Source organism: Pseudomonas sp. GW821-FHT09E04, assembly GCF_059416185.1.
Map to the genome: position 1 here is coordinate 171139 of NZ_JBWKOR010000002.1, position 47079 is coordinate 218217.

The 47079-nt window shown below is 60.5% G+C and carries 44 protein-coding genes; 24 read left to right on the forward strand and 20 right to left on the reverse strand.

The genetic code is table 11. The annotated features are described in order from the left end of the window. Positions 1-22: 22 nt before the first annotated feature. Positions 23-763 (reverse strand): flagellar basal body rod protein FlgF, encoded by a 741-nt coding sequence (locus tag AC07N4_RS07060; RefSeq protein WP_096822211.1) that lies wholly within the window; start codon positions 761-763, stop codon positions 23-25. A 235-nt stretch (positions 764-998) separates the two neighbouring features. Next, the gene (locus AC07N4_RS07065) at positions 999-2558 is read right to left on the reverse strand and encodes a sigma-54-dependent transcriptional regulator (RefSeq protein ID WP_096822212.1); all 1560 of its coding nucleotides are present in this window, start codon (positions 2556-2558) and stop codon (positions 999-1001) included. Between the two features lie 223 nt (positions 2559-2781). On the opposite strand from AC07N4_RS07065, the gene phhA reads away from it, so the two are divergent. The 6 genes from phhA to AC07N4_RS07095 all read left to right on the forward strand — a co-directional run bounded on the left by phhA (position 2782) and on the right by AC07N4_RS07095 (position 7157). Continuing rightward, positions 2782-3618 carry a phenylalanine 4-monooxygenase gene (phhA, locus tag AC07N4_RS07070; protein WP_225739972.1) on the forward strand — a complete coding sequence of 279 codons (837 nt, stop codon included), beginning with the start codon at positions 2782-2784 and terminating at the stop codon, positions 3616-3618. Between the two features lie 117 nt (positions 3619-3735). Then, positions 3736-4092: a 4a-hydroxytetrahydrobiopterin dehydratase gene (locus AC07N4_RS07075; RefSeq protein WP_003222798.1), complete on the forward strand. Its 357-nt coding sequence runs from the start codon at positions 3736-3738 to the stop codon at positions 4090-4092. After that, the gene (locus AC07N4_RS07080) at positions 4092-5285 is read left to right on the forward strand and encodes an amino acid aminotransferase (protein WP_493065487.1); all 1194 of its coding nucleotides are present in this window, start codon (positions 4092-4094) and stop codon (positions 5283-5285) included. Before AC07N4_RS07075 ends, AC07N4_RS07080 begins: the two co-directional genes overlap by 1 nt. A 200-nt stretch (positions 5286-5485) precedes the next feature. Next, complete coding sequence (locus AC07N4_RS07085) at positions 5486-5617, forward strand: hypothetical protein (protein ID WP_255261961.1); 132 nt, start codon at positions 5486-5488, stop codon at positions 5615-5617. Between the two features lie 38 nt (positions 5618-5655). Then, positions 5656-5874, forward strand: a complete 219-nt coding sequence (locus tag AC07N4_RS07090) for a hypothetical protein (protein ID WP_096822214.1) — start codon at positions 5656-5658, stop codon at positions 5872-5874. 95 nt (positions 5875-5969) lie between these two features. Beyond that, positions 5970-7157, forward strand: a complete 1188-nt coding sequence (locus AC07N4_RS07095; protein ID WP_493065537.1) for an MFS transporter — start codon at positions 5970-5972, stop codon at positions 7155-7157. Here the strand turns inward: AC07N4_RS07095 and arfB are convergent. Then, a complete protein-coding gene (gene arfB / locus AC07N4_RS07100) occupies positions 7154-7567 on the reverse strand; it encodes an alternative ribosome rescue aminoacyl-tRNA hydrolase ArfB (protein WP_096822216.1) in 414 nt (137 codons plus the stop codon). The genes AC07N4_RS07095 and arfB overlap by 4 nt on opposite strands. A 297-nt stretch (positions 7568-7864) precedes the next feature. On the opposite strand from arfB, the gene queC reads away from it, so the two are divergent. Continuing rightward, the gene (gene queC, locus AC07N4_RS07105; protein ID WP_493065486.1) at positions 7865-8563 is read left to right on the forward strand and encodes a 7-cyano-7-deazaguanine synthase QueC; all 699 of its coding nucleotides are present in this window, start codon (positions 7865-7867) and stop codon (positions 8561-8563) included. Positions 8564-8633: 70 nt separating this feature from the next. Here queC and AC07N4_RS07110 read toward each other — a convergent pair whose 3' ends face one another. Both AC07N4_RS07110 and AC07N4_RS07115 read right to left on the reverse strand, forming a co-directional pair. Continuing rightward, positions 8634-9512 carry a queuosine precursor transporter gene (locus tag AC07N4_RS07110; protein ID WP_096822218.1) on the reverse strand — a complete coding sequence of 293 codons (879 nt, stop codon included), beginning with the start codon at positions 9510-9512 and terminating at the stop codon, positions 8634-8636. After that, positions 9502-10101: a helix-turn-helix transcriptional regulator gene (locus tag AC07N4_RS07115; RefSeq protein WP_096822249.1), complete on the reverse strand. Its 600-nt coding sequence runs from the start codon at positions 10099-10101 to the stop codon at positions 9502-9504. The genes AC07N4_RS07110 and AC07N4_RS07115 overlap by 11 nt, the downstream gene beginning before the upstream one ends. Before the next feature lie 551 nt (positions 10102-10652). Here AC07N4_RS07115 and glyA point away from each other — a divergent pair. After that, the gene (gene glyA, locus AC07N4_RS07120; RefSeq protein ID WP_096822219.1) at positions 10653-12002 is read left to right on the forward strand and encodes a serine hydroxymethyltransferase; all 1350 of its coding nucleotides are present in this window, start codon (positions 10653-10655) and stop codon (positions 12000-12002) included. A gap of 94 nt (positions 12003-12096) precedes the next feature. Here glyA and AC07N4_RS07125 read toward each other — a convergent pair whose 3' ends face one another. The 7 genes from AC07N4_RS07125 to AC07N4_RS07155 form a co-directional block, all read right to left on the reverse strand. After that, entirely contained in the window at positions 12097-13515 is a 1419-nt protein-coding gene (locus AC07N4_RS07125) for an amino acid permease (protein WP_102620322.1), read from the reverse strand. 826 nt (positions 13516-14341) lie between these two features. Further along, complete coding sequence (rluB, locus tag AC07N4_RS07130; protein WP_096822221.1) at positions 14342-15559, reverse strand: 23S rRNA pseudouridine(2605) synthase RluB; 1218 nt, start codon at positions 15557-15559, stop codon at positions 14342-14344. A 155-nt stretch (positions 15560-15714) separates the two neighbouring features. Next, complete coding sequence (locus tag AC07N4_RS07135) at positions 15715-15906, reverse strand: DUF1289 domain-containing protein (RefSeq protein ID WP_085733788.1); 192 nt, start codon at positions 15904-15906, stop codon at positions 15715-15717. Between the two features lie 2 nt (positions 15907-15908). Further along, on the reverse strand, positions 15909-16934 hold the full coding sequence (gene scpB, locus AC07N4_RS07140; protein ID WP_493065485.1) for an SMC-Scp complex subunit ScpB: 1026 nt from the start codon (positions 16932-16934) through the stop codon (positions 15909-15911). Between the two features lie 11 nt (positions 16935-16945). Beyond that, complete coding sequence (locus tag AC07N4_RS07145) at positions 16946-17764, reverse strand: segregation and condensation protein A (protein ID WP_096822223.1); 819 nt, start codon at positions 17762-17764, stop codon at positions 16946-16948. Further along, a complete protein-coding gene (locus AC07N4_RS07150) occupies positions 17765-18394 on the reverse strand; it encodes an L-threonylcarbamoyladenylate synthase (protein ID WP_096822250.1) in 630 nt (209 codons plus the stop codon). Between the two features lie 13 nt (positions 18395-18407). Further along, on the reverse strand, positions 18408-19271 hold the full coding sequence (locus tag AC07N4_RS07155; RefSeq protein ID WP_096822224.1) for a PHP domain-containing protein: 864 nt from the start codon (positions 19269-19271) through the stop codon (positions 18408-18410). An 87-nt stretch (positions 19272-19358) separates the two neighbouring features. Here AC07N4_RS07155 and AC07N4_RS07160 point away from each other — a divergent pair, with 87 nt between their 5' ends. From AC07N4_RS07160 to AC07N4_RS07185, 6 genes are all read left to right on the forward strand, one after another. Beyond that, a complete protein-coding gene (locus AC07N4_RS07160) occupies positions 19359-19955 on the forward strand; it encodes a septation protein A (protein WP_493065484.1) in 597 nt (198 codons plus the stop codon). A gap of 1 nt (position 19956) precedes the next feature. After that, on the forward strand, positions 19957-20256 hold the full coding sequence (locus tag AC07N4_RS07165) for a YciI family protein (RefSeq protein ID WP_096822226.1): 300 nt from the start codon (positions 19957-19959) through the stop codon (positions 20254-20256). A 121-nt stretch (positions 20257-20377) separates the two neighbouring features. Continuing rightward, complete coding sequence (locus AC07N4_RS07170; protein ID WP_096822227.1) at positions 20378-20788, forward strand: SH3 domain-containing protein; 411 nt, start codon at positions 20378-20380, stop codon at positions 20786-20788. A gap of 7 nt (positions 20789-20795) precedes the next feature. After that, on the forward strand, positions 20796-21473 hold the full coding sequence (locus tag AC07N4_RS07175; protein WP_096822228.1) for a response regulator transcription factor: 678 nt from the start codon (positions 20796-20798) through the stop codon (positions 21471-21473). 141 nt (positions 21474-21614) lie between these two features. Then, positions 21615-22064, forward strand: coding sequence for a Spy/CpxP family protein refolding chaperone (locus AC07N4_RS07180; RefSeq protein ID WP_102620317.1), 450 nt, complete (start codon positions 21615-21617; stop codon positions 22062-22064). Between the two features lie 67 nt (positions 22065-22131). Continuing rightward, entirely contained in the window at positions 22132-23472 is a 1341-nt protein-coding gene (locus tag AC07N4_RS07185; protein ID WP_493065483.1) for a sensor histidine kinase, read from the forward strand. Positions 23473-23740: 268 nt separating this feature from the next. Here the strand turns inward: AC07N4_RS07185 and AC07N4_RS07190 are convergent, their stop codons facing one another. After that, on the reverse strand, positions 23741-24307 hold the full coding sequence (locus AC07N4_RS07190; RefSeq protein ID WP_493065482.1) for a nitroreductase family protein: 567 nt from the start codon (positions 24305-24307) through the stop codon (positions 23741-23743). Positions 24308-24428: 121 nt separating this feature from the next. Here AC07N4_RS07190 and AC07N4_RS07195 point away from each other — a divergent pair, with 121 nt between their 5' ends. Beyond that, entirely contained in the window at positions 24429-25883 is a 1455-nt protein-coding gene (locus tag AC07N4_RS07195; RefSeq protein WP_096822231.1) for a TrkH family potassium uptake protein, read from the forward strand. Here the strand turns inward: AC07N4_RS07195 and AC07N4_RS07200 are convergent. Further along, on the reverse strand, positions 25840-26901 hold the full coding sequence (locus tag AC07N4_RS07200) for an AraC family transcriptional regulator (protein WP_192560073.1): 1062 nt from the start codon (positions 26899-26901) through the stop codon (positions 25840-25842). The genes AC07N4_RS07195 and AC07N4_RS07200 overlap by 44 nt on opposite strands. 167 nt (positions 26902-27068) lie before the next feature. Here AC07N4_RS07200 and AC07N4_RS07205 point away from each other — a divergent pair, with 167 nt between their 5' ends. Next, on the forward strand, positions 27069-27380 hold the full coding sequence (locus AC07N4_RS07205) for an Mpo1-like protein (protein ID WP_096822233.1): 312 nt from the start codon (positions 27069-27071) through the stop codon (positions 27378-27380). Between the two features lie 24 nt (positions 27381-27404). Beyond that, positions 27405-27995 (forward strand): HD domain-containing protein, encoded by a 591-nt coding sequence (locus tag AC07N4_RS07210; protein WP_096822234.1) that lies wholly within the window; start codon positions 27405-27407, stop codon positions 27993-27995. 14 nt (positions 27996-28009) lie between these two features. Here the strand turns inward: AC07N4_RS07210 and AC07N4_RS07215 are convergent, their stop codons facing one another. Next, the gene (locus tag AC07N4_RS07215; RefSeq protein WP_007958385.1) at positions 28010-28825 is read right to left on the reverse strand and encodes a UDP-2,3-diacylglucosamine diphosphatase; all 816 of its coding nucleotides are present in this window, start codon (positions 28823-28825) and stop codon (positions 28010-28012) included. A gap of 132 nt (positions 28826-28957) precedes the next feature. Between AC07N4_RS07215 and AC07N4_RS07220 the strand changes: the two genes are divergently transcribed. Both AC07N4_RS07220 and AC07N4_RS07225 read left to right on the forward strand, forming a co-directional pair. Continuing rightward, positions 28958-29722: a helix-turn-helix transcriptional regulator gene (locus tag AC07N4_RS07220; protein ID WP_096822235.1), complete on the forward strand. Its 765-nt coding sequence runs from the start codon at positions 28958-28960 to the stop codon at positions 29720-29722. 72 nt (positions 29723-29794) lie between these two features. Continuing rightward, entirely contained in the window at positions 29795-30688 is an 894-nt protein-coding gene (locus AC07N4_RS07225) for a DMT family transporter (protein ID WP_096822236.1), read from the forward strand. On the opposite strand, the gene AC07N4_RS07230 is transcribed toward AC07N4_RS07225, so the two are convergent. Then, positions 30682-30969 (reverse strand): Rdx family protein, encoded by a 288-nt coding sequence (locus AC07N4_RS07230; protein WP_249484867.1) that lies wholly within the window; start codon positions 30967-30969, stop codon positions 30682-30684. The genes AC07N4_RS07225 and AC07N4_RS07230 overlap by 7 nt on opposite strands. Before the next feature lie 71 nt (positions 30970-31040). Here AC07N4_RS07230 and AC07N4_RS07235 point away from each other — a divergent pair, with 71 nt between their 5' ends. After that, on the forward strand, positions 31041-33230 hold the full coding sequence (locus AC07N4_RS07235; RefSeq protein WP_493065481.1) for a patatin-like phospholipase family protein: 2190 nt from the start codon (positions 31041-31043) through the stop codon (positions 33228-33230). Between the two features lie 6 nt (positions 33231-33236). On the opposite strand, the gene AC07N4_RS07240 is transcribed toward AC07N4_RS07235, so the two are convergent. The 3 genes from AC07N4_RS07240 to recQ all read right to left on the reverse strand — a co-directional run bounded on the left by AC07N4_RS07240 (position 33237) and on the right by recQ (position 37859). Beyond that, positions 33237-35033, reverse strand: coding sequence for a motility hub landmark protein FimV (locus AC07N4_RS07240; protein WP_493065480.1), 1797 nt, complete (start codon positions 35031-35033; stop codon positions 33237-33239). A gap of 127 nt (positions 35034-35160) precedes the next feature. Continuing rightward, positions 35161-35595, reverse strand: a complete 435-nt coding sequence (locus AC07N4_RS07245; protein WP_007962151.1) for a MarR family transcriptional regulator — start codon at positions 35593-35595, stop codon at positions 35161-35163. Positions 35596-35729: 134 nt separating this feature from the next. Further along, complete coding sequence (recQ, locus tag AC07N4_RS07250) at positions 35730-37859, reverse strand: DNA helicase RecQ (protein ID WP_096822239.1); 2130 nt, start codon at positions 37857-37859, stop codon at positions 35730-35732. A gap of 277 nt (positions 37860-38136) precedes the next feature. Here recQ and AC07N4_RS07255 point away from each other — a divergent pair, with 277 nt between their 5' ends. The 4 genes from AC07N4_RS07255 to AC07N4_RS07270 all read left to right on the forward strand — a co-directional run bounded on the left by AC07N4_RS07255 (position 38137) and on the right by AC07N4_RS07270 (position 40969). Continuing rightward, on the forward strand, positions 38137-38724 hold the full coding sequence (locus AC07N4_RS07255) for a UPF0149 family protein (protein ID WP_096822240.1): 588 nt from the start codon (positions 38137-38139) through the stop codon (positions 38722-38724). Between the two features lie 10 nt (positions 38725-38734). Further along, a complete protein-coding gene (locus AC07N4_RS07260) occupies positions 38735-39130 on the forward strand; it encodes a YbaN family protein (RefSeq protein WP_102620308.1) in 396 nt (131 codons plus the stop codon). A 117-nt stretch (positions 39131-39247) separates the two neighbouring features. Continuing rightward, positions 39248-40129 carry a hypothetical protein gene (locus AC07N4_RS07265; protein ID WP_493065479.1) on the forward strand — a complete coding sequence of 294 codons (882 nt, stop codon included), beginning with the start codon at positions 39248-39250 and terminating at the stop codon, positions 40127-40129. Between the two features lie 462 nt (positions 40130-40591). Next, complete coding sequence (locus AC07N4_RS07270) at positions 40592-40969, forward strand: DUF6124 family protein (protein ID WP_493065478.1); 378 nt, start codon at positions 40592-40594, stop codon at positions 40967-40969. A gap of 181 nt (positions 40970-41150) precedes the next feature. Here the strand turns inward: AC07N4_RS07270 and AC07N4_RS07275 are convergent. After that, positions 41151-47079: cadherin-like domain-containing protein (locus AC07N4_RS07275; protein ID WP_493065477.1), on the reverse strand; the 5929-nt coding region annotated here is incomplete at its 5' end.

The following is a 47079-nucleotide window of genomic DNA, read 5'->3' on the forward strand; positions in this document are numbered from 1 at the left end:
TTACGGCGCGACGTTCTGATAATTAGCTGATCTGCAAGACCCGAGCCATGGCCTGGTCGTCGTCTTTGGCGGTGTTCATCATCTTGACGTGCAACTCGAACTGCTTGGCCAGGGCCAGCACCGACGTCATCTCTTCCACGGCATTGACGTTGCTCGACTCCAGGAAACCCGACACCAGTTTGACGTTGGCATCGGCCGGCGCAGGCTGGCCGTCCTTGGTGTAGATCGAACCGTCCAGGCCCTTGTTCATGTTCTTGATGTCCGGATTGACCAGTTTGATCCGGTCGACTTCGGCCATGACGCGCGGGCCTTCGCCCATCGCACGAATACTGATGGTGCCGTCTTCACCGACTTCCACCTGCTGCTGCGGCGGCACGGCAATCGGTCCGCCGTTGCCCATGACCGGCATGCCGTTGCCGGCACGCAGCACGCCCAGAGCGTCGATATTGAGGCTGCCGGTGCGCACGTAGCTTTCGCCGCCGTTGGGGTTCTGCACGGCAATGAAACCGTTGCCGGTCACGGCGACGTCGAGGTCGCGACCGGTCTCCACCAGGGAGCCTGCGGTGAAGTCGGTGGCGGGCCGTTCGCTCATGGCAAACGCACGCGCCGGAAAGCTGTCACCGAACACCGGCATCGAACGCGCCTGCTCCAGGTCGCGCTGAAAACCGTTGGTGGAGATGTTCGCCAGGTTGTTGGCATGAGCCTTTTGCGCCAGTGCGTTCTGGCTGGCGCCGGTCATTGCCACATAAAGGTACTTGTCCACACTCTTTCCTCTGCATGCCGGACGTTTGCCGCCCACCGCTGTACTGCTGAGCCACAAGCAATTTGCAGACCAACTTTTTTCTGGCGGTCGAGGACCCGATAAACAAAGGACTTGAGGGATTCAGCAGGGTTTGGGGAAATGTATCGAAGTCGAAAAACCGGCGGTGTCATGCCGCTTGGCGGCAATGGTGAGGCGCGATCACCCCGCGCATTGCGTAGGAGTGATCGCGCAGGGATCAAGACTCGGTCTTGCCCACCTCATATTCACGCAACTTGTTGGCAATCGTGGTGTGCGAGACGCCCAGCCGCTTGCCCAGCTGCCGACTGCTCGGATGTTCGGAATACAGTCGCTCAAGCACTGCTTTCTCGAAGCGCCCGACAATCTCGTCGAGCCCGCCCTCCAGCGAGAAATCGCCAAGCGGCTGACGCACGCCATAGTCCGGCAGACGAATATGCTCGGCCTTGACCGTCCCGCCATCACACAGCGAAACCGCCTGGAACAGCACGTTCTCCAGTTGTCGCACGTTGCCCGGCCAGTGGTAATGACTGAGCCGATCCATCGCCGCCGGCGCCAGCTTCGGCAACGGGCAACCGATCTGCCGACTGGCCTGATCGAGGAAGTGCTCCACCAGCGGCGTCAAACCGTCGAGGCATTCGCGCAGTGGCGGGATGTGCAACGAAAGCACGTTTAAGCGATGGTACAAATCCTGGCGAAACTCGCCACGGGCGCACAACTCGGACAGGTCGACCTGGGTGGCGCAGATCACCCGTACATCCAGGTAAACCTCTTCATCACTGCCCACACGACGGAAGCAACCGTCCTGCAGGAAGCGCAGCAATTTCACCTGTAAGCGTGGGCTCATTTCGCCGACACCATCGAGGAACAACGTGCCGCCCGCCGTCAGCTCCAGCAGCCCGAGCTTGCCTTCAGCCCGCGCCCCTTCGAAGGCACCGGGGCCGTAGCCGAACAACTCGGTCTCGGCCATCGATTCCGGCAGCCCCGCGCAGTTGAGCGCCATCAATGGCGACTGGCCGCGCGGACTCGCCAGGTGACAAGCCCGAGCCAGCAACTCTTTACCGGTGCCGGTTTCGCCTTCAATTAGAAGAGGCGCATCGAGCGGCGCCATGCGCCGGGCTTCACGCACCACCGCCGCCATCACTTTCGAGCTTTGAAAGATGCTGTCGAAACCACGCAACTCCTGCTTGCGCACGTTGTAGATGCGCTCGCCGACCCGATCCGCCCGGTGCAGCGTCAATACCGCACCGGCCATGGCCTCGCTGTCGTCGTGCTCCGATTGCAATGGAGCGATGTCGGCCAGAAAGATATCGCCCTTGACCTTGACCCGCATGCCGTTGATTCGCGATTTGTTGGCGCGCACCAGTTCGGGCAAGTCGAAATCCTCGGCGTAACGCGACAGTGGAATCCCCGGCACTTCGTCGACCCGCACGCCGAGCAACTGCGCCGCCGCACGGTTGGCGGCAACGATCGAGCCGCCCATGTCGATCGACAGCACCGGAAACTCCAGCGCACCGAGCAACGCATTCAGTTCCATGTGTCGGCGTTCGCTGGGCATCAGCCCTACCCGCTTGACGCCGAACACCCCGGCGATGGCTTCGAATTTGGGCCGCAACGCCTGGAACTGCAAATTGATCAGGTTCGGGCAATGCAGATAGATCGCATTGCCGTGCTCACCGCCGACCTCGCCGCGGGCGACGTTGATCCCGTACTCCACCAGCAGATTGAGGATGTCGCGCAGGATGCCGATGCGGTTCTGGCAGTGGACTTTGATACGCATATAAAGGCCCGAAACAGGTAGAGGGGCGGATTTTTCTCTGCCGCCCGCAAGATAGTCGTCAAGATTATGTGACAGACACCGGCCATTTCAAACCCGCCAATCACCGTAATCACGACTTATCGCAAAAAGCGTAACGATAATTTTACGATTTAAAGAGACTTTTGCTACTCGGCCGGTCATCAACCTGCTGCAACACAGCACGCTCTGGGGTATTTCTCAGTCCATAGCAGGACATAACAAGAACGAATTCCCCTCGCAGGAGAGCAGTATGAAGCAGACGCAATACGTGGCCCGCGAGCCCGATGCGCAAGGTTTTATCGACTACCCCGCCGAAGAACACGCGGTGTGGAACACGCTGATCACCCGCCAGTTGAAAGTGATCGAGGGTCGGGCGTGCCAGGAATACCTGGACGGTATCGAAAAACTCGGTCTGCCCCACGACCGCATTCCGCAACTGGGCGAGATCAACAAGGTGCTCGGCGAGACCACCGGTTGGCAGGTCGCCCGCGTCCCGGCGCTGATTCCGTTCCAGACCTTTTTCGAATTGCTCGCCAGCAAGCAGTTCCCGGTGGCCACGTTCATTCGCACCCGTGAAGAACTGGACTACCTGCAAGAGCCGGACATTTTCCACGAGATCTTTGGTCACTGCCCGCTGCTGACCAACCCGTGGTTCGCCGAATTCACCCACACCTACGGCAAGCTCGGCCTGCAAGCGACCAAGGAAGAGCGCGTTTATCTGGCGCGCCTGTACTGGATGACCATCGAGTTCGGCCTGGTCGATACCCCGCAAGGTAAACGCATCTACGGCGGCGGCATCCTGTCTTCGCCGAAGGAAACCGTTTACAGCCTGTCGGACGAGCCCGAGCATCAGGCCTTCGATCCGCTGGAAGCCATGCGCACGCCGTATCGCATCGACATCCTGCAACCGCTGTACTTTGTCCTGCCGAACCTCAAGCGCCTGTTCGACCTCGCCCACGAAGACATCATGGGCATGGTCAAGCAAGGCATGCAGCTGGGTCTGCACGCACCGAAATTTCCGCCGAAACCAAAAGCTGCGTGAACCGTGGCTTTTACTTACAAGTGAGTCTGTCAGTCGTCGCGGCTTTGGTTTAGCGTGACGACATTGACGACCGTAACAGCTCTTATAAAAAAGACATCCGATCTCAGGAATCAAACCATGTCCACTTTGAACCAAGCCCATTGCGAAGCGTGCCGTGCCGATGCCCCACAAGTCAGCGATGAAGAACTGCCGATCCTGATCAAGCAGATCCCTGACTGGAACATCGAAGTGCGTGACAGCATCATGCAGCTGGAAAAAGTCTTCCTGTTCAAGAATTTCAAGCACGCCCTGGCCTTCACCAACGCCGTCGGCGAGATCTCCGAGGCCGAAGGTCATCACCCGGGCCTGCTGACCGAGTGGGGCAAAGTCACCGTGACCTGGTGGAGCCACTCGATCAAAGGCCTGCACCGCAACGACTTCATCATGGCCGCGCGCACTGACGAAGTGGCCAAGACCGCAGAAGGACGCAAGTAATGCACTTCGACACCATCGGCCGGGTGCCCGGCGACCCGATCCTCGGCCTGATGGAGGCCTACGCGCAGGATTCCAACCCGCGCAAGTTCGACCTCGGCGTGGGCGTCTACAAGGATGCCCAGGGCCTGACGCCGATTCCAGAAGCGGTGAAAATCGCCGAGGCGCGTCTGGTCGAAAGCCAGGACACCAAGACCTACATCGGTGGCCACGGCAATCCGCTGTTCGGCAAGGTGATCAATGAGCTGGTGCTGGGTGCCGATTCGGCACTGATCACCCAGCAACGCGCCAGCGCTACCCAGACCCCGGGCGGCACCGGTGCCCTGCGTCTGGCAGCGGATTTCATCGCGCAATGCCTGCCGGGCAAAGGCGTATGGCTGAGCAACCCGACCTGGCCAATCCACGAAACGATTTTCGCGGCCGCCGGGGTCAAGATCAGCCATTACCCGTACGTCGGCAGCGACAACCGCCTCGACGTCGACGCGATGCTCGCTGTGCTCAACGAAGTGCCGAAAGGCGATGTGGTGCTGCTGCACGCGTGCTGCCACAACCCGACCGGTTTCGACCTGAGTCACGACGACTGGCACCGGGTGCTGGACGTGGTGCGCAGCCGCAATCTGCTGCCGCTGATCGACTTCGCCTACCAGGGCTTTGGCGACGGTCTGGAGCAGGATGCATGGTCAACCCGGTTGTTCGCCGCCGAGTTGCCTGAGCTGCTGATCACCAGTTCCTGCTCGAAGAACTTCGGCCTGTACCGCGACCGCACCGGTGCGCTGATCGTCTGCGCGAAAACCGCTGACAAACTCATCGACATCCGCAGCCAGCTGGCGCACATCGCCCGCAACCTGTGGTCGACGCCGCCGGATCACGGCGCGGCCGTCGTCGCAACAATCCTCGCCGACCCGGAGCTGAAACGCCGCTGGGCCGACGAAGTGGAAGCCATGCGTCTGCGCATCGCCCAGTTGCGCAGCGGTCTGGTGGAAGCGCTGGAACCGCACGGTCTGCGCGAGCGCTTTGCGCACATTGGCGTGCAACGCGGGATGTTTTCCTACACCGGCCTGTCGCCGGAACAAGTGAAAAACCTGCGCGAGCATCACAGCGTGTACATGGTCAGCTCGGGCCGCGCCAACGTCGCCGGGATTGATGCGACACGCCTGGATCTGCTGGCCGAAGCGATCGCTAGCGTCTGCAAATAAACGAATGTCAGGGGCGGCGGGCACACCGCCGCTCCCGCATTTGCCCTGCGTCAGCCTGTCGCACTTGTCTAGACAATCCCGCCCGTCGCAACAAGCGGAATTAAAAATCTGTTTGTCATTTTTACTGCTGTATCCTTCGCAGGCTTTCTGAAAGCGCGGATCTACCAGATCTATCAACAGACTTAGCGAGGAGCGCAACCATGCACGAGATTCCCAATCTCCCCTTCCCAAGCCTGCACGTACCTGAGCAGACGACCACGCAACAAGCCGGTGCCCAACAGCCCGAGCCGAAAGAAGCCGCCGAAAGCCGTCCGGCCGACAGCAAAGAGTAAGTAACACCCGCCGTACAGACCGTGTGGAAAGCGCTAACATGCGCTTTCCACACTGCCTGAAGCCCGAGCCTGCCATGACCGACGAATCCTTCAACGAACAACAGGCTGAAATCCTCATCGGCGCCACCGAGAAGATGATCGAGATCTGGAGCCGCCTCTCGCCCGAGAAGCAAGCCGCCCTGCTCGCCCGTTTCGGCAGCGAAGAAAATGCCCTCGCCGCACTGGTCACCACGCAACTGGTCGCCCCGGCCAAATAGTTTTACTTTTCCCCGCCGCAGCATCGTCCACGCCGGTATCATGAGCAGCCTATCTATTCTGCTCTCCCCGTGGATCGTTACCCATGTCGTCCTCTATGCCAGAACCCCAGCGCCCCCTGGCGGTCACGCTGCAAGTCGTTTCCATTGTCCTGTTCACCTTCATCGGCTACCTGAATATCGGCATTCCGCTGGCCGTGCTACCCGGCTACGTGCACAGCGACCTGGGCTTCGGGGCGGTCATCGCCGGTCTGGTGATCAGCGTGCAATACCTCGCCACCCTGCTCAGCCGCCCATATGCCGGCAAGATCATCGACAACAAGGGCAGCAAACGCGCGGTGATGATTGGTCTGGCCGGTTGTGGCTTGAGCGGTGTGTTCATGCTGATTTCGGCCTGGACCCCGAACCTGCCGATGCTCAGCCTGATCAGCCTGTTCGTCGGCCGTCTGGTGCTCGGCAGCGCGGAAAGTCTTGTCGGCTCCGGATCCATCGGCTGGGGCATCGGCCGCGTCGGCGCGGCCAACACCGCCAAAGTCATCTCGTGGAACGGCATCGCCAGTTACGGCGCGCTGGCGATCGGTGCGCCGCTGGGCGTGTGGCTGGTCAGCCGTTTCGGTCTCTGGAGCATGGGCGTGAGCATTCTGTTGCTTGCAGCGCTGGGCCTGCTGCTGGCCTGGCCGAAAACCGCCGCGCCGATTGTCGCTGGCGAGCGCTTGCCGTTTATGCACGTGCTGGGTCGCGTCTTTCCCCACGGCTGCGGACTGGCGCTGGGCTCGATCGGTTTCGGCACCATCGCTACCTTCATCACGTTGTATTACGCCACCCAGCATTGGGATAACGCGGTGCTGTGCCTGAGTCTGTTCGGTGCCAGCTTCATCGGCGCGCGACTGCTGTTCGGCAACCTGATCAACCGTCTCGGCGGCTTTCGCGTGGCGATTGCCTGCCTGTCGGTGGAAACACTGGGGCTGCTATTGCTATGGCTGGCGCCGGATGCGCACTGGGCATTGGCGGGTGCGGCGCTGAGCGGTTTCGGCTTCTCGCTGGTGTTCCCGGCGCTGGGCGTGGAAGCGGTGAATCTGGTGCCGGCTTCCAGCCGTGGCGCGGCGGTTGGCGCCTATTCGTTGTTCATCGACTTGTCGTTGGGGATCACCGGGCCGCTGGCCGGAGCGATTGCGGCAGGCTTCGGTTTTGCCTCGATCTTCCTGTTTGCCGCGATCGCCGCGCTGAGCGGCCTGGCGTTGAGCGTCTATCTGTACCGCCACACGTCGAAGTACCGCGAAGACTAGAAATCCACCTTGCCGCGCCCGGCCTTGATGCTGCCGCGCTTGGTCTTCGACTCCAGCCGACGCTTCTTCGAACCCAGCGTCGGCTTGGTTGGACGACGCTTCTTTTCGATCTTGGTGGCGCTGAGGATCAGCTCGGTCAGACGCTCCAGTGCATCGGCGCGATTCTGTTCCTGCGTGCGGTATTGCTGAGCCTTGATGATCAACACGCCGTCGCTGGTGATGCGAGTGTCGCGAAGCGCCAGCAGCCGCTCCTTGTAGAACTCGGGCAAGGACGAGGCAGGAATATCGAAGCGCAGGTGCACGGCGCTGGAGACCTTGTTGACGTTCTGCCCGCCGGCCCCTTGGGCGCGGATGGCAGTCAGTTCGATCTCGGCATCCGGCAGATGCACGTTATTGGAAATCTTCAGCATTGCATTCTCATCGTAGAGCCTGTTTCGCCGTACCTGTAGCGGCTACGGTCAGCTTGACCTTGGGTGTGCTTTCAGTGTCGCGCCTTTTCACTATACACGGCGACTATCAGGCGAAACGGGCAGGCGAAACGGGAAAACGTCCGGGAGAAATGCCCCGTCAACATGGGGGGCATTAATCAGTGCCAACGAGCGCCGTACTACGTAGAATATCGCCACGGCAATGAGCAACCGAGACAAGAACCTCCTCGATTATTGTTCAAACATTGCACTTACTCGATCAATGCAGGAAGCATAACCATGAGCAATAAAGCAGTTATCGTTTTTAGCGGCGGGCAGGATTCAACAACCTGTTTGATCCATGCCTTGACCCACTACGATGAAATCCACTGCATCACGTTTGACTATGGCCAGCGCCATCGCGCAGAAATTGAAGTTGCACAGCAACTCGCAAAAGAACTTGGTGTGACCGTACACAAGACCATGGACGTGTCGCTGCTGAATGAACTGGCCATCAGCAGCCTGACGCGCGACAACATACCAGTCCCGACCATCAATAGTTCAGGTGAAAGCCTGCCGAGTACATTTGTGCCGGGCCGGAACATCCTGTTTTTGACCCTGGCCTCCATATATGCGTACCAGGTTCAGGCCAAGACCGTCATTACCGGTGTTTGTGAAACAGACTTCTCTGGCTACCCGGATTGCCGAGATGACTTTGTAAAGGCACTGAACAAAGCCCTTGAACTGGGTATGGATTGCAAATTGACCCTGGACACTCCGCTGATGTGGCTGAACAAAGCGGAAACCTGGGCGCTGGCCGATTACCATAACCGGCTGGAGTTCATTCGCGACCAGACACTGACCTGCTACAACGGCATCAAAGGTAACGGCTGCTCCAATTGCGATGCCTGTAATCTTCGTGCCAAAGGCCTCAACGAATTCCTGAACAACAAAGAACAGGTTGCGCACAGCCTGAAAGCAAAACTGAATCTGAACTGAGTATATAACGACACATCAAGCGCTCACCCGGCATGACAGCAACAACACACCCGGTGAGCGCCATCCTGCATTATTGCGTCTGACCGCCAGTCAGGTACTTCTTGAACAATGCCCTTGCCCCGTAGGCAGGCAAGACATTAAAGAAAGCGAAGCCTACCTTTATCGCAATCTGGACGTAGATCATGTTCAGTATCGCGCTGGTTTCCATCGCGCCATAAAATGCGATGAAGCAGAAAAGAAAGCTGTCGATGATCACCGCAAACAACGTACTTAAAAACACGCGCAAAAACAGGAATCTGGAGTTCGTGAGCTCCTTGATTTTGCACAACAAGTACGAGTTGATATTCTCGGAAACCAGAAATGAAACAGAAGAGGCTACCAGGACAGAAGACAACTGACTGATAACGTCATTGTAAGGCCCATCGAGCTTCCAGCCCGGCAGCCCGGGGAGATGTGTCGTGATGGCCAGCAAAATGATGATGGCCGCGTTGCTGATAAAAGCAAAAAGTATCGCTTTTCGCGCAAGCCTGAGACCGAACGTCTCATTCAACAAATCGACGATCAGAAAGGTCAACGGATAAAGAAAGGTACCCGGCGTTACGATAATATCAAAGTATTCCAGATAGATCGGTTTGGTCGCGGCGATACTGGTAAAGATGTACAGCGTAAACAACATGAGGTTCAGAATGATATAGATCATCCAGGAACTCTCATGACGATCATTCAGATCATAGGCGGTGAGCGTCTCTCCCTGGGAATAAAACTTCTTGTACAGGTTTTTGACTTCTATCTTGTTCAGATTGTCCATAATCTCACTATTCAACACTTCACTCAGTTTTATTTTAATAATCTTGCCGGTCGCGATGACCATGATGACGGCCAGGCTTTTTCCATTTTCAAACCCCAATAGCTTGTACTTGCTGTTTTCCATTTCAACACTACAACCCATTAAATCGTTCCTCGATTATATCCCCGACAACACAAATGCGATCCGTAGCAACGCTGATCTCTTTGGTTATAAGCAGCCTGTTTGTGATCTTGTCATACACCAGCTTTTCCCTGTCGCCGGTCGACGAACCTTTCTGCACGATCAATAGATCGCCTGGTTCATGTAAACCATTGATCTCGTTCTCCAGCAGCACACCTATCAAGTTGAAGGAGGTGCCGAAATAGTAAGTCAACGGGTAAATCGTGGCCAACTCGCCTATCCTTTTATCCAGACTCTGGATAACCAGGCTCTCTTTTATGATAGGCACTGCCGCCGGGTTCATATTCCCCTGCGGAGAAATACTGCTTTCTATTATCTCCTTCTCTTCAAAATCGATCGTTTCTATTTCCTCATAGGAAACGCCGAAAAAATCAGAAATCTTGCGAACCGTGGACTGCTGTACGTTGACCACCTTCCCTTCGAGAATATTATAGATGGTGGTTCGGGTCAGGCCACTGGAGTTGCACAAGGACAGCTGCGTCTCCCCACGACTTTTAATCAAGTACTTGATGTTGTTTTTCAGATTCTCCGATCTTTCTCTTCTGTGCATGAAGTGCTTACCATCCATTTATAACTGTAATTGACATCACACCCCGAGCGCTCACTCATGGATCACTCAAGTCAAGTGGGTCATTACAGTTTTATCCGTATCAAAGCCGCGCGCGATCATAGCATCCTCCCTCCTTGAGTGACTAAACGACACCGCATAGTCCAGGTCAGCAAATCTGTACTGACTTGTTAGTTCTCCTTGTCGTCACCCGTGACACCTGAAAAATCACGCCTGCCGAGCTGCAGTTTTACACCCTTCAGGGGGACAAAAAGAATCATTTTATTTGAACAATGTTCATTTTTTTGATTAATCTTGTGGCGTTCCCAAGCAAAAAATCTATGATGCATCCGGTGATTCTCTCCTCACGGTTACGAGCAGAGGTCATGAAAACCGGCTGTTTAAACAGGCTTTAGTTTTGCGCGCATCGCCGCCAGAACACGGATCGGCCTGTATGGCGCTTGGCAGAACATGGATGCAGGTACGCACACGCAAGACCAGGGAAGACGCGCGGTTGTTCGTTGCGCGCAACAAACAGGGAAGGAATACAGACAATGCCAGTCAATACCGAACAGCTTACGAACCAGGCCGACTTATTGCGACGTGGCCTGGCGGATCTCCGGGCGGAAGACGCCGAACTCGCACAGATCCTCGACGCTGAAGTCACGCGTCAACACCGGACTCTCTCGCTGGTCTCCTCCTCTTGCGCAGTCAAGCCTCGCACCTTGGTGGCATCGGCGTCGGCACTGGTCAACGTGACGGCCGAGGGCATGCCCGGCAGGCGCTATAACGCCGGGTGCGAGAACGTCACCCGGGTCGAGTCGCTGGCCATCCGAAGAGCCCGGGAGCTGTTCGACGCCCAGTACGCCAACGTGCAGTCACACTCGGCGTCGAACGCCAACTACCAGGTGCTCACCGGCCTGCTTGAACCGGGAGATACGCTGCTGGGAATGGCCGTCGAACACGGAGGTCATCTCACCCACGGCAGCACCGCCGCGTTTTCGGGCGACCACTACAAGGCGATCCAGTACGGCACGACCGCCGACGGCCTGATCGATTACGACAACGTACGCCGACTGGCCCTCGACCACCGCCCGCGCATCATCATGTGCTGCGCCACCGCCTATTCACAGGTTGTGGACTTCGAACGGTTCCGTGAGATTGCCGATGAGGCCGGAGCGATTCTGCTCGCTGATATTTCGCACATCGCCGGACTGGTTGCCACCGGGCGACATCCGAGCCCGATCAACGTTGCACACGTCACCACGACCTGCACGCACAAGCAACTCATGGGCCCCCGCGGCGGCCTGATCCTTTCCGGCCGGGACGCGAACACCAAGGTACCCGGCCTGCGGACAACCTTCAGTCGTGCCCTTGATCAAGCCGTGTTTCCCGGAATGCAGGGCGCGCCGGCGGTCAACATGATCGCGGCCAAGGCGGCGGCACTGGGCTATGCAAGGTCGGCCGAGTTCGACGCCTACATGGCGCGGATCCGGAGCACGGCCGATGAACTCGCCAGTGCGTTTCAGGCACATGACTACGAGGTCGTGGGCGGGCGCAGTGAGAACCACGCGATTCTGCTTCGGTTGCGCAGCGGTATCACCGGCGCCATTGCGGAGTCAGCGCTGGAGCACTGCGGGATCATCGTCAACAAACACCGCGTCCCCGGCGAGACCCGATCATCCCTCGTGACCAGTGGGCTGCGCATCGGCACCGGCTCCATCGCGCAACGCCACATCGACGCCCGGGGATGCCGGCAGATTGTCGATCTGATGTGCCGGATTCTGGACAACGTGACGCCGCTCGGCGAGCAGGACTACACGCTGGAACCCACACTGAGGGAGCAATTCCGCCTACAGACCGAAGCGCTGTGCACGCTGTATCCCATCGCTGACTACGCTTAGCAGCTGGAGTGGCTCGTAACTCGGAAAAGCCTCCAGACTCTGCAGAAACAAAAAACCCGGCACTTGGCCGGGTTTGTTGTTTCTGCAGAGTCGCTTATTTGGAAGCGCCTGCTGCAGTCAGCGCTTGCTGCGCACCACGCTTGTTCTTGATCACGTAGCAGACCCACATGAACACGACCCACACCGGAATCGCATACACCGAGATCTGGATGCCCGGGATCAGCAACATCACACCCAGAATGAACGCGACGAACGCCAGGCAGATGTAGTTGCCGTACGGGTACCAGAGCGCCTTGAACAGCGGCTTCTGGTTGGTCTTGTTCATGTGCTGGCGGAACTTGAAGTGCGAGAAGCTGATCATCGCCCAGTTGATCACCAGCGTTGCAACCACCAGCGACATCAGCAGTTCCAGCGCGTGTTGCGGGATCAGGTAGTTCAGCAACACGGCCACCAGCGTTACCGCCGCCGAGGCCAGGATCGAACGTACCGGCACGCCACGCTTGTCGATCTTCGCCAGGCCTTTCGGCGCATCACCCTGTTCAGCCATGCCCAGCAGCATGCGGCTGTTGCAGTAGGTACCGCTGTTGTACACCGACAGCGCGGCGGTCAACACCACGAAGTTGAGGATGTGCGCGGCGGTGCTGCTGCCGAGCATCGAGAACACTTGCACGAACGGGCTGCCGCTGTAGGAGTCGCCCGACGCATTGAGGGTTTCCAGCAGGCTGTCCCATGGGGTCAGCGACAGCAGGATCACCAGTGCGCCGATGTAGAAAATCAGGATCCGGTAGATCACCTGATTGATCGCTTTCGGGATCACGGTTTTCGGCTTGTCGGCTTCGGCGGCGGTGAAACCGAGCATTTCCAGACCACCGAATGAGAACATGATGATCGCCATGGCCATCACCAGACCGCTGACGCCGTTCGGGAAGAAGCCGCCGTGGGACCACAGGTTGCTGACCGAAGCCTGCGGGCCGCCATGGCCGCTGACCAGCAGATAGCTGCCCAGGGCAATCATGCCGACGATCGCCACGACCTTGATGATCGCGAACCAGAATTCGGCTTCACCGAAGACTTTGACGTTGGCCAGGTTGATCGCGTTGATCAGAAGGAAGAAGGCGGCGGCGGTGACCCAGCTCGGGATCTCCGGCGCCCAGTAGTGGATGTACTTGCCGACCGCCGTCAGCTCCGACATGCCCACCAGGATGTACAGGATCCAGCAGTTCCAGCCCGACAGGAAACCGGCGAAGCCGCCCCAGTACTTGTGCGCAAAGTGGCTGAAGGAGCCGGCCACCGGCTCTTCGACGATCATCTCGCCGAGCTGGCGCATGATCATGAAAGCGATGAAGCCGCAGATGGCATAGCCGAGGATCATCGACGGGCCGGCGGATTTCAGCACCCCGGCCGAGCCCAGGAACAATCCGGTACCGATCGCGCCACCGAGGGCGATCAGTTGAATGTGGCGATTTTTCAGGCCGCGTTTCAGCTCGCCTGATTGCGAGTTTTGTCCACTCATGAAAAAGGTCTCACGCAAGGTTTGATGATGTTCAGTAGACGTTGCTGCAAGGTTGCGATTTCAACCAACCTTGATCAAACCCCAGCGCAGGCACCAGGAATTCAGCTTTTTTACAACGGTCATGCGTCACCTGTTTGTTTTTATCTGTGACGAAATCGAACCCGACACGCTCGTGACGCGACGGAGTGAACAAGGCGGATAGCCTTGAGGTATGCGCGATTACGCAGAGGGTCACAGTTAAAACGCGGCGCATTGTACACCGCTAACCCCCTGCTGCCAGACCCCGCTGGATCAGCGTGTCGGTTGCCGGGATTGCGTGTGTCCGCCCCGAGAGGCTCGGGCGGCTGCAAAAATTGAGTCAGGCCTTTGCAGGCCATCGGCGTGGACGATGAAAAATCCGTCCCACGTAGAGAAGTGAAAATGGATATCGGCGTTCATTGCGCCTCCTTCTTGTTATGCACCTGCACGACAGGCATGGGGCGCATCTCACCTCTCAAACGAGCCTGAAACAAGCACGCCAGAGCCCTGCGCCGGCCCATATCGACAGGGCTTCGGCAGGTTTTCCTTACAGCCTTGCAAAGGCGCACGATCCATGGGACTCCGGGGCTTTTTCCGTAAATATTTACTGACAGCGCGTAACGTAAAGTTTCCACAGCAGACGAATCGAGAAGGGGTCCACCCGTGGCTGTTAGCTCACTAACTATTTGAAAGTGCTTCAGGTTTTTTGTTTTCAAATCAGAAAAAACCGCTGAAAAAAAGAAATAAAAAATCCAAAAAAAAACGCCAACCCGAAGGTTGGCGTTTTTTCATTCAGCGCTGAATACGATCATTCAGGCTTCTTGCGACCGAAACCCGGACGCTGGCCGGAACCGGCCGGTGCGCCACGACGCTTGCCCGACGGCTTGTCATCGTCAGCCAGTTTGATGCCTGGACGCTTCGGCGCAGGCTTGGCCGGGCGCTTGGTGTCGGCTGGACGATCCGCCACCGGCGTACCGCGACCGGCCGGAGCACCCCGCTCGCCACGCTCGGTACGGCCATTGGCCGGACGCGGAGCGCGCTCGCCGTCACGTGCTGCTGGCTTGCGACCTGGACGCTCGCCTTCGATCTGCGGCTCACGCACTTGACGCGGGCCGGCAGCCGCCGGTGCGCCATTGGCCGGACGCAGGGTGCGCACGCGCTCGGTACGGGCCATAGGACGCGACGACTTGCGCTGCATGCGATCGAGCTTGTCTTTGCTCTTGGCGTTCAGTTGCGGCATGGCTACCGGGGTCAGGCCGACTTCAGCACTCAGAATATCGACTTCGTACTGGCTCATTTCGCGCCAGCGGCCCATCGGCAGGTCGGAGTTGAGGAACACCGGACCGAAACGCACGCGCTTCAGACGGCTGACCACCAGACCCTGGGATTCCCACAGACGACGCACTTCACGGTTGCGACCTTCCATCACCACGCAGTGATACCAGTGGTTGAAGCCTTCGCCACCCGGTGCCTGTTTGATGTCGGTGAAACGCGCCGGGCCGTCTTCCAGCACAACGCCGGCCTTCAGACGTTCGATCATCTCGTCATCGACTTCGCCGCGAACACGGACCGCGTACTCACGATCCATCTCGTAGGACGGGTGCATCAGGCGGTTGGCCAGCTCACCGTCGGTGGTGAACATCAGCAGGCCGGTGGTGTTGATGTCGAGACGACCGATGTTGATCCAGCGCCCTTCTTTCGGACGCGGCAACTTGTCGAACACGGTCGGACGGCCTTCCGGGTCGTCACGGGTGCAGATCTCGCCATCGGGCTTGTTGTACATGATCACGCGGCGGACCGACTCGGCAGCCTCTTCACGCTTGATGACCTTGCCATCAATGGTGATTGCATCGTGCATGTCGACGCGCAGGCCGAGGGTGGCGTCTTTGCCGTTGACCTTGATCCGGCCCTGGCTGATCCACGCTTCCACGTCACGGCGCGAGCCGACGCCGATACGGGCGAGGACTTTCTGCAGTTTTTCGCCTGCTGGGCCGATTTCCTGGTCGTCTTTCTGGTTGTCACTCATCTGGGCACCTCCCGGTGTGGTCTGTTCAGCGGCTCAGGATTGAGCCCGCTGAAACGTTGAAATCTGGGTTTTCGGGCGAAGGGATCGCCGAAGGGTCGCGAATCATACGCGGATGTGTTCGTTCGCGCATCAGAGACTAGTCGATCGAGGCAAGGTTATTTCTTTTTCCGCCGACCGGTGGCACCGAGCTTGATCAGGCGCAGCGAAGCTTCGGCGAGCACCGTGCGCTTGTCGTCCTTGTCGAGTTTCTTCCAGGCCCTGATCTCGCGCTTGCTGCGACCGCAGCCAAGGCAGACGTCGTCGCTGAACTTGCAGAGGCTGATGCACGGGTCCTTGGTTGAGCTCATGCTCAATCTTCGAACTCGCGGCGCTCGGCTTCGATGGCCTCGGCCAGGGCGCGGGCTTCGGCTTCTTCTTCGCTCAGTTCTGGTTCCGGATCTGGAGCGGGCTGTTCAAGCCGGGCGACGGCGGCCAGCAGTTTCTCCCGGGCTTCGGCAACACCGAGCACATCGTCTTCCTGCTCAGGCTCGGGCTCAAACTCAGGCTCAAATTCTGATTCAGGTTCAAAATCGTCCTCCGGTTCTGCTTCGGGCTCAGCCTCGACCGGCGCCTCGACCGAATCGGACTCAAACCCCGACGGCCTCGGCTCGCCATCCGCGACGTCACGCAGCAAATCGTCGAAGTCGGTCTTGATCCCCTCCTCCATGCTGTCCAGCTCCAGCAGCAGCGTGTGGAAACTGGTTTCCTCTTTCGGCTCTTCCGGCTCGGCGCTGGCATCGGCCAGTTCCTGCAAGCCCGGCGGCACTGGAGCGTCGTCGAAGTCGAGCACCGGATCCGGCTCGATCTCGCGCAGTTCGGCCAGCGGTGGCAACTCGTCGAGGCTCTTGAGGTTGAAGTGATCGAGAAACAGCTTGGTGGTGGCGAACATCGCCGGTTTGCCCGGCACGTCGCGGTAACCAACGATACGGATCCACTCACGCTCCATCAGCGTCTTGACGATGTTGGTGTTGACCGCCACGCCACGCACGTCTTCGATCTCGCCGCGGGTGATCGGCTGGCGATAGGCAATCAACGCCATGGTTTCCAACAGGGCCCGGGAATAACGCTGCGGGCGCTCTTCCCACAGTCGGCCGACCCATGGCGCGAACTTCTCGCGAATCTGCAGGCGATAGCCGGAGGCAACCTCCACGAGCTCGAACGCACGCCCCTCGCAGGACTTGCCGAGCAGGGTCAGGGCTTTCTTGAAGACCGGCGGTTCCGGCCGTTCGCCTTCCTCGAACAACTCGTACAGGCGTTCAAGGGTTTGCGGCTTTCCCGAGGCCAACAGAAAGGCTTCAAGCAGGGGCGCCAGCTCGCGGGGTTCACTCAGGTTCATATCGGGACTCGTTATTCGGCTCGGGCTCGCACGTGGATCGCGGCGAACGGCTCATTCTGCACCAGCTCGACCAAGGATTCCTTGACCAGTTCAAGGATCGCCATGAAGGTCACCACCACACCGAGCCGGCCTTCCTCGGCGGTGAACAGCTCGACGAACGGCACAAACCCGGCACCCTTGAGCCGTTCCAGCACATCGCTCATGCGTTCGCGGGTGGACAGTGCCTCGCGGCTGACCTGATGGCTTTCGAACATGTCGCCACGGCGCAGCACTTCGGCCATGGACATCAATATCTCTTCCAGCGCCACGTCCGGCAACAGCTTGCGCGCCCGGGCTTCCGGGGCATCGAGCTTGGGCACGATCACGTCGCGACCGACGCGGCTCAGGCCGTCGATGCCTTCGGCAGCGGCCTTGAAGCGTTCGTATTCCTGCAGGCGACGGATCAGTTCGGCGCGCGGGTCGTCCTCTTCCTCTTCGACGGTTTCGGCCCGGGGCAGCAGCATCCGCGACTTGATCTCGGCCAGCATCGCCGCCATCACCAGATACTCGGCGGCCAGTTCCAGGCGCACCGACTGCATCAACTCGACATAGCCCATGTACTGGCGGGTGATTTCCGCCACCGGGATGTCGAGGATGTTGATGTTCTGTTTGCGGATCAGGTACAGCAGCAGATCGAGCGGGCCTTCGAAGGCTTCGAGGAAGACTTCCAGGGCGTCCGGCGGGATGTACAGGTCCAGCGGCATTTCCGTGACGGCCTGGCCATAGACCATGGCAAACGGCAGTTCCTGCTGGGCACCGGCCTGGGGATCAACGGTTTCCACTGCGGACATTCAGGCCTCGACCATGAACGGAGCCGGATCGCCGCAACCGACGCGGACCACTTCCGGATCGTCGCCGGTCAGGTCAATCACGGTGGAGGCCTTGATGCCGCCGAAACCGCCGTCGATGATCAGGTCCACTTGATGCTCGAGCAACTGGCGCATTTCGTACGGATCGCTCAGCGGGTCTTCATCGCCCGGCATGATCAGGGTCACGCTCATCAGCGGCTCGCCCAGTTCGGCAAGCAACGCCAAAGCGATCGGATGGCTCGGCACCCGCAGGCCGATGGTGCGCTTCTTCGGGTGCAGCAACAGCCGTGGCACTTCGCGGGTGGCATTGAGAATGAACGTGTAAGGCCCCGGCAAATGAGCCTTGAGAATACGGAAGGTGCCGGTGTCGATCTTGGCGTAATTGCCGAGTTGCGACAGGTCGCTGCAGATCAGCGCGAAGTTGTGCTTTTCGTCGAGCTGACGCAGGCGTCGAACGCGCTCGATGCCGTTCTTGTCGCCGATCTGGCAACCGATTGCGTAGGAAGAGTCCGTTGGATAGACCACCACCCCGCCCTTGCGGATGATTTCGACCGCCTGTTTGATCAGGCGCGCTTGCGGGTTTTCCGGATGGATCTGGAAAAATTGACTCACATTCTCTACCTGTTCAGACGGCGGCAATAACTGTGTCATGTTTGAACCGACACCACAGGGGTGGAAGGTCCTCCGGCACCGGCCGGTACTGGCCGATCTCGGACCAGCCACCAGGGCCATGGAAATCACTGCCGGCGCTGACCAGCAGACCGAACTCACGGGCAAGGATTGCAAGGCTGCCCACCTGTTCCGCAGGCTGATGACCGTTGACCACTTCGATCGCATGCCCGCCCGCTTGAATATAGTCGGCAATCAGCTTTCGGCGCTTGCTGCGCGTGAAATCGTAGTGCCAGGGATGCGCCAGACTGACCCACGCCCCGGCGGCGCGCAGCGTGCCGACGGTGTCTTCGAGGGTCGGCCAGTGTTGCTTGACGTCCCCCAGCTTGCCGGCGCCGAGCCATTTACGAAACGCCTCGGCGCGATCCTTTACAAAACCTTCACGCACCATCCAGTCGGCGAAATGCGGACGGGCCGGCGCGTTGCCGCTGTCACCCAGTTCCTGCTGGATCTGCCGCGCGCCGTCGAGCGCATTCGGCATGCCCTTGAGGGCGAGCTTGCGGCTTATTTCTTCAGACCGTAGCCAGCGGCCATCGTGCAGCTTCGCAATCGCCTCGACCAATGGCGCGGCGTTGACGTCGAAACCGTAGCCCAGCACATGAATGGTGGCACCGCCCCAGGTGCAGGACAGCTCGACGCCGTTGACCAATTGCATCCCCAATTCCGTGGCCGCGATGCGCGCCTCGGCGAGGCCTTCGAGGGTATCGTGATCGGTCAGGGCCAGGACTCGCACGCCGTTCTCGAACGCACGCGCAACCAGTGCCGCAGGCGCCAGGGCGCCATCGGAGGCCGTGCTATGGCAGTGCAAATCAACATTCACGGGGATGTGTAACCTCAAATCAGCTGGCGCTATCGCGCGCCCATATGTTTGTTATTATGCCGCCACATCCAGCTTCTGGCTCTCACTGTGAAACAATTCATCGATTTCATCCCGCTTCTGCTGTTCTTCATCGTCTACAAACTCGATCCACGCACCGTCGATGTCGCCGGTAATGAGTTGACGGTTGGCGGCATTTACAGCGCCACGGCCGTGCTGATCATCAGCTCCCTGGTGGTCTATGGCGCGATCTTCATCAAGCAGCGCAAGCTGGAAAAGAGCCAGTGGCTGACCCTGATTGCCTGCCTCGTGTTCGGCAGCCTGACCCTGGCCTTCCACAGCGAAACCTTCCTGAAGTGGAAAGCCCCGGTGGTCAACTGGCTGTTCGCCCTGGCCTTCCTCGGCAGCCATTTCATCGGTGACCGCCTGCTGATCAAACGCATCATGGGTCACGCAGTGACGCTGCCGGAACCGATCTGGGCGCGCCTGAACATCGCCTGGATCGCTTTCTTGCTGTTCTGCGGCGCCGCCAACCTGTTCGTCGCCTTCACCTTCCAGGACTACTGGGTGGACTTCAAGGTATTCGGCAGCCTGGGCCTGACCGTGCTGTTCCTGGTCGCTCAGGGCATCTACCTGACCCGTCACCTGCACGACGCCGATACCACAACGCCAAAAACCGAGGACTGACATGCTCTACGCAATCATTGCCACCGACGTCGCCAACTCCCTGGACGCGCGCCTCGCCGCCCGCCCGGCCCACCTTGAACGCCTGCAAGTGCTCAAGGGCGAAGGCCGCATCGTCCTGGCCGGCCCGCACCCGGCCGTCGACAGCAATGATCCGGGCGCTGCGGGTTTCACCGGCAGCCTGATCGTCGCCGAATTCGACTCCCTGAGCGCCGCGCAGGCCTGGGCCGATGCCGATCCGTACATCGCCGCCGGTGTCTACGCCAATGTTGTCGTGAAGCCGTTCAAGCAAGTCCTGCCGTAACTTTCCCCCGCCCGTGTCCCCACGCGATGAACCTTGTCGGCTCATCGCGTTCTCAATCGCTCATTATTCTCGTTTGCCGGCCGACAACCTGCCCAATATCCATTTGGTAACAGGAGTCGCGATGCGCAAGGGTCCGTTGTGTCTGATGTTGGTCACGTTGTCGATCGTGGCGCCCGCCCATGGTGTAGAAACCACCGAAAGCGGCAACTCCACGCCGCTTTCGTTGAGCGCCGGCAGCCAGATCACCGAGTTGCAGCAGCGCCTGAAGGCCAGCGAGCAGCAGCGGGAAGAACTGAGCAAACAACTGCAAGATGCCGACAACACCCGCGAAAGCGCCCAGCTTGCCCGGTTGCGCCAAGAGAACCAGCGCCTGAAGCTGCAACTCAAGGAAGCCCAGGCCAGCCCGCTGCCGCGCCTGCTGACCGAACAGCAGCAATGGTTCGTCACCGGTGCCGGGGTAGCGCTATTGGCCCTGCTCTGCGGTATCTTTGCCAGTGGTGCAAGTCGAAAACGTCGACAATGGCTAAATTGAGTGAGTCATGAGCGAGCTGTTACTGATTGATGATGACGAGGAGCTGTGTGAGCTCCTGAGCAGTTGGCTGAGCCAGGAAGGCTTTCAGGTCCGTGCGTGTCACGACGGCCAGAGCGCCCGCAAGGCACTGGCCGAGACCGCGCCTGCCGCCGTGGTGCTGGACGTGATGCTCCCTGACGGCAGCGGTCTGGAACTGCTCAAGCAACTGCGCAACGACCACCCCGACCTGCCGGTGCTGATGCTCTCGGCTCGCGGCGAGCCGCTGGATCGCATCCTCGGCCTGGAACTGGGTGCCGACGATTACCTGGCCAAACCGTGCGACCCGCGCGAGCTCACCGCGCGCCTGCGCGCTGTGCTGCGCCGCAGTCACCCGGCCGCCGTCTCGACCCAACTTGAGTTGGGTGATTTGAGTTTCAGCCCGGTGCGTGGCGTGGTCAGCATCGACGAGAAGGAATTCACCCTCACCGTTTCCGAAAGCCGCCTGCTCGAAGCCCTGCTCAAGCAACCCGGCGAGCCGCTGGACAAACAGGAACTGGCGCAGATCGCCCTCGGCCGCAAGCTGACCCTGTACGACCGCAGCCTGGACATGCACGTCAGCAACCTGCGCAAGAAGATCGGCCCCCACGCCGACGGCCGCCCGCGCATCGTCGCCCTGCGCAGCCGCGGCTACTATTACAGCCTCTGAATCCCCGCACCCGGACGCTTTGTCAGTTTGATGACAAAGCGTCTTTACCCAAGCTTTACCCAGCGCTGACCGCCGCTGACCTTGATCTCCGTAATCTGGACTCATCCGGAACGTACCGGGAACGAGACAAGGAGATACACCATGCGCAAGACTCTTATCGCTCTGATGTTCGCTGCCGCTCTGCCAACCGTCGCCATGGCCGTGCCGCAGGATGGTGGCCCGATGGGTGGGCCGGACGGCGGCTGGCGCCACGGCGGTCAGATGCACGGCATGCACGGCAAAGGCCCGTACAGCCAGCTGGACCTGTCCCGCGAACAGCGCGAGCAGATCCGCAAGATCATGGGCGAGCAGATGCACGAGCGTAAGCAGACGGTCGAGAAATACCTGGAGAAACTCTCGCCAGCCGACCAGAAAGCCATGAAAGACGAGATGGCGGCCAACCACAAGAAAGCCGAATCCGATGTCCGCGCCGTGCTGAAGCCGGATCAACAGAAGAAATTCGACGAGATCCAGAAGAAACAGGACGAGCGTCGCGCCGAATGGGCTGAATTCAAGGCCTGGAAAGCGCAACAGCCGCAAAAGGCGCAATAATGTTCTAGCGTCACGCCCCGACCCAACGGCTCGCCGCCGTTGGGTTTTCTTTGTTTGAGGACTTTCCGTGCGTTCATTGTTCTGGCGTATTCTCGCGAGCTTCTGGCTGGCCATCGCTCTGGTTGCAGGGCTTTCCATTCTGCTGGGGCACATGCTCAACCAGGACGCGTGGATCCTCAGCCGCCATCCGGGCCTGAACACCCTGGCCGCCGACTGGACGCAGACCTACGAAACCCAGGGCGAAGACGCCGCCCAGGACATCCTCGAACAACGCAAACGCCAATATCACATCGACGTGCAAGTGCTGAACGAAAGCGGCGACCCGGTGGTGCGCGGCACCTTCCCCCGTCGCGCGGCCGCCTTCGAAGCACGGCAGAACAACGACGACCGACGCCTGCCATGGCGACGGCTGACCGATGAATTCACCAGCGAAAAAAGCGGCGACACCTACCTCTTTATCTACCGCATCCCGCACCCGGAACTCGACGCCTGGCACCGCGAAAGCCTGCTCTGGCCATTGAGTGCGCTGGGAATCGCGCTGGTGGTGCTGACCCTGTTCAGCCTGTTGGTGACCTTCTCCATCACCCGTCCGCTCAGCCGTTTGCGCGGGGCGGTGCACGATCTGGGACAAACCACCTATCAGCAGAACAGCCTGGCGAAACTGGCCAACCGTCGCGATGAGTTCGGCGTGCTCGCCAACGATTTCAACCGCATGGGCGCACGCCTGCAAAGCCTGATCGGCAGTCAGCGCCAGTTGCTGCGCGACGTGTCCCACGAGCTGCGCTCACCGCTGGCACGTCTGCGCATCGCACTTGCACTGGCTGAACGGGCGAGCCCGGAAGAACGGGAAAAACTCTGGCCACGCCTGACCCGCGAGTGCGATCGGCTGGAAGCGTTGATCAGTGAGATTCTGGTACTGGCGCGGGTAGATGCCGACAACGCCAGCGCCGAAGCCGTGGATCTGAATGCCCTGCTGGGCTCTCTGCAAAAGGACGCACAACTCGGCTCGCCCGAGCAGACCGTCCGCCTGGAGGCCGAGCCGCAGCTCAACATGACCGGATGGCCGACCATGATCGAGCGCGCCGTGGACAACCTGCTGCGCAATGCCCAGCGCTTCAACCCGGTGGGGCAGTCGATCGAAATGCAGGCTTCACGTCAGGGCGAGCGAATCGTGGTCAGCGTGCGCGACCATGGACCGGGGGTGCAGGCGGAGCATTTGAGCCAGTTGGGCGAGCCGTTTTATCGGGCGCCGGGGCAGACTGCGGCTGGGCATGGTTTGGGATTGGCGATTGCCCGGCGGGCGGCGGAGCGACATGGCGGGACGCTGGTGCTGGCGAATCATCCGCAGGGTGGGTTTGTGGCGAGTCTTGAGTTGCCGTTGGAGCCTGGAGCGGTGGTCCAGCCCTAGAAGCAGCCCCTCACCCCAGCCCTCTCCCGGAGGGAGAGGGAGCCGACCGGGTAGTCTTGCGTTATACATCGACCTGAAAAATTGAGTCGATTATGGTTCTGTAAAAGCACTTGAACCGAGTCAATTCTGAATTCGGCCAAAGCACCTGAACCAAGTCAATTCGGATTCGGCAAAGTTCTTTCAGGTCGGTGAACCTCGGGAGCATCCCCCGGTCAGTCCCCTCTCCCCCCGGGAGAGGGTTAGGGTGAGGGGTTTGCTTTTAACGCTTTCAGGCCTTACCCGGCCAGGCACTGACAAACTCCGCCAGATCAACCTTCTCGGCCACTCGCGGTTCTTTCTGCGGGGTGCCGAGGTACAGGAACGCAATCACCTCTTCGCCATCCGTCAGCCCCAAACCCTTGGCGACATGTTCCGAGTAAGCCAGATCACCGGTGCGCCATACCGCGCCAATCCCCTGCGCGTAGGCCGCCAGCAGAATCCCGTGCGCCGCACAGCCCGCCGCCAGCAACTGCTCGGCTTTCGGGTATTTGACGTGATCCTGCAATTTGGCGATGACCACGACCACCAGTGGCGCCCGCAGCGGGCCGTTGCGGGCCTTGTCGATCATCGCTTCGGTGACTTCGCCTTCCTGCATCTGCGCCGCTTCGGCCAGCAACTCGCCCATCTGCTCACGCGCCGCGCCTTCGACGGTCAGGAAGCGATACGGCTGCAAATGCCCGTGATCCGGTGCACGGGTCGCGGCGGCAAACAGCACTTCGCGCTGTTCGGCGGTGGGGGCCGGATCGATCAGTCGTGGAACGGAAACACGGTTGAGCAAAGCGTCGAGAGCCTGCATCGGCCACCTCCTGAAAAAAATGTCCGGCTATTCTAGCTGCAAGTGATCCGGCCGCGTCGGTTTACATGCCTTGCCCCGCAGGTAGAATGGCGCCCTTCCCACATCAGCCCGAGCGGACTTCATGGCGTTGCCGACCTTACGGATCATTGGTTTCATCATCGGCATCTTCCTGATCACCCTGGCCATCGCCATGGTCGTGCCCATGGCCACCCTGGTGATTTTCGACCGCACCGGCGATCTGCCGTCGTTCCTCTGGGCGAGCATGATCACCTTCCTCGCCGGCCTCGCGCTGGTGATTCCCGGGCGCCCGGAACACATTCACCTGCGTCCCCGCGACATGTACCTGCTGACCGTCACCAGTTGGCTGGTGGTGTGCATCTTCGCCGCGCTGCCGTTTTTGCTGACCCAGCACATCAGCTACACCGACTCGTTCTTCGAAAGCATGTCCGGCATCACGGCCACCGGCTCGACTGTATTGAGCGGGCTGGACACCATGTCCCCGGGCATCCTGATGTGGCGCTCGCTGCTGCACTGGCTCGGCGGCATCGGCTTCATCGGCATGGCGGTGGCGATTCTGCCGCTGCTGCGCATCGGCGGCATGCGCCTGTTCCAGACCGAATCCTCGGACCGCTCGGAAAAGGTCATGCCCCGCTCGCACATGGTGGCGCGGCTGATCGTGGCGGCATACGTGGGCATCACCATTCTCGGCAGCCTGGCGTTCTGGTGGGCGGGCATGAGCCCGTTCGATGCGATCAACCACGCGATGTCGGCGATCTCCACCGGCGGTTTCTCGACTTCCGACCAATCCCTGGCCAAGTGGACGCAACCAGCGGTGCACTGGGTGGCAGTGGTGGTGATGATCCTCGGCAGCCTGCCGTTCACCCTGTACGTGGCGACGCTGCGCGGCAACCGTCGGGCGCTGATCAAGGATCAACAGGTGCAGGGTTTGCTCGGCATGTTGCTGGTGACCTGGCTGGTGCTCGGCACCTGGTACTGGTGGACCACCAACCTGCATTGGCTGGACGCCCTTCGCCATGTGGCGCTGAACGTGACGTCAGTGGTCACCACCACCGGATTCGCATTGGGGGATTACAGCCTGTGGGGCAATTTCTCACTGATGCTGTTCTTTTATCTGGGCTTCGTCGGCGGCTGTTCCGGCTCGACGGCGGGCGGGATCAAGATCTTCCGATTCCAGGTCGCCTACATCCTGCTCAAGGCCAACCTTAACCAGTTGATCCACCCACGCGCGGTGATCAAGCAGAAGTACAACGGTCATCGCCTCGACGAGGAAATCGTCCGGTCGATCCTGACGTTCTCGTTCTTCTTCGCCATCACCATCTGCGTGATCGCCCTGCTGCTGTCGCTGCTGGGCGTGGACTGGATGACCGCGTTGACCGGCGCCGCCAGCACCGTATCCGGCGTCGGCCCGGGGCTGGGTGAAACCATCGGCCCGGCCGGCAACTTCGCCAGCCTACCGGATGCGGCCAAGTGGATTCTGTCGTTCGGCATGCTGCTCGGCCGACTGGAGATCATTACGGTGTTTGTGCTGTGTATTCCGGCATTCTGGCGTCACTGATCGCGTTCGGCGCCTCCAGCAACCGCGCCCGGTAATCGCCGGGCGTGGTGTCGAACCAGCGGCGGAAGGCACGGAAGAAATTGCTCGGATCGGCAAACCCCAGCAGATAGGCGATCTCCAGCAAGGTCATGCTCGGCTGCGCCAGATACTGCTCGGCGAGTTCTCGACGGGTGTCATCGAGCAACTGCTGAAAACTGGTGCCCTCCTCCTGCAAGCGCCGTTGCAAGGTGCGTTGCGACAGGTGCAGCGTCTGCGCCACTGTATCGCGCTTGGGCTCGCCCTGCGGCAGCAAGCGGCACAACACCTGACGCGCCTTGTGGGTCACACGACTTTCGGAAAACCGCGCCAGATATTCCCCGGCAAACCGGTCGTGCAGCAGCGCCATCGCCTCGTTTGCGGTAGGCAGTGGCGCTTCCATGTCGGCGCGTTCGAAGATCAGCGCGTCATACGGCGCGTTGAACACCAGCGGCGCATGAAAGGCTTGTTTGTAGGGTTCAAGATCATCGGGCTCATCGCCCTGCACCAGCACTTTGCGCGGGTGCAGCGTGCGCCCGGTCAACCAGCCGCACAGCGCCAGCGCGCAGGCCAGCGAGGCTTCGGCACTTTGCCGGGTCGGCGGCAGATGATCGCCGTGCACCGTCAGAATCAGCGCATAACCTTCGTCGAGCAGGCGAAAACTCAAGTCGGCACTTTCGGCAATGATCCGCTGATAACGCACCAGTCGCTGAAAGCCTTCGGCCAGGGTGTTGCTGGACATCAGCGCGTAGCCCGCCACATGGAACGAGGCCGGTCGCACCACTTTGCCCATGTTCAGACCGATGGCGGGATTACCGGACAGCTCGACCGCCCGTTGCCAGAGTCGGGTCATGGAATCCTGCGGGAAGCGTGCGTCCGGATCCTCCAGCGCCGCGTAGTCGAGCCCCAGCTGTTTGAACAGAACCCGGCAATCCAGGCCGTCCATTTCCAGTGCCTTGACAATCCCCATCGCCCAGCTTGCAGATGTCGTTCGTTCGCTCATGGCGTTTTTTCTTGGATGACATGGTGAGCCGCATACTACGGCCGATTTCCCAAGGATAGTAAAGTGGCGCCGATTGTCACTGGCCGACGCCAATGATCACTCTAGACTCAAATAAGCTACCCACCGAACAACTTGCAATCAGAACAATAACCACAGAGATCGCGGTCGTGGAAACCATCAAGCCTTTCAACAGCTTCGCCGAGTTCTATCCGTATTACCTCAGCGAACACAGCAACAGCACCTGCCGTCGCCTGCATTTCATCGGGACGACGCTGGTGATCTTCATTCTCGCGATGACCATCGCCAAGGGCGCCTGGCTGCTGTTGCTGGCCCTGCCGCTGGCCGGCTACAGCTTCGCCTGGGTCGGCCATTTCTTTTTCGAGAAGAACCGGCCGGCGACATTCCAGCATCCGTTCTACAGCCTGCTGGGGGATTTCGTCATGTACCGCGACATGATCCTGGGCCGCGTGGCGTTCTAGAAACCCTGACCAAGAGGATTGCCGATGAATGCCAATGCCCGTTTCACCCACATGAAGGACGGCACGCAGGAAGACTGGGCGATCATCGCGGCGGACTTCAGCGCCTACGCCCGTCAACTGCCGGGCCGGATCATGGCGCACCTGAAATTGCTCGAAGGTGATTTCGGCGGGTTTCCGGTGGATCGCCTGACCCACTCGCTGCAAACCGCGACCCGTGCATATCGCGACGGACGCGACGAGGAATACGTGGTCTGCGCCCTGCTCCACGACATCGGCGACACGCTGGGTTCCTACAATCACCCGGACATCGCCGCCGCCATTCTCAAGCCGTTCGTCAGCGCCGAGAACCTGTGGATGGTGGAAAAGCACGGGATCTTCCAGGGCTACTACTTCTTCCATCACCTGGGCATGGATCGGCACCTGCGCGAGCAGTTCAGCGGTCATCCGCAGTATCAGGCGACCGCGGAATTCTGCGCGAAATACGACGCGGCGGCATTCGACCCGGATTACGACACCCTGCCGCTGAGCTTCTTCGAACCGATGATGGAGCGGCTGTTCGCCCGGCCGAAGAACTCCATCTACAAGGCTGCGATGGAAGAACACGCGCCGGCCTGAGTTGATCTGGACACTCAGGCCAGCTCGGCAACCTTGGCCGCTTTCAGTTCGGCCTCCCGCGCCTGTGCATCCGCCAGGCGATACAGCTCGATCGTGCCGTCCCAGTGTTCGATCAGCGCCGTGCACGACTCCACCCAGTCACCGCAATTGAGGTAATCCACCTCGCCGACCTTGCGGATCTCGGCATGGTGAATGTGCCCGCACACCACGCCGTGCAATTCGCGCTTCACGCACTCATGAGCGATGGCTTCTTCGAAGTCGCTGATGAAGCTCACCGCGGTCTTCACCTTGTGCTTGAGATAGGCCGACAGCGACCAATAGCCGTAACCGTATTTCGCCCGCCAGTGATTGAGCCAGCGATTGAGGGTCAGGGTGAATTCGTAGGCCGAATCGCCAAGGAACGCCAGCCAGCGGTGATAACGGGTGATCACGTCGAACTGGTCGCCGTGGATCACCAGCAAATGCCGGCCATCGGCCGTGACGTGCACCGCTTCGTCGACCAACTGGATGTTGCCCAGGATCAGCTTCGAATAGCGACGCAGGAATTCGTCATGGTTGCCGGTGACGTAGATCACCTCGGTGCCGCGCTTGCTCATGGTCAGCAAGCGGCGGATCACGTTGGTGTGCGCCTGGGGCCAGTACATGCCGCCGCGCAGTTTCCAGCCGTCGATGATGTCACCGACCAGGTAGATCTTGTCGGCGTGATAACCCTTGAGAAATTGCGACAGATGCTCGGCCTGGCAATCCCGCGTGCCCAGATGCACGTCGGAAATCCACAAGGTGCGAACCCTTTGTTTACGGCTGGGTCTGGCGAGCTCGGCGCTGGTCATGGGCAACCCTCTGCGATGTTTTCGCCACTGTGCGCGAGCCCGGTTAATCGACCATGACAGGCGTGCGTCAGTCTTGTGACAAACGCGTCGCCCCTGCGCCGGTGTAGACTGGCAGCTCGCCCGGAGACCGCCATGCCACCGATCCTGACCCTGCGCCATTACACCCACGACCTGATCGTCCACAGTCACGACCACGCCCAACTGGTGTTCGGCCTGTCGGGTGCGCTGGATTTCGAGGTCGAAGGGCATGGCAGCCAGGTATTGCAGCAGAGCTTCGTGGTGATTCCCTCCGGCGCGCATCACGCGTGCGGCAGCCCCAAGGGCAGCCGTTGCCTGGTACTGGACGTGCCGGACGATCAATGGTTGTCACGCTCACTGGGCGATCACGCCGACGCCAGCCGCCGCCTGCTGGACAACGCCGCGCGGCTGTCACTGGATGCCGGCCAGGGCCAACTGGTCAATTGGCTGGCGAACAGCCCGGTGGACGATCCGCTGATTGCGCAACAGGGCGCGGTGCTGTTGCTGGCGAGCCTGAATCACGCGCAACCTGCCGAGGTCTGCGCCCGTCGCCTGCCCTACGCGGCCCTCGATGCGCACATCGAGCAGTACGCGGCCTACCCGCTGCAGGTCGCGGATCTGGCGCGTGTCGCCGGACTCTCCAGCGCCCGATTGCATGCGCGGTTCGTCGCCGAATGCGGGCAGACACCCATGGATTACATTCGCAGTCGACGGCTGCATAAGGCCGTCACGCTGTTGCGAGAAACCACGCTAGCCATCGGGGAAGTGGCCAGCCGTGTAGGCTATGGATCGCAAAGTGCGTTCTCGGCCGCCGTCCTGCGTGAATTCGGTACCTCTCCTACACAATTGCGACGCGAGGCTGACGACAAAAGTCGATAGTCTGCCGACAGACTTTTCGGCCGCTACACGCTTCAATGTGTGCCTGAAATGGTGTTTGGAAAAAGGACTGCAATGACTCCCCGTACTGCCCTTGGCGCCCTGCATATCGGCGCATTGATGTTCGGCCTGACCGGCGTCTTCGGCAAACTCGCCGCCGCAACGCCAGCGGTCATCGTCTTTGGACGGGCCGCGTTTGCCGTTCTTGCGCTGGCGTTCTTTGCCCGTTTCGCCAGCCAGCACGGCTGGCAAAAACTGCAAGCCGTGGACTGGCGACGACTGGCCCTGAGCGGTGTGCTGCTGGCCGGTCACTGGGTGAGCTTCTTCATTGCCGTGAAGGTGGCCGGCGTCGCGGTGGCCACCCTGGGTTTCGCCAGTTTCCCGGCCTTCACGGTCATCCTCGAAGGGTTGATCTTCCGCGAACGCATCCGTGCCAACGAAATCATTCTGGTGGCGCTGGTCAGTGTCGGCCTGGTGCTGGTGACCCCGGCGTTCGACCTGGCCAGCGGCGCCACCACCGGGCTGCTCTGGGCGATTCTTTCCGGCCTGCTGTTTTCACTGTTGTCGCTGACCAACCGTGCCAGTTCCGGACGCATCCCGGCGGTGCAGGCAGCGTTGTGTCAGAACGTGGTGGTGGCGTTGTGTCTGCTGCCGGTGGCGGCGCCGCAACTGAGTGAAGTGCGCGCCATCGACTGGCTGTGGATCGCCCTGCTCGGTGTGTTCTGCACCGGCGTCGCCCACAGCCTGTTCGTCGCCAGTCTCGCCGTGATCAAGGCGCGAACTGCGGCGGTGGTGTTCGCCATGGAGCCGGTTTACGGCATTACCGTCGCGTGGCTGCTGTTCGATGAAAACCCGACCCTGCGGATGCTGCTCGGCGGCGCGCTGATCATCGTCGCCATCGTTGTGTCGAGCCAGATGTCAGGCAGCGCCAGCAAAAAAACGGTGGAGGCCGAGGCTGCGTCTCACTGAGTGCGGTCGTTATGGCCGAGGTCGCGCTCAGGGTCGATCTGATCGCGGACTCGCTGCTTGAGCACCTTGGCCTCGGGGAAACCACCGTCGGCCTTGCGCTCCCAGATCTGCACATCGTTGCAACTGATGTGAAAGATCCCGCCGGTACCCGGCACCAGTGACACTTTGCCAAGGTCGTCGCCAAAGGTACTGAGCAACTCCTGCGCCAGCCACGCCGCGCGCAACAGCCACTGGCATTGCGTGCAATAAGTAATGACGATTTCCGGTTTTGTGGCGGTCATGATCGTTGAAACTCCTGAGCCAGAGGGCGCCGCTATAATAGCCGGCTTTAACGCTTGCCCCGAGACTCACAATGCGTCGTCTGCTGATCTGCCTTTTGCTTGGTTTCCTTCCGCTGTTCGTTCATGCCAGTGAAGCGCCGCGACCGAAAGTCGGCCTGGTGCTGTCCGGCGGTGCGGCCCGCGGGCTGGCACACATCGGCGTGCTCAAGGCGCTGGAAGAGCAAGGCATCAAGATCGATGCGATTGCCGGCACCAGCATGGGTGCAGTGGTCGGTGGCCTCTACGCCTCGGGTTACAAGATCGACGAACTGGAAAAACTCGCCCTGAGCATCGACTGGCAGCAGGCCCTGTCCGATGCTCCACCTCGGGAAGACGTACCGTTTCGACGCAAACAGGATGACCGCGATTTTCTGGTGAAGCAGAAACTGAGCTTTCGCGACGACGGCAGCCTCGGCCTGCCGCTCGGGGTGATTCAAGGGCAGAACCTCGCGTTGCTGCTGGAAAGCCTGTTGGCCCACACCAGCGACACCCGTGATTTCGACAAGCTGCCGATCCCGTTCCGCGCCGTGGCCACCGACATCGCCAACGGCGAAAAAGTGGTGTTTCGCAAAGGCCACCTGCCCCAGGTGATCCGCGCCAGCATGTCAATCCCGGCGGTGTTCGCCCCGGTCGAGCTCGATGGCCGGCTGCTGGTGGACGGCGGCATGACCGACAACATCCCCCTCGATGTGGCCAGGGAAATGGGCGTCGATGTGGCCATCGTGGTCGACATCGGCACCCCGCTGCGCAACCGCAAGCAACTGACCACCGTGGTCGATGTACTGAACCAGTCGATCACCCTGATGACCCGGCGCAACTCCGAAGAACAACTGGCGGCGCTGCACCCGAATGACGTGCTGATCCAGCCGCCGTTGGCCAGTTTCGGCGCCACCGATTTCGGTCGCGCCGAGGAAATGATCGATGCCGGTTACCGCGCCGCCAAGGCCCTCGACACCCGCCTCGCCCGATTGAAACCGGCCGACTCTCAGGACGCCGAGCTCAACGCCGCCCGCGCACCGGGCCAGCGCACGCCGATCATCACCGCGATCAGGGTCGAGAACGACTCGAAAGTCGGCGACGACGTGATCCGTTACTACATCCGTCAGCCCATCGGTGAGCCGCTGGACCTCGGGCGTCTGCACTCGGACATGGGCACCTTGTACGGCCTGGATTACTTCGAACAGGTGCAATACCGCGTGGTGCACAAGGGCCAGGAACATACGCTGGTGATCAGCGCCCGGGGCAAGCGCAGCGGCACCGATTACTTGCGGGTTGGCTTGAACCTGTCGGACGACATGCGCGGCGACAGCGCCTTCAACCTCGGCGCCAGTTACCGAATGAACGGCATCAACCGCCTCGGCGCTGAATGGTTGACCCGGGCGCAGATCGGCGACAAGCAGGAGCTCTATACCGAGTTCTATCAGCCGCTGGACGTCGGCTCGCGCTACTTCGTCGCACCGTATGCAGCGTTTGAAGCCCAGAACGTCGACTCGGTGCTCGACAATGACCCGATCGCCCAATATCGCGTCGAGCGCTATGGCTTCGGCCTCAATGTCGGCCGCCAGATCGGCAACAACGGTGAAATCCGCTTTGGTGTCGGCGAGGCCTGGGGCAAAGCGGATGTGCGAATCGGCGATCAGAATCTGCCGAGCGAACACTTCAACGAAGGCTTCTATGCGCTGAAATACTCGTTCGACTCACTGGACAATGTGTACTTCCCCCACGACGGCAAGGACATTAGCCTGACCCTGATGCAATTCGAACCGAGCCTGGGTTCCGACACGCGCTACCGGCAGTGGGAATTCAAACTGGACAAGGCCATGAGCAGCGGCCCGAATACGCTGATTCTGGGCGGTCGTTACGGGCGCACGCTGGACGATGCGAATGTGGTGACGTCGAGCTTCCTGCTGGGCGGCGCCCGACAACTGTCCGGTTTCCGCGAAGATGCCATCTCCGGGCAGAACGTCAGCCTGATGCGGGCGGTGTATTACCGCCGTCTGACGCCGCGCGCTTATCTGCCGCTGGATTTCCCGCTGTATGCCGGCGGCTCGCTGGAGCGCGGCCGGGCCTGGAACAACGACAACGAGTTCGACAGCGGCTACATCAATGCCGCCAGCGTATTCATCGGTTTCGACACACCGCTGGGGCCGCTGAACTTTAGTTATGGCCTGAACGATGCCAACGAACAGGCGGTTTACCTGAATCTGGGGCAGACCTTCTGACCCGGATCAGCGAATCCCGGCCAACAGGGTTCGGGCCGTTTGCCTGAGAGGCTCATCGCCTTCCTTCAGCAGCTCATTGAGCAAGGCGATCGCACTGTCGAGGTCGCCGTCGTCGATGCAGGTCTGGGCCTGCTCGAGCTTTCCGGCGTTGGCCGCCTCGGTCGGGCCCGGCTCGGCTTCCGGTAATTGCAGATCCAGTGGCTCCAGTTTCAGCGACTGACCGGGATCGCCAAATTCGTTGAGGAAGTCATCGTCTATCGGCTGCACATCCGGTTCGTCGATCCACTCCAGCTCCGTCGCCTCAGCGTCATCGTTGGCGGTTTGCGGCAGCTCGAAATCCTGTGGCAGCACTTGCAGGCTGGAGCCCAGTGCCGACGGGGCCGACGAAGGTGTGTCCGTTGCCGGGCGACTGTCTTCCAGATCCCAGCTGGAATCCATCGATAGTTGCTCCAGATTCAGCTCGAAATCATCCTCGGCCAACGGTGTTGTGGGTGCCGCTTGCTCAACGGGCAGCGCGGCAATGACCGGAGCCGCCGCAGCCGGAGGTTCAGTCCTGGTCAGTTTCGGATACCGCGTGCGGGTCTCGTGCAACCGCTGCTCCTCGACACCGAGCTGGCGCAAGTGGCTTTCCTGTTCGTCATAGGCTGACTGGTCGCCCTGGCGCCCCAGTACCTCAAGCATCTGCACACCCAGATCGATGCGCTCCGGCTCCTTTTGCAAGGCCTCGCGCAGCAGACCGAGCGCTTCACCGAGACGCCCATACGCCAGATAAATGCCGACCGCCTCCAGTACATCGCCTGCGGCCTGTTCGTCACGGTGCTCGACGGCCTCCTGAACCACGTTCTGACGAACGACTTCGGGTTCATTGAGCGCGGGTTCGCTTCGCTGGGGTGCCACCGCCGCAAGCCCGACAAGATTCGCTTCAGACTGGCGTCGGCGGCGTACATACAACACCGCCCCCAACCCGCCCAACAACACCAGCAAACCGCCAAGCAGCGGCCAGCTGACGGAGTCTTCCTGCGACTCTACCGGTGCAGCAACCGGAGCCGGGGCTTGCACAGGTGCTACCGGAGCCGGCGGCGCCTGTTGCACTTCCGCCGGACGGGCCTGCAAATCACCCAGCTGTTTCTTGCCGTCGGCGATCAGGATTTCCTGCGCCTGAAGCTTTACGTTCAGCTCATCGATGGTTTTCTGCAGTTGCTGGTTCTGCAGTACGCTGGCGGCCAACTGCTCGGCTTGCGCGTCGTTGGTCGCAGCCGTTTGCGGCACTGGCGCGGCGGGTGGCGCAGCAGGCTTGCTTTGGGAGCCGGCAGCAGGTGCCTCAGGCGTTGGAAACTCCGACGATTGCGCGCGGACGTCAGGCTCGTCGGTGGCCGGCACGATGCCCGGCGAACCCGGCGGATCGATCAGCACCGTGTATTCGCGCAGCAGGTGGCCGTTGGGCTGATTGAGCTGCACAAGGAAATTCAGAAAGGGTTCGTTGACCGGTTTGCTGGAGGTCACCCGGATCAGGTTGCGATTGCCACGCAGGATCGGGGTGAACTTGAGGTCATTGAGGAAGAACACCCGCTCGACCCCGGCACGGCCGAATTCGTCCGCCGTGGCCAGACGGACCGAGAGCTCGCTTTCGCTGAGCCCGGCGACATCCACCAGCGCGATGTCGGCCTTGAGCGGCTGATTGAGGGCCGAGTGCACGGTAATGTCACCGAGCCCCAGCGCCAGTGACGCCGTGGACCAGATGAGAACACCGGCCACCAGCAGTGAGTTGGCGCAACGCAGTACCACGTGCCGACTGTCGAACATGAGCATCCCTTAAATAAGCAAAACCGACTTCTATGGGTTCGCACATCCGGTACGAACACGATATTGCCCAGTAGTTCTTATAGTCTGCCCAGCGCGATCTCTCAAAAAAACGGCACGCGGTTGTGCCTCAAGACTTTTCCAGGTTGGCCAGAATGTGCCCATGAACCCGCATGCACACCTTCAAATCCGCCTCGTCGACGCCTTCGAACAATTCGTGACGCAGTTGCGTGGCGATGGTCTCGATCTGTTCGATCAGCGGCAGTGCCGGGGCGCACAACACGATTTTTTTCGCCCGCCGGTCTTCCATCACGGACTGGCGTTGCACCAGGCCCTGGCTTTCCAGGCTGTCGAGCAGGCGGGCAAGGGTCGGCCCTTCGACGCCAACGCTTTGCGCCAGCTCCCGTTGGGTCGGGGCGTCTTCGAAACGCGCCAGATGCAGCAGCACCAGCCAGCGCGCCTGGGACAAACCCAGGCCGGCCAGCCGGCGATCCAGTTCGGCACGCCAGCCACGGGACATCTGGGCCAGTTGCATGCCAAAGCGGTGTTGATCGGTTAACGGCATAAAACACTCATGGTTAGACTGAAGAAATAGAGAAAAACTAATTATTAGTCAGCTAAGCATGACATTTGGCTATAGGCAAGAGCCGCCCTGTACTGAATCGTTACATCTGTATAACGGTTTGTGTAAGCCTTGGCTCACATCTCGAATTCAGATTGCAGCGCAGCCCTTACGCAATACAGCACGCCTTCCGGTACGCGGCCGGCAAACAGCTCCGCCACTTCAGCGACCGACGGCAACTCGCCTTCGCCGTCGAGGAACGCATCCTGGACTTCGCCCATCAGGTCTTCCGGCAGGTCCAGCGCCTGTTCCAGCGACAATTGCTGCTTGCCGATGGCTTCGGCAAGCATGGTGTAAACGTTCTTTTCCGAGCACTGCAACTGACCGGAAATCTGCAACGGCGTCATACCGGCACGGGCCAGGGTAATCAATTCGTGGCGTACGTCGGCCACCACTTTCGGTGTCTCGGCCTCGCCGCCGAGCACTTCGAGGAAAGCCTCGCCGTAGCGCTCCAGCTTGCGTGCGCCGACGCCGCTGACCTGGGCCATTTCCGCCAGCGAGGTCGGCTGGCTGCGGAGCATTTCCAGCAGGGTCGAATCGGGGAAGATGACGTACGGCGGCACGCCGTGTTCTTCCGCCAGTTTGCGGCGCAGGGCACGCAGTGCTTCCCACTGTTCGCGCTCCTCAAAGCGCACCAGTTGACTGGCCGGGCTCTTGCTGCCGCTCTTGGCGGTGACTTGCGGCTTGAGGTCGCGGCGCAGCTCCAGGCTCACTTCACCCTTGAGCAGCGGCCGACAAGTGTCGCTCAGACGCAACCCGCCGTAGCCTTCGTGATCGACATCCGCCAGGCCGCGAGCAACCAATTGGCGGAACAGCGAACGCCATTCGCTCTCGCTAAGCGCCTTGCCGACGCCGTACACCGACAGGTGCTGATGGCCGAAGCTGCGGACTTTTTCGTTGTCCTTGCCCAGCAGCACGTCCACCAGATGGCCGACACCGTAACGCTGGCCAGTGCGATAGATCGCCGACAGCGCCTGACGTGCAGGCTCGGTGGCGTCCCAGGTCTGCACGCCGTCGGTGCAGTTGTCGCAGTGCCCGCATGGCTCGGGCATGTCTTCGTCGAAATACGCCAGCAACGCCTGACGACGGCAGCGGGTTTCTTCGCAGAGCGAGAGCATGGCGTCGAGCTTGTGCTGCTCCAGACGCTTGTGGCGCTCGTCGCCTTCGGAGTTCTGCAGCATCTGCTTGAGCATCACCACGTCTTGCAGACCGTAGGCCATCCACGCGTCCGCCGGCAGACCGTCACGGCCGCCGCGTCCGGTTTCCTGGTAATAGGCTTCCAGAGATTTCGGCAGGTCGAGGTGAGCGACGAAACGCACGTTGGGTTTGTCGATGCCCATGCCGAACGCCACGGTGGCGACCATGATCAGGCCTTCCTCGTTGAGGAAGCGTTTCTGGTGATAGGCGCGCAGATCGTTGGGCAGACCGGCGTGATACGGCAGCGCCGGGAAGCCCTGCTCGGTGAGAAACGCGGCCACCTCTTCCACCTTCTTGCGCGACAGACAGTAGACGATGCCGGCGTCGCTGCGCCGCTCGGCCAGGAACGCCAGCAACTGCTTGCGCGGCTGCTCCTTGGGCACGATGCGGTAGAAGATGTTTGGTCGGTCGAAGCTCGACAGAAAGCGCTCGGCATTCTGCAGATGCAGGCGGGTGACGATTTCTTCGCGGGTGCGCTTGTCGGCGGTGGCGGTCAGGGCGATGCGCGGCACGTCGGGGAACATTTCCGCCAACTGCCCCAGTTGCAGGTATTCCGGGCGGAAGTCGTGGCCCCATTGCGACACGCAGTGCGCTTCATCGATGGCGAACAGGGCGATGTTCAAGCCTTGCAGGAACGACAGCATCCGCGGCTGCACCAGACGCTCGGGCGCCAGATAGAGCATTTTCACTTCGCCGCGCTTGATCCGGTTGGCGAGGTCGCGCTGCTGTTCGGCGCTCAACGTGGAGTTCAACGCGGCAGCAGCCACACCCAGCTCTTCGAGGGTGGCGACCTGATCGTCCATCAGCGCGATCAGCGGCGACACCACCACCGCCAGGCCGTCGCGCAGCAGCGCCGGCACCTGGAAGCACAGGGACTTGCCGCCGCCGGTCGGCATCAGGACAAGGGCATCGCCGCCACTGGCCACGCGCTCAATGATTGCACCCTGACGGCCACGGAAACTGTCGTAGCCGAAGATGTCCTTGAGGACGCGTTGAGCCTGTTCGAGCATAAAAACTCCAAAAATCCACCGAAACATCCCTGCACAGGCTGGTTCAAGACAGCCGAGGCTGCTTTAAACAAAACGTAAGGGCGCATTGCATGACGCCGTACAGATTCAGCCGCGACACCGGCAGGGATCGCAAAGCGCGGCAGTATACCCGAGCCCTCCCCGGCAAAGGGCACCGCCGATAAGAAGCTTGTGGGCGCAAATCTGCCGTGCGGCTGGCTTGAGGGCTCAAGAAGGCCTAGAATTCCCGCATTGTTTATTCCCCCAAGGTAGCCCTTTAATGTCCTTCGCCGAGCAACTAACCCGCCTGCAAGTCTTCCTCGACGCCGACGAGCTGCATGAAGAGGCGCTGGACTACGTGGCCGCTCACGGTTACCTGACCGCGCTGTCGATCTGCGCCGACGAGGTGCCGGACCGTGAGTGGATCGACGCTCTGTTCGCCGAAGAGCCGCATTACAGCAGCGAAGCCCAGCGCGAAGAGATCGAAGCCACGCTGATCGGCCTCAAGGCCCACATCGCCCGCCAACTGGCCTCCGACGAAGAATTCGAGCTGCCATGCGAGCTGGACCTGGGCGACGAGCCGGACGATTCCGAACTGCGCGGCTGGTGCATCGGTTTCATGGAAGGCGTGTTCCTGCGCGAAGCGGCCTGGTTCGAAACCGCCGAAGAAGAAGTCAGCGAAATGCTCCTGCCGATCATGGTCGGTTCGGGCCTGTTCGACGAACAGCCTGAGTTCGAAGACATCGCCAGGGACGCCAACCTGATGGACGACATGATCGTGCAGATCCCGGAAGCCCTGACCGCGCTGTACCTGCTGTGCCAGGCACCCGACGAAAAACCGGCGATCCTCAAGCCACGTCACCACTAAGATCCGGCCTATGGACAACCCCATAGGCAACCGTCCCCTGATGTTGCGCTACATCCTGCTGGCCATCGGCTGGCTTAGCGTGGCATTGGGGGTGATCGGGATTTTCCTGCCTGTTCTCCCCACTACCCCTTTCCTACTGCTGGCAGCCGCCTGCTTTGCCCGCAGCTCTCCGCGTTTTTACCAATGGCTGGTCGAGCATCCCCGGCTCGGGCCATGGATCCGCGACTACCTCGATGGCAACGGCATACCGCTCAAGGGCAAGGTCTACGCGATCGGGCTGATGTGGGCGAGCATTCTGTTCTCGTGCTACCTGGTGCCGCTACCGTGGGCGCGTGGGTTCATGCTGACCAGTGCGGTGTTGGTGACGGTTTATATCTTGCGGCAGAAGACGTTGCACAAGTCTTGACCGCTTGTCGGGACTGTCAGAGTTGACAGGTGTGTAACGCTCATCTGATGGCGCTTCATGGTGCATGCCCGCTGCCATTCCGGCAGAAACGGCTGAACCTGCGAAGGAGCGTTCCCCATGGATACTCAAAATCCTTTCTTCAGCTACTGCACGACATATCCCGGCGGAACCTCGTTAAAACCTGGCGACACTAACTCCTCCACGGGGGTCGAGTTTGGCGGAAGCGGTCCGGCGGGTGCTCCATTTGTGATTACGGATAACGGCTCGGTAGTGGCTAGTGGAGTGTTCAATCCAAGCAGCGCATTCATCCAGCCGTTGGTGAATCTGGCTCAGGGACTGCATCGCTTTGAACTGCGGGAAAATGCCAGTTTGCCTGCGACTGATGTTTGGTTATATACCGTGGACAATGTCAATAGTCCAAAAATCAATTCAGTTATCGGTATACCAAGCGGTGCTGCAATTCCCCCAAACACTTCCACTTTCGAAACAGCGTTGATTATTAGTGGGACGTCTACCGCACAAAAAATGGAAATCCTCAATGGTGGCGACTCAATGGGACAAGCGCCAGTCGATCCTACGACAGGACGTTGGACCTTAACGATTATTCAGCTTAAGGATGCTAGTTATCGCTTTATCGCCAAAGATTTAGACAGCGGCGGATCTCTTTCAGCAGCATGGATGCTAGATGTAAAAACTGCGCCAACAATCGAGGGAATTTATGGCTCTCACTACAACAATAACCCTCCTGGAGAAACACTCATTCCCAACGGAGGCACATTTGTTGGCAGGTACATACGAATAGCAGGTAAAGGAGTACCACACCATAGATTGACATCTCCAAATTCGTCTTCTCCGGATCTCGTCGATAAATACGGAGACTGGAGTACCGATAGATACGCTGGAAGACCCTCGAACGATGGAAGAACAACTATTGTGATGACTGATGCAGTAAATGGCCTTAGTTCAAACGGATGGACCATTAACTGGAGGCAGCCATAGAAGGACAGAAAACATTGGGAACAGGGACGTATTTATATACCAGCCCCTACCATGAAAACCCGCCTTCCCCTCCAATGGGGAAGGCGGGTTTTGTCATTTCAACGTTAACGACAGTTCACGTTGAATAATGTTGAAGGTTATGTCCGCAAAGCCACGCCACCTTGCGCCTTTGCCTACTCATCCGCCAGAATCCGCCGGCTTGTGCGCTTTGGGGGCGGGTTCTATTGTTTGGCGGTCGCTGAAAAGCAGCGATCGGGTTTAGCAGCCCGGATCTACTCTAGACGCACAATGCCGTTCGTTCGTGATCAGGCTCACGCCTGTCCGTTCACGTTATGGCGGCTTTGCGTGGGGCACTTCGGTGCGCCGGGTTCTAGAGTCCTGGTCTGCTAACCCGCGTACGGCCGCCACCTCTTTCGTTTAGCAGCGAAGCGTGGCGCCTCCACTACTCTAGAGGCTTTACCCATGATCAAACCCACGCCAAACCCGCCGGAAGTCGATTCGACTTCGCCCTACGAAACCCTCGATTCCAAGAAATTCCACGAAGCCGCCGAACGCGCCCTCGATCACTACCTCAATCCCCTCCTCCCCCGAAAACCGCTGCTCAAATCCAACACCCGCTACCTCATCGCCCCCGGTATCGACAGCGAAGAACTGCTGGCCGACGCCTGCGAAACCCTGACCTCGGCCAAAACCATGGCCAATGATTTCGCCGGGTTGGTGGACGGCTCGCAACGGCATGTGCTGCTGGGGATTGCGCAGTTGATCATGCTGGGTGAGCTGGCGGTGAATCGGGCGCTGGATAATCTGGAGTTGAAGGCTGAGGCGCCCGCTGTAGTTTGACCGCCGCCTGATCGTTCCCACGCTCTGCGTGGGAATGCCTCAATGGACGCTCTGCGTCCGCTCTTTGGGACGCGGAGCGTCCCGGGCTGCATTCCCACGCGGAGCGTGGGAACGATCAACGCGCAAAAAAACCGCCGCCCCGGTTGATCGGGACGGCGGGTTTTGTCGTTTCAGCCCCCGCTCACACCGTATCCACCTTCAACGAATGATCATTCAGCATCCCGTTGATGATCGTCGCCGTGTCATGCCCGCTGGCGATCAACCCACCCGCGCCCGGCGTTACACCGTAGTGACTGGCGAGGTTGACGCCGGCCAGGTCGATGGTCTGGTTCGGCGTGGCACCGGCCATGGCGCTGACGTCGATGCTGGTGACCACCGAGGCGCCGCTGCCGGTGACGGTGAAGTGCAGGTAGTCATCCAGTGACGCCGACGTGCCGTTTTCACCTTGCAGCAGTTGCGACAGGTCGAGCTTGTCGGTGCCGGGGGTGAAGTCGGTGACGGTGTCGTGACCGCTGTTGCCCTTGAGCCACTGGAAGGTGTCGGCGCCCGGCCCGCCGGTCAGGGTGTTGTTGCCCATCCCGCCGATCAGCAGATCGTCACCGCCGCCACCGTTGAGGATGTCGTTGCCCAGGCCTCCATTGATCACGTTGTTATTGTTGTCGCCGGTGAGGGTGTCGTTGAAGTTCGAGCCGACGAGGTTTTCGACGTTGCTGAGGGTGTCGATGCCCGCGCCGAGGGTGTTTTGCGCACCGAGCAGGCTCAGGTTGACCGTAACCCCGGCCGTCGCATGGGCATAGCTGACCGTGTCGATTCCGGTGCCGCCATCGAGGATGTCGTTGCCCGGGCCGCTGTAGAGCAAGTCGTTGCCGGCGCCGCCGTGCAGTTCGTTGTTGCCGGAGCCGGCGGTGAGCACGTCGTTGCCGTCGCCACCGTTGAGGATGTTGTCGCCGCTGCCCGCCACCAGCACGTCATCGCCGGAAGTCCCGGTGAGGGTGTGGCCGTCCTGATAGCTGATGGTCACGTTGGCGGTGTCGTTGCCGCCGTGGTTGTCGTTGGCGGTGTAGGTGCCGTGGTAGTCCGGGGTGATGTCGTGGGCCCCGGCGTAGTTGACCGTCATGGTCAGTTGATAGTTTTCCGCGGCATTGGTGTTGCTGCCGCTGGTGTTGGTGATGTTGGTCACGTGGATCTGGTACGTGCCATCGGCGCTGGCGGTGATGGTACCGCCGTCGGCGATGCTGACGAACGCCCCGCCGTTCACCGAGTACTCCATGGTGATGTGGCCGGCCGCCAGGTTGTGGTCGAGGTTGAGGGTCTCGCCTTGTTTCAGTTTGACGGTGATGAGGTCTTCATCGTTGGCATTGGCGTTGGTCACCGCACCGAGGTAGCCGCTGACCACCAGCACCGCCGTCATGGCCGCCGTGTTGGCTGCGAAGGAATTGCGTACATCCGCCAGGTTCTGGTTGGCGGCGGTGTTGCTGGTGCCGGTGAAGCTGATCGCGCCGCTGCCGGTGAAGTCCGCCCCCTTGGCGACCCAACCGGTGTTGAAGGTGGTTGGCGAAGCGTTGAGTGTGTCGTTGTCCGGATCGGTGTCGTTGGCCAGCAGCAACTCGCCCGGAACCACGACATTGCTCGACAGCACGTTGGTGATGATGTGGTCGTCCACCGCCACCGGAGGCGAGTTGGGGATCACTTTCACCGTCAGCGTCGAGCTGGCGAGGTCGCCATCGTTGTCGCTGAGGGTAAAGCCGATGTTCTCGGTGATCACCGTCGTGGTGGTTTTTTGCGAGGTGTAGCTGTAGTCGCCGGTGTCGAGGTTGATCACCAGGGTGCCGCTGTTGTTGGTGGCGATGCTCAGGGTGTTGTTCACCGTGTCGAAGGTGCCGTGGTTGGTGCCGCCGCTGGCGGTCAGCGAACCCTGGCCGCTGTTGGCTTTCGGGTCGTAGGTGTAGGTGGTACCGTCCACCACGATGGATTTGATGAAACCGCCATCGGCGCCGAACGAACCACTGTCACCCAGCAGCGAACCGGTGACCGGCGCGCCGACCACGGTGCCGGACAGCACCGAGTTCAGTTGATTGAGGTCGGTGACCACCACTGCATTGGTGTTGGTGTGGCTGATGCCGTCGTAGGCCAGTGGATCGAGGTTGGCGTTACTGACGCCGTTGCCCAGGCCGATCGCATAGTTCTTGATGTTGTTGGCATCGAGGAAGTTTTTCAGCGCGGTCTCGTCGGCGGTACCGATTTCCTGGCCGGTGGTGGGTTTGCCGTCGGAGAAGAAGTAGCCGACGTTCTGCGCCCCGGTGAGTTTGCCCGAGGTGTTGAACGCGGTCTGCATGGTCGCCACGGCCGCATCGTAGTTGGTGCCGCCACCGGCGCTGAGGCCGGCGAGCAGGGTCTTGGCCGTCGCCACATCGACCCACACCGTCGTGCGGTCGGTGGCGTTGCTGCTGAAGGTAACGAGCTGCACTTTCACATCGCCCAGATCATCGTACTTGTCGAGCAAGGCACTGATCGCCTGCTTGGCCAGGTCCAGCCGCGACAGGCCCGGCACGCCGGAGGCGTCGGCCATACTGCCGGAGATGTCGAGCACGATCAGGATGTTGGAGTCGATCTCCACCGCCGCCACCGACCGATCCGACGCCACCGCTTTTGGCACATCGTCGACGATGTTGACCACGATGGTGCTGGTGGTGCTGTTGCCCAGCGCATCGGTGGCCTTGTAGGTGAAACTTTCGCTCAGGGTGTTCGGCCCGTCGTTGGCGTTCGGCGTGGTTTTCGGCGCCGAGGTCAGGGTGTAGGTGTACGTGCCGTCGGGGTTGAGCAGGATCTGTCCATAGGTGCCGGTGGCGCTACCGACCAGGGTGTAAGTGATAACGCCGCTGCCGCCGGTGACCGCGCCGACCAGCGTGCCGGTGGCGGTTTCGCCGGTGTTGGTCGGATCGCTGCCGGTGACCGTTCCGGGGGCTAGGTCTTGCCCGTCCTTGGTCAGGTCGAGGGCTTTTTCGTAGACGGTCACGTCCTGATCGACCGAGGCCACGAGTTTGCTGTCGGCGACGTTGACGGTGATGGTGGTGGTGCTTTCGTCACCGTCACTGTCGCGGATGGTGTAGGTGAAGGTGTCGGTGGCGCCCGCTGGGCTCACCGAGTTCGGGTTGCTGTGATAAACGGCGTTGCCGGCCGCATCCAGGGTCAGGTAGCCGTAGGTGCCGTTGATGTTGCTGTTGAGGCCGCCGATGGCCGAGGTCGCGGTGTTGCTGCCAGCCCGCACGCCCACCACCGCACCGCCCGCCGCCGGGCCATCGGCACCGGTGACGTCGTTGCCCAGTACGCTGATATTGACCGTGCCGCCCTCCACCACCGAGCCGGTGTCGGCCTTGGCGGTCGGCAGGTCATCGACGATGTTGACGTTGATCTGCCCAGACGCGGTGCTGCCATCGCCATCGGTAGCCACCACGTTAAAGTTCTCGGTGATGCTGTTGGCGCCGTTGCCGGTCGGGTGGGTTTCGTGATCCACCAGGGTGTAGCTGTAACTCACCACGCCCGTGGCCGGGTTGTAACCGGTGATGGTCAGCGTGCTGCCCAGCGGCGTGACGACCGATTGCGGGAAGCCTGCGGCTACGCCATTGGTCACCACGGCGATACCGCCGACGGTGAGGGTTTGCAGACCGTCGAGGGCGGTGACGGTGAAGGTGCCGCTTTGGGTCAGCGCCGTCGCATCCGGCGCAGTGCCGTTGCTGAGGTTTTTCTCGAAAACAGTGAGCTCGCCACCGTTTACGTCGAGGCCGTTGAGAATCACCGGATCGTCGTTGTTGTGGATCTGCAGTACGAGGTTCGCGGTGCTTGCGTCGCCGTCCGAGTCGGTGATGGTGTAGGTGAAGGTCTCGGTGCCGTTGCCATTGCCGTGCAGGTTTTTGAAGTCCGCATCGTTGGTGTTGAGGGTGTAGGTGTAGGTGCCGTTGGCGTTCAGCACCAGGGTGCCATAAGTCCCGGTGAAAGTGCCGGCGGTGATCGGGCCGGCATTGGGGCCGGTTGGGACGCGGTCGGCGCCTTGCACGTCGTTGGTCAGGACGTTGCCGGTCAAGGTGAGGTTGGTTTCCGAGGCGGTGCCGGCGTTGGTGTCGTTTACGCCTTTTGGCAGGTCGTCGACGATGTTGACGTCCAGCGACGCATTGGCGGTAGTGCCGTTGTCATCCACCACGGTGACGGCGAACTGCTCACTCAGGGTATTCGCGCCGTTGGCGGTTGGGTGGGCGTCGTTGTGGTCGAGGGTGTAGCTGTAACTGACGACGCCGGTCGTAGCGTTGAAGCCGGTGATGGTCAGCGTGCTTCCCAACGGAGTCGTGACCGATTGCGGGAAGCCTGCGGCCACGCCGTTGGTGACGACAGCGATTCCACCGACAGTCAGCGTGGTCACACCGTCCAACGCCGTGATGGTGAACGTGCCGCTCTGAGTCAGGGCGGTGGCATCCGGTGCGCTACCGGTGCTGAGGTTTTTCTCGAAGACGGTGAGTTCACCACCGTTCACATCGAGGCCACTGATAGTTACCGGATCGTCGTTGTTGTGGATTTGCAACACCAGATTCGCGGTGCTGGTATCGCCGTCCGAATCGGTGATGGTGTAGGTGAAAGTCTCGGTGCCGTTGCCATTGCCGTGCAGGTTTTTGAAGTCCGCATCGTTGGTGTTGAGGGTGTAGGTGTAAGTGCCGTTGGCGTTCAGCACCAAGGTGCCGTAAGTCCCGGTGAAAGTGCCGGCGGTGATCGGGCCAGCGTTGGGGCCGGTTGGGACGCGATCGGCGCCTTGCACGTCGTTGGTCAGGACGTTGCCGGTCAGCGTCAGATTGGTTTCCGATGCCGTGCCGGCGTTGCTGTCGTTTACGCCTTTTGGCAGGTCGTCGACGATGTTGACGTCGAGGTTGGCGTTGGCGGTGGTGCCGTTGTCGTCGACCACGGTGACGGCGAATTGCTCACTCAGGGTGTTGGCGCCGTTGGCTGTTGGGTGGGCATCGTTGTGGTCGAGGGTGTAGCTGTAACTGACGACGCCGGTCGTGGCATTGAACCCGGTGATGGTCAGCGTGCTGCCCAGCGGAGTCGTGACCGATTGCGGGAAGCCTGCGGCTATACCGTTGGTGACGACAGCAATGCCACCCACGGTCAGCGTGGTCACACCGTCCAGCGCCGTGATGGTGAACGTGCCGCTCTGAGTCAGGGCGGTGGCATCCGGTGCGCTACCGGTGCTGAGGTTTTTCTCGAAGACGGTGAGTTCACCACCGTTCACATCGAGGCCGCTGATGGTCACCGGATCGTCGTTGTTGTGGATTTGCAGCACGAGGTTTGCGGTGCTGGTATCGCCGTCGGAATCGGTGATGGTGTAGGTGAAGGTTTCAGTCCCGTTTCCGCCACCGTGCAGATTTTTGAAGTCTGCATCGTTGGTGTTGAGGGTGTAGGTGTAAGTGCCATTGGCATTCAACACCAGGGTGCCGTAAGTCCCAGTGAAAGTGCCGGCAGTGATCGGCCCGGCATTCGGTCCGGTCGGGACGCGGTCGGCGCCTTGCACGTCATTGGTCAGAACGTTGCCAGTCAGCGTCAGGCTGGTTTCCGAGGCGGTGCCGGCGTTGCTGTCATCCACGCCTTTCGGCAGGTCGTCGACGATGTTCACGTCCAACGACGCATTGGCGGTGGTGCCGTTGTCATCGACCACGGTGACGGCGAACTGCTCACTCAGGGTGTTGGCGCCGTTGGCTGTTGGGTGTGCGTCGTTGTGGTCCAGGGTATAGCTGTAGCTGACGACGCCCGTCGTAGCGTTGAAGCCGGTGATGGTCAGCGTGCTGCCCAGCGGCGTGGTCACCGATTGTGGGAAGCCTGCGGCTACGCCGTTAGTGACCACGGCAATGCCACCCACGGTCAGCGTGGTCACGCCGTCCAAAGCTGTGATGGTGAACGTGCCACTTTGGGTCAACGCTGTGGCGTCCGGCGCACTGCCGGTGCTGAGGTTTTTCTCGAAGACGGTGAGTTCACCGCCGTTTACGTCGAGACCGCTGATGGTCACCGGATCGTCGTTGTTGTGGATTTGCAGCACGAGGTTTGCGGTGCTGGTATCGCCGTCGGAATCG

Excerpts from the sequence above, each read along its gene's own strand:
- AC07N4_RS07065 (WP_096822212.1), bottom strand. The coding sequence starts at position 2,558 with ATGCGTATCAAAGTCCACTGCCAGAACCGCATCGGCATCCTGCGCGAC.
- AC07N4_RS07215 (WP_007958385.1), bottom strand. The coding sequence starts at position 28,825 with ATGACCAGCGCCGAGCTCGCCAGACCCAGCCGTAAACAAAGGGTTCGC.
- AC07N4_RS07270 (WP_493065478.1), top strand. The coding sequence starts at position 40,592 with ATGATCAAACCCACGCCAAACCCGCCGGAAGTCGATTCGACTTCGCCC.
- AC07N4_RS07135 (WP_085733788.1), bottom strand. The coding sequence starts at position 15,906 with ATGAGCTCAACCAAGGACCCGTGCATCAGCCTCTGCAAGTTCAGCGAC.
- AC07N4_RS07180 (WP_102620317.1), top strand. The coding sequence starts at position 21,615 with ATGCGCAAGACTCTTATCGCTCTGATGTTCGCTGCCGCTCTGCCAACC.
- rluB (WP_096822221.1), bottom strand. The coding sequence starts at position 15,559 with ATGAGTGACAACCAGAAAGACGACCAGGAAATCGGCCCAGCAGGCGAA.
- AC07N4_RS07090 (WP_096822214.1), top strand. The coding sequence starts at position 5,656 with ATGCGCTTTCCACACTGCCTGAAGCCCGAGCCTGCCATGACCGACGAA.
- AC07N4_RS07190 (WP_493065482.1), bottom strand. The coding sequence starts at position 24,307 with ATGCAGGCTCTCGACGCTTTGCTCAACCGTGTTTCCGTTCCACGACTG.
- AC07N4_RS07265 (WP_493065479.1), top strand. The coding sequence starts at position 39,248 with ATGGATACTCAAAATCCTTTCTTCAGCTACTGCACGACATATCCCGGC.
- AC07N4_RS07225 (WP_096822236.1), top strand. The coding sequence starts at position 29,795 with ATGACTCCCCGTACTGCCCTTGGCGCCCTGCATATCGGCGCATTGATG.
- AC07N4_RS07085 (WP_255261961.1), top strand. The coding sequence starts at position 5,486 with ATGCACGAGATTCCCAATCTCCCCTTCCCAAGCCTGCACGTACCTGAG.
- AC07N4_RS07115 (WP_096822249.1), bottom strand. The coding sequence starts at position 10,101 with ATGCACAGAAGAGAAAGATCGGAGAATCTGAAAAACAACATCAAGTAC.
- recQ (WP_096822239.1), bottom strand. The coding sequence starts at position 37,859 with ATGCTCGAACAGGCTCAACGCGTCCTCAAGGACATCTTCGGCTACGAC.
- AC07N4_RS07260 (WP_102620308.1), top strand. The coding sequence starts at position 38,735 with ATGGACAACCCCATAGGCAACCGTCCCCTGATGTTGCGCTACATCCTG.
- AC07N4_RS07235 (WP_493065481.1), top strand. The coding sequence starts at position 31,041 with ATGCGTCGTCTGCTGATCTGCCTTTTGCTTGGTTTCCTTCCGCTGTTC.
- glyA (WP_096822219.1), top strand. The coding sequence starts at position 10,653 with ATGCCAGTCAATACCGAACAGCTTACGAACCAGGCCGACTTATTGCGA.
- AC07N4_RS07200 (WP_192560073.1), bottom strand. The coding sequence starts at position 26,901 with ATGAGCGAACGAACGACATCTGCAAGCTGGGCGATGGGGATTGTCAAG.
- AC07N4_RS07245 (WP_007962151.1), bottom strand. The coding sequence starts at position 35,595 with ATGCCGTTAACCGATCAACACCGCTTTGGCATGCAACTGGCCCAGATG.
- AC07N4_RS07240 (WP_493065480.1), bottom strand. The coding sequence starts at position 35,033 with ATGTTCGACAGTCGGCACGTGGTACTGCGTTGCGCCAACTCACTGCTG.
- AC07N4_RS07110 (WP_096822218.1), bottom strand. The coding sequence starts at position 9,512 with ATGGGTTGTAGTGTTGAAATGGAAAACAGCAAGTACAAGCTATTGGGG.
- scpB (WP_493065485.1), bottom strand. The coding sequence starts at position 16,934 with ATGAACCTGAGTGAACCCCGCGAGCTGGCGCCCCTGCTTGAAGCCTTT.
- queC (WP_493065486.1), top strand. The coding sequence starts at position 7,865 with ATGAGCAATAAAGCAGTTATCGTTTTTAGCGGCGGGCAGGATTCAACA.
- AC07N4_RS07220 (WP_096822235.1), top strand. The coding sequence starts at position 28,958 with ATGCCACCGATCCTGACCCTGCGCCATTACACCCACGACCTGATCGTC.
- AC07N4_RS07165 (WP_096822226.1), top strand. The coding sequence starts at position 19,957 with ATGCTCTACGCAATCATTGCCACCGACGTCGCCAACTCCCTGGACGCG.
- AC07N4_RS07080 (WP_493065487.1), top strand. The coding sequence starts at position 4,092 with ATGCACTTCGACACCATCGGCCGGGTGCCCGGCGACCCGATCCTCGGC.
- AC07N4_RS07075 (WP_003222798.1), top strand. The coding sequence starts at position 3,736 with ATGTCCACTTTGAACCAAGCCCATTGCGAAGCGTGCCGTGCCGATGCC.
- AC07N4_RS07195 (WP_096822231.1), top strand. The coding sequence starts at position 24,429 with ATGGCGTTGCCGACCTTACGGATCATTGGTTTCATCATCGGCATCTTC.
- arfB (WP_096822216.1), bottom strand. The coding sequence starts at position 7,567 with ATGCTGAAGATTTCCAATAACGTGCATCTGCCGGATGCCGAGATCGAA.
- AC07N4_RS07170 (WP_096822227.1), top strand. The coding sequence starts at position 20,378 with ATGCGCAAGGGTCCGTTGTGTCTGATGTTGGTCACGTTGTCGATCGTG.
- AC07N4_RS07095 (WP_493065537.1), top strand. The coding sequence starts at position 5,970 with ATGCCAGAACCCCAGCGCCCCCTGGCGGTCACGCTGCAAGTCGTTTCC.
- AC07N4_RS07145 (WP_096822223.1), bottom strand. The coding sequence starts at position 17,764 with ATGTCCGCAGTGGAAACCGTTGATCCCCAGGCCGGTGCCCAGCAGGAA.
- AC07N4_RS07175 (WP_096822228.1), top strand. The coding sequence starts at position 20,796 with ATGAGCGAGCTGTTACTGATTGATGATGACGAGGAGCTGTGTGAGCTC.
- AC07N4_RS07255 (WP_096822240.1), top strand. The coding sequence starts at position 38,137 with ATGTCCTTCGCCGAGCAACTAACCCGCCTGCAAGTCTTCCTCGACGCC.
- AC07N4_RS07230 (WP_249484867.1), bottom strand. The coding sequence starts at position 30,969 with ATGACCGCCACAAAACCGGAAATCGTCATTACTTATTGCACGCAATGC.
- AC07N4_RS07125 (WP_102620322.1), bottom strand. The coding sequence starts at position 13,515 with ATGAGTGGACAAAACTCGCAATCAGGCGAGCTGAAACGCGGCCTGAAA.
- AC07N4_RS07210 (WP_096822234.1), top strand. The coding sequence starts at position 27,405 with ATGAATGCCAATGCCCGTTTCACCCACATGAAGGACGGCACGCAGGAA.